Source organism: Candidatus Avelusimicrobium alvi, assembly GCF_958451995.1.
GTDB lineage: Bacteria > Elusimicrobiota > Elusimicrobia > Elusimicrobiales > Elusimicrobiaceae > Avelusimicrobium > Avelusimicrobium alvi.
This window is the reverse complement of record NZ_CAUDSG010000004.1, coordinates 1-57,671: the sequence shown is the minus strand read 5'-3', so window position 1 is coordinate 57,671 and position 57,671 is coordinate 1. Positions and strand designations below refer to the sequence as shown.

General features: G+C 53.9%; 48 protein-coding genes (1 of these 48 running past the window's edge). 45 read left to right on the top strand and 3 right to left on the bottom strand.

The window, feature by feature from the left end; translation table 11 throughout:
- The 36 genes from ACQY36_RS01740 to ACQY36_RS01565 form a co-directional block, all read left to right on the top strand.
- On the top strand, positions 1-760 hold the 3' portion of the coding sequence (locus ACQY36_RS01740) for an alkaline phosphatase (RefSeq protein ID WP_428077456.1). The gene continues 617 nt to the left of window position 1, outside the view; 760 of the gene's 1,377 nt are visible here — the last part of the coding sequence; its start codon lies beyond the left edge, outside the window; the stop codon is at positions 758-760.
- Between the two features lie 11 nt (positions 761-771).
- Entirely contained in the window at positions 772-1,560 is a 789-nt protein-coding gene (locus ACQY36_RS01735; protein WP_428077455.1) for a hypothetical protein, read from the top strand.
- On the top strand, positions 1,545-2,714 hold the full coding sequence (locus tag ACQY36_RS01730) for a murein hydrolase activator EnvC family protein (RefSeq protein ID WP_428077454.1): 1,170 nt from the start codon (positions 1,545-1,547) through the stop codon (positions 2,712-2,714). Before ACQY36_RS01735 ends, ACQY36_RS01730 begins: the two co-directional genes overlap by 16 nt.
- Before the next feature lie 18 nt (positions 2,715-2,732).
- Positions 2,733-4,100 (top strand): S41 family peptidase, encoded by a 1,368-nt coding sequence (locus ACQY36_RS01725; protein ID WP_428070964.1) that lies wholly within the window; start codon positions 2,733-2,735, stop codon positions 4,098-4,100.
- A 3-nt stretch (positions 4,101-4,103) separates the two neighbouring features.
- The gene (gene tsaD, locus ACQY36_RS01720; RefSeq protein ID WP_428070962.1) at positions 4,104-5,123 is read left to right on the top strand and encodes a tRNA (adenosine(37)-N6)-threonylcarbamoyltransferase complex transferase subunit TsaD; all 1,020 of its coding nucleotides are present in this window, start codon (positions 4,104-4,106) and stop codon (positions 5,121-5,123) included.
- Between the two features lie 12 nt (positions 5,124-5,135).
- Entirely contained in the window at positions 5,136-6,341 is a 1,206-nt protein-coding gene (locus tag ACQY36_RS01715; protein ID WP_428077453.1) for an extracellular solute-binding protein, read from the top strand.
- Between the two features lie 3 nt (positions 6,342-6,344).
- Positions 6,345-7,844 carry a GGDEF domain-containing protein gene (locus ACQY36_RS01710; RefSeq protein WP_428077452.1) on the top strand — a complete coding sequence of 500 codons (1,500 nt, stop codon included), beginning with the start codon at positions 6,345-6,347 and terminating at the stop codon, positions 7,842-7,844.
- Between the two features lie 991 nt (positions 7,845-8,835).
- Entirely contained in the window at positions 8,836-12,741 is a 3,906-nt protein-coding gene (locus ACQY36_RS01705; RefSeq protein ID WP_428077451.1) for a hypothetical protein, read from the top strand.
- Between the two features lie 124 nt (positions 12,742-12,865).
- On the top strand, positions 12,866-13,840 hold the full coding sequence (locus tag ACQY36_RS01700) for a hypothetical protein (protein ID WP_428077450.1): 975 nt from the start codon (positions 12,866-12,868) through the stop codon (positions 13,838-13,840).
- 3 nt (positions 13,841-13,843) lie between these two features.
- On the top strand, positions 13,844-14,032 hold the full coding sequence (locus ACQY36_RS01695; protein WP_428055533.1) for a hypothetical protein: 189 nt from the start codon (positions 13,844-13,846) through the stop codon (positions 14,030-14,032).
- A 25-nt stretch (positions 14,033-14,057) separates the two neighbouring features.
- Positions 14,058-14,279, top strand: coding sequence for a hypothetical protein (locus ACQY36_RS01690; protein ID WP_428037702.1), 222 nt, complete (start codon positions 14,058-14,060; stop codon positions 14,277-14,279).
- Between the two features lie 11 nt (positions 14,280-14,290).
- Positions 14,291-14,779, top strand: coding sequence for a TadE family protein (locus ACQY36_RS01685; protein ID WP_428055535.1), 489 nt, complete (start codon positions 14,291-14,293; stop codon positions 14,777-14,779).
- 42 nt (positions 14,780-14,821) lie between these two features.
- Entirely contained in the window at positions 14,822-15,574 is a 753-nt protein-coding gene (gene cpaB / locus ACQY36_RS01680; RefSeq protein WP_428055537.1) for a Flp pilus assembly protein CpaB, read from the top strand.
- Positions 15,575-15,588: 14 nt separating this feature from the next.
- On the top strand, positions 15,589-16,335 hold the full coding sequence (locus tag ACQY36_RS01675) for a hypothetical protein (protein ID WP_428055539.1): 747 nt from the start codon (positions 15,589-15,591) through the stop codon (positions 16,333-16,335).
- 5 nt (positions 16,336-16,340) lie between these two features.
- On the top strand, positions 16,341-18,662 hold the full coding sequence (locus ACQY36_RS01670; protein ID WP_428070956.1) for an ATPase, T2SS/T4P/T4SS family: 2,322 nt from the start codon (positions 16,341-16,343) through the stop codon (positions 18,660-18,662).
- Positions 18,663-18,690: 28 nt separating this feature from the next.
- Entirely contained in the window at positions 18,691-20,316 is a 1,626-nt protein-coding gene (locus tag ACQY36_RS01665; RefSeq protein ID WP_428077449.1) for a type II secretion system F family protein, read from the top strand.
- A gap of 2 nt (positions 20,317-20,318) precedes the next feature.
- On the top strand, positions 20,319-21,209 hold the full coding sequence (locus ACQY36_RS01660) for a type II secretion system F family protein (RefSeq protein ID WP_428055545.1): 891 nt from the start codon (positions 20,319-20,321) through the stop codon (positions 21,207-21,209).
- A gap of 11 nt (positions 21,210-21,220) precedes the next feature.
- Positions 21,221-22,669, top strand: a complete 1,449-nt coding sequence (locus ACQY36_RS01655) for a tetratricopeptide repeat protein (RefSeq protein ID WP_428077448.1) — start codon at positions 21,221-21,223, stop codon at positions 22,667-22,669.
- 13 nt (positions 22,670-22,682) lie between these two features.
- Entirely contained in the window at positions 22,683-23,792 is a 1,110-nt protein-coding gene (locus ACQY36_RS01650; RefSeq protein WP_428070950.1) for a HAMP domain-containing protein, read from the top strand.
- 23 nt (positions 23,793-23,815) lie between these two features.
- Positions 23,816-24,085: a hypothetical protein gene (locus ACQY36_RS01645; RefSeq protein ID WP_428055551.1), complete on the top strand. Its 270-nt coding sequence runs from the start codon at positions 23,816-23,818 to the stop codon at positions 24,083-24,085.
- A gap of 13 nt (positions 24,086-24,098) precedes the next feature.
- Positions 24,099-25,046 carry a hypothetical protein gene (locus ACQY36_RS01640; RefSeq protein WP_428070948.1) on the top strand — a complete coding sequence of 316 codons (948 nt, stop codon included), beginning with the start codon at positions 24,099-24,101 and terminating at the stop codon, positions 25,044-25,046.
- Positions 25,047-25,216: 170 nt separating this feature from the next.
- The gene (locus ACQY36_RS01635; RefSeq protein WP_428077447.1) at positions 25,217-27,112 is read left to right on the top strand and encodes an ATP-binding protein; all 1,896 of its coding nucleotides are present in this window, start codon (positions 25,217-25,219) and stop codon (positions 27,110-27,112) included.
- Positions 27,096-28,217 (top strand): ATP-binding protein, encoded by a 1,122-nt coding sequence (locus ACQY36_RS01630; RefSeq protein WP_428070944.1) that lies wholly within the window; start codon positions 27,096-27,098, stop codon positions 28,215-28,217. The genes ACQY36_RS01635 and ACQY36_RS01630 overlap by 17 nt, the downstream gene beginning before the upstream one ends.
- A gap of 28 nt (positions 28,218-28,245) precedes the next feature.
- On the top strand, positions 28,246-28,938 hold the full coding sequence (locus tag ACQY36_RS01625) for a response regulator (RefSeq protein ID WP_428055559.1): 693 nt from the start codon (positions 28,246-28,248) through the stop codon (positions 28,936-28,938).
- Positions 28,939-28,941: 3 nt separating this feature from the next.
- Positions 28,942-29,118 carry a Flp family type IVb pilin gene (locus ACQY36_RS01620; protein ID WP_428055561.1) on the top strand — a complete coding sequence of 59 codons (177 nt, stop codon included), beginning with the start codon at positions 28,942-28,944 and terminating at the stop codon, positions 29,116-29,118.
- A 4-nt stretch (positions 29,119-29,122) separates the two neighbouring features.
- Positions 29,123-30,235 (top strand): TadE/TadG family type IV pilus assembly protein, encoded by a 1,113-nt coding sequence (locus ACQY36_RS01615; protein ID WP_428077446.1) that lies wholly within the window; start codon positions 29,123-29,125, stop codon positions 30,233-30,235.
- A gap of 2 nt (positions 30,236-30,237) precedes the next feature.
- Positions 30,238-30,780 carry a hypothetical protein gene (locus ACQY36_RS01610; RefSeq protein ID WP_428055565.1) on the top strand — a complete coding sequence of 181 codons (543 nt, stop codon included), beginning with the start codon at positions 30,238-30,240 and terminating at the stop codon, positions 30,778-30,780.
- Positions 30,781-30,922: 142 nt separating this feature from the next.
- Positions 30,923-32,599, top strand: coding sequence for a hypothetical protein (locus ACQY36_RS01605; protein WP_428077445.1), 1,677 nt, complete (start codon positions 30,923-30,925; stop codon positions 32,597-32,599).
- 25 nt (positions 32,600-32,624) lie between these two features.
- Positions 32,625-34,190 carry a hypothetical protein gene (locus ACQY36_RS01600; RefSeq protein ID WP_428077444.1) on the top strand — a complete coding sequence of 522 codons (1,566 nt, stop codon included), beginning with the start codon at positions 32,625-32,627 and terminating at the stop codon, positions 34,188-34,190.
- Between the two features lie 8 nt (positions 34,191-34,198).
- On the top strand, positions 34,199-34,483 hold the full coding sequence (locus tag ACQY36_RS01595) for a hypothetical protein (RefSeq protein WP_428072308.1): 285 nt from the start codon (positions 34,199-34,201) through the stop codon (positions 34,481-34,483).
- 11 nt (positions 34,484-34,494) lie between these two features.
- Positions 34,495-35,991 (top strand): hypothetical protein, encoded by a 1,497-nt coding sequence (locus tag ACQY36_RS01590; RefSeq protein ID WP_428077443.1) that lies wholly within the window; start codon positions 34,495-34,497, stop codon positions 35,989-35,991.
- 48 nt (positions 35,992-36,039) lie between these two features.
- On the top strand, positions 36,040-37,578 hold the full coding sequence (locus tag ACQY36_RS01585; protein WP_428077442.1) for a hypothetical protein: 1,539 nt from the start codon (positions 36,040-36,042) through the stop codon (positions 37,576-37,578).
- Between the two features lie 216 nt (positions 37,579-37,794).
- A complete protein-coding gene (locus ACQY36_RS01580) occupies positions 37,795-41,883 on the top strand; it encodes a hypothetical protein (RefSeq protein WP_428077441.1) in 4,089 nt (1,362 codons plus the stop codon).
- A gap of 512 nt (positions 41,884-42,395) precedes the next feature.
- Positions 42,396-44,093 carry a tetratricopeptide repeat protein gene (locus ACQY36_RS01575; RefSeq protein WP_428077440.1) on the top strand — a complete coding sequence of 566 codons (1,698 nt, stop codon included), beginning with the start codon at positions 42,396-42,398 and terminating at the stop codon, positions 44,091-44,093.
- A gap of 5 nt (positions 44,094-44,098) precedes the next feature.
- Entirely contained in the window at positions 44,099-44,875 is a 777-nt protein-coding gene (rsmA, locus tag ACQY36_RS01570) for a 16S rRNA (adenine(1518)-N(6)/adenine(1519)-N(6))-dimethyltransferase RsmA (RefSeq protein ID WP_428077439.1), read from the top strand.
- A gap of 100 nt (positions 44,876-44,975) precedes the next feature.
- On the top strand, positions 44,976-45,989 hold the full coding sequence (locus ACQY36_RS01565; protein WP_428077438.1) for a hypothetical protein: 1,014 nt from the start codon (positions 44,976-44,978) through the stop codon (positions 45,987-45,989).
- Here the strand turns inward: ACQY36_RS01565 and ftcD are convergent.
- Entirely contained in the window at positions 45,984-46,952 is a 969-nt protein-coding gene (ftcD, locus tag ACQY36_RS01560; RefSeq protein ID WP_428077437.1) for a glutamate formimidoyltransferase, read from the bottom strand. The genes ACQY36_RS01565 and ftcD overlap by 6 nt on opposite strands.
- A 148-nt stretch (positions 46,953-47,100) precedes the next feature.
- On the opposite strand from ftcD, the gene ACQY36_RS01555 reads away from it, so the two are divergent.
- Together ACQY36_RS01555 and ACQY36_RS01550 are read left to right on the top strand one after the other, a co-directional pair.
- Complete coding sequence (locus ACQY36_RS01555) at positions 47,101-47,304, top strand: cold shock domain-containing protein (protein ID WP_087288232.1); 204 nt, start codon at positions 47,101-47,103, stop codon at positions 47,302-47,304.
- Positions 47,305-47,403: 99 nt separating this feature from the next.
- The gene (locus tag ACQY36_RS01550) at positions 47,404-48,774 is read left to right on the top strand and encodes an MATE family efflux transporter (RefSeq protein ID WP_428077436.1); all 1,371 of its coding nucleotides are present in this window, start codon (positions 47,404-47,406) and stop codon (positions 48,772-48,774) included.
- Positions 48,775-48,837: 63 nt separating this feature from the next.
- On the opposite strand, the gene dacB is transcribed toward ACQY36_RS01550, so the two are convergent.
- A complete protein-coding gene (gene dacB / locus ACQY36_RS01545) occupies positions 48,838-50,304 on the bottom strand; it encodes a D-alanyl-D-alanine carboxypeptidase/D-alanyl-D-alanine endopeptidase (RefSeq protein ID WP_428077435.1) in 1,467 nt (488 codons plus the stop codon).
- A 93-nt stretch (positions 50,305-50,397) separates the two neighbouring features.
- Positions 50,398-52,008 carry a hypothetical protein gene (locus ACQY36_RS01540; protein WP_428077434.1) on the bottom strand — a complete coding sequence of 537 codons (1,611 nt, stop codon included), beginning with the start codon at positions 52,006-52,008 and terminating at the stop codon, positions 50,398-50,400.
- 133 nt (positions 52,009-52,141) lie between these two features.
- On the opposite strand from ACQY36_RS01540, the gene ACQY36_RS01535 reads away from it, so the two are divergent.
- The 7 genes from ACQY36_RS01535 (at position 52,142) to ACQY36_RS01505 (ending at position 57,653) form a co-directional block, all read left to right on the top strand.
- The gene (locus tag ACQY36_RS01535; RefSeq protein WP_428055594.1) at positions 52,142-53,200 is read left to right on the top strand and encodes a M24 family metallopeptidase; all 1,059 of its coding nucleotides are present in this window, start codon (positions 52,142-52,144) and stop codon (positions 53,198-53,200) included.
- A gap of 4 nt (positions 53,201-53,204) precedes the next feature.
- Positions 53,205-54,269, top strand: a complete 1,065-nt coding sequence (locus ACQY36_RS01530) for a M24 family metallopeptidase (RefSeq protein ID WP_428077433.1) — start codon at positions 53,205-53,207, stop codon at positions 54,267-54,269.
- Positions 54,270-54,302: 33 nt separating this feature from the next.
- Entirely contained in the window at positions 54,303-54,869 is a 567-nt protein-coding gene (gene efp / locus ACQY36_RS01525; RefSeq protein WP_428055598.1) for an elongation factor P, read from the top strand.
- 39 nt (positions 54,870-54,908) lie between these two features.
- Entirely contained in the window at positions 54,909-55,358 is a 450-nt protein-coding gene (locus ACQY36_RS01520) for a hypothetical protein (RefSeq protein WP_428077432.1), read from the top strand.
- On the top strand, positions 55,355-55,693 hold the full coding sequence (locus ACQY36_RS01515) for a DUF192 domain-containing protein (RefSeq protein ID WP_428077431.1): 339 nt from the start codon (positions 55,355-55,357) through the stop codon (positions 55,691-55,693). The genes ACQY36_RS01520 and ACQY36_RS01515 overlap by 4 nt, the downstream gene beginning before the upstream one ends.
- A 41-nt stretch (positions 55,694-55,734) precedes the next feature.
- On the top strand, positions 55,735-56,502 hold the full coding sequence (locus ACQY36_RS01510; RefSeq protein ID WP_428077430.1) for a hypothetical protein: 768 nt from the start codon (positions 55,735-55,737) through the stop codon (positions 56,500-56,502).
- A 68-nt stretch (positions 56,503-56,570) separates the two neighbouring features.
- Complete coding sequence (locus tag ACQY36_RS01505; RefSeq protein ID WP_428072137.1) at positions 56,571-57,653, top strand: acyltransferase; 1,083 nt, start codon at positions 56,571-56,573, stop codon at positions 57,651-57,653.
- Positions 57,654-57,671: the final 18 nt, after the last annotated feature.

Below are 57,671 nucleotides of genomic sequence, written 5' to 3'. Positions count from 1 at the left end.
CAAATCCGGCAAAGTGCTGGGCTTGTTTGCCGACCAGGCTATTCCGATGTCTTTGGAGCTGGATATGTACCCGCAGATACCTACATTAACGGAGCAGACCCAAAAAGCCGTGGAACTGTTAAGCAAAAACGAAAACGGTTTTGTGCTGGTGGTGGAAGCCGGCAAGATTGACTGGGCCGGCCACGCCAACGACGCGGGCGCGTGGTTCCACGAAATGAAAACGCTGGATAATTTATTGGGTTATTTAAAGTCTTACGCGGACGCCAACGGCGACACGTTAATCTACCTCAACGCCGACCACGACACCGGCCTCGGCGCGTTTACCTACCGCCATTTGGGCAAGCAAAAAGCCATGGAAAAAACCGCGCAGGGCGAAGTGCTCTACGGCGGAGACGTGGACTATGCTTCGTTTGAAACGTTCCGGCAGTTTGCCAAACAGAAACGCAGCTTGTACAATTTAGAAAAAGAACTGCAGAAAATGCCGGCGGAAAAACTGACGCCCGAATACCTGCAGGAACGCCTGACGGAAGCGATGGGCTTTGCGGTGGACATCAGCCGTTTTGAAAATCCGTCCGACGTAAGCGGCTTGTTTAAACAGTTAAACGAGTCCCGCGGGCTGGTGTGGGCTACGCCGTCGCACTCGTCGCTGCCTGTTTTAAGCGTGGCATACGGCGAAGAAGCCGATGAATTTTCCGGCGTTTACCACAATACCGACATTTTGCCGCGCATGAAAAGCGCGCTGGGCTGGAACGCCGACTAACGGAGAGGTTTATGGACGATTTCTTGGAAGAGAAAAAGCAGCCGGCCCAGGCGCCCAGGCACGTTTTCCGCCTGCACAGAAGGCTGTTTCTGTTGGTGTTTGCAGTGGCGGTGCTGCTGCAGAGCCTGGTGTTTGTGGATATGCGCCTGAAGGATTATTATAAGGAGCTGGACGGCAGTTTTAAACTGATTTTAACCGTCAGCGGCCGGGCGGACAACGCCGCGCTGGAGCAAATGGGCGAATCCTTAAACCAAAAGGCGGATATTACGGCCGTGCGTTTATTCTCTCCGCAGGACGCGCTGGAAGCCGTCAAACGCCAAAACCCGCAGCTGACCGAAGCGCTTTTGCTGATGGGCAAAAACAAAATGCCCGCGTATTTTGATTTAAAATTAAACTATAAAGCCATCAATAACATCCGCCCGTTTGTGGACAATCTGGCTACGGAATATCCGGCCCTTACGCCGCATTACAACGCCCAGCACGCCGCCCTGCTGTTCTACACCGGGCTGTGTTCCAAACTGCTTAATCTGGCGGTGATTTTTGCGCTTTTGTTATTCCTGGCGTTTATGTTTTTGGTGGAAGCGTATCCGGGCGGCCGGGGGCGCGCGCATTATGCGGGGGGCGCGGTGTCGGGCGTATTGGCGGGGCTGGCGTCGTGCGTATTTTTTGCGGTGCTGGTGTATCCCACGGGCTTTTTGGCCGAGGCCGCGGCGCAGTTTACCACGCCGGGGCGGCAGCTGTTGATGCTGGCGTTTTGCGGACTTTTCGGGTGGACCTTATCCAAATGGCAAAAATTTTAACCGTTTTTCTGGCTTTGATGGTTTGCGCTTCGCCGCTTTTTTGCGACGAAGCCGCCGACCGCAAACGTGAAATTGAAAAGCTGAAAAACGAAGCCGCGCAAAAAGAAAAAGAACTGAAAAAGTACCGCGAGCAGGAAAAGAAAATTTCCAAAGAAATTTCCGCGCTGGAGGACCAGAAGGTCCGCGCGCAGCGGCTGAAAAACAAGGTGGAGTCCGACATTACCTACGTGGAGCAGAACCTGCTGTCCATTGAGGAAAAACGCGCCGCGCTGGAGCGCAGTATGCCTATGTGGCAGGGCGTGGTGGAAGAAGAACTGGAGCGTTATTACTTTACGCCTTCCTGCGCGTATTGCCCGGGCGGATACAGCCTGGAGCAGGATATTTTCGTCAACCGGATGGTTACGCACAAGGCCGCGTTTGCCGCCGAACTTAAAAAAGAAAACCAAGAGGCCAAAGAGCGCATTCATTCCTTTGAAGAACGCAACCGCCGGCTGTTGGAGCAAAGCTCTAAAATCAAGGAAGAACAGGCGATTATTTCGCAGTCTTTTAACAAAAAACAAAAAGATTTGGACGTTACCAAACGCAAAGCCGACGCCGTGCGCAGGGAAATTAACGAACTGAACAAATCGGCGGCGGAGCTGAACAATTTGCTGGCTTCGTTTGAGCGCAAGCGCAAAGCGGCGGACGCGAAAAAAGCGGCCGCTTCCAAAACGCCGGCGAAAAAGACGGGCACCGGCCCCAAGATTGACGCGGCGCGCAAATCGCTGCCGTGGCCGGTGGAGGGGAAAGTCATCAGCAAATTCGGCAAAGAGTACCGCGCGGATCTCAATACCTGGATTTTCCGCGACGGCATTAAAATCGCCGCCAAATCCGGCGAGCCGGTGCGCAGCGCCGAAGCCGGCAGCGTGATTTACGCCGGGCCGTTCCGCTCGTACGGCAACGTGGTGATTGTGGACCACAACAAAGGCTTCTTTACGATTTACGGATTTATAAAAGAAATTAGCGTCAGCGTGGGCGATAAACTGCCCCAGCAGGGCGTGCTGGGCACGGCGGGGCGGGATACGCAGTCCTCCTCCGGCACGGGCCAGAGTGCGGTGTATTTTGAAATCCGCCAGGGCACCACGGCGGTGGACCCGCTGGAGTGGCTGAAATAACGATTTAAGAGGGATACTATGAAATCAAAAAAATTGAGCCGTTACGCCGTTTTAGCGGCGGTGTTGTTTTTTGTGGGGACGCTGTTTCCGTACGCTTACGCGGCGGCGGACAACAGCCTTAAACAGCTGCGCACGTTTGTGGACGTGCTGGAGTTTGTAAAAGAAAACTATGTGGAAACGACCGACACCGACAAACTGATTTCCGGCGCCATCAAAGGCGTGGTAAACGAACTGGACGATTTTTCCCAATACCTGGATCCGAAAGATTATAAAGATTTAAAAAACGACACCCGGGGCGACTTCGGCGGCCTGGGGATGCGCTTGCAGATGGTGGACGGCTTTGTAACCGTCATGACGCCCATGCCGGGCACGCCGGCGTTTAAGGCGGGCGTGATGCCGGGCGACCGCATTCTGTTTGTGGACGATAAAGACCTGGCCGGTATGCGCCTGGATGACGCGGTGGAGCTTATGCGCGGGCCGGTGGGCAGCAAAGTCAAAATCACCATCAGCCGCAAAGGCGAAAAGGACGCTTATAAAAACCTGCCGGACTTCCATTTTAAACGCGAACGGATTGTGCCCGAAGTGGTGTACCACCGGATGCTGCCGAATAAGGTGGGCTACCTTTATATGGTGGATTTTTCCGGCCACAGCACCGAAGAAGTCAAAAAGGCGCTGGCGGACCTGCGCAAACAGGGGATGCAGTCCCTGGTGCTGGATTTGCGTTTTAACCCCGGCGGCCTGTTAACCGGGGCGGTGGACATTTCCAAACTGTTTTTGGGGCCGGATGAAATGATTGTCTACACCCAGGGCAGAAAGCCGGAGTATTATCAGGAATTTAAAACTTCCGCCAAGCCCGAATACCCGGACGTGCCGATGGCCGTGCTGGTGAACCAGGGTTCGGCGAGCGCGAGCGAAATCGTCTCCGGCGCGTTGCAGGACAACAAGCGCGCGTTTGTGGTCGGCCAGCGCACTTTCGGCAAAGCCAGCGTGCAGCAGGTGCTGCCGCTTTCCGGCGGCGCGGGCCTGCGCCTGACGATTGCCAAATACTACACGCCTTCGGGCCGCCTGATTCAGCGCGACTACCGCGACAAATCCAAAGCCGACGAGGGCGGCATCCTGCCGGATGTGGAAATAATCGTTCCCGCCGACGAGGAAGCCAAAGTATTTATGCAGTACAACAACATCGTGCATACGCCGGGCCAAAAAGCCCCCGTCGTGGAATTTAAAGAGAAAGACCCGGTGCTGGATAAAGCCGTGGAAATCCTGACCGGCAAAATTACGCTGGAAGACGCCAAGGCCCAATCCCAAAAAGAAGCCGCGGCGCGCAAAGCCGCCAAAGACGGCAAAAACAACAAAGCCGCCGCCCAAACAGAGGCGGAAAACTAATTTATGAAGAAAGATTTTACCATTTTGGGCATTGAATCTACGTGCGACGAAACCTCCGCCGCCCTGTTAAAAGGCGGCCGGGAAATCGTTACGAACGTGATTTATTCCCAAATTGACGAACATAAAAAATACCACGGCGTCGTGCCCGAACTGGCCAGCCGCGCGCACGCGGCCAAAATCGCCACCGTGGTAAACGAAGCGCTGGGAAATCACCCCGTGGACTGTATTGCTTTTGCCAGCGGCCCCGGCCTGCCCGGCGGGCTGATGGTGGGGCGCGTGGCGGCGGAGACCCTTGCAAATTTTAAAAAAGTGCCTATACTAGGAGTAAACCACCTGGAGGGGCACATCTTTGCCTGCGATTTTGAAGGCTCCGCGGTAAAGAACCGGCTGGAGTTCCCCCTGGTGGCTTTGGTCGTTTCGGGGGGGCATACCGAGCTGTGGTACGTCAAAGGCTACGGGGAGTATAAAGTCCTCGGCAAGACGCGCGACGACGCCGCCGGCGAAGCGTTTGACAAGGTGGCCAAACTGCTGGGGCTGGCTTACCCGGGCGGGCCGCAGGTTTCCAGGCAGGCGCTTTCGGGCCGGCGGGACGCAATTCATTTTCCGCGTCCGCTGATGCCCGGCACGTGGGAATTTTCGTTCAGCGGCATTAAGACCGCGGTCAGCTATTATTTGCGCGACCATAAAGATTTCAGCATTCCCGACGTGTGCGCCAGTTTTGAAGAAGCCATGGTGGAAACCCTGGTGACCAAAACGCTCCTGGCCGCCAAAAAGTATAAGGTGCGCCATATTGCCGTGGGGGGCGGCGTGGCTGCCAATACGCTGCTGCGCGAACGGATGCAGAGCAAAGCCGCCGGGGCCGGCATAGAGGTGCATTTTGTGGAGCGTAAACTGTCCTCGGACAATGCCGCCATGATTGCGCTGGCCGCTTATAAAAAATTGGAGCACGCCGAAAAAACCGGCAAGCCGATTAAGAAAAATATAGACATTAATCCCAATATGAAAGTGCGCAGCTGGGATTAACAAGGAGTTTCAATGATTTTGTGGGCTATGCCCGATTCGGGCGATAAAACCAAAGAGGATTATTCCTCATTCGTCTCGCTCTTTAAGAAGGAAAACCCGTCTGTGGACGTTACCGTGCGCGTGTTTACGCGCAACGTGCTTTGGCGGCGGATGTTTACCATTAAACATCCGACTCACGAAGAAGAAATTCCGGATTTGATTCAGGTTCCGCATTACTGGACCGCGCTCTTGGTGCGCGAAGGCGTGGCGGAAAACCTTTCGGAGCTGGATCCGGGCCTTTCGCTTTCCAGCTGTCTCGTGCCGCTAAAAGCCCACTGCTACCAGCCCGGCACCAAAGACATTTACTCCTACCCCTGGTGGTTTGATTTAAGCGCGCTCCACTACCGGGCCGACCATTTAAAACTGGTTACTTCCAAGCCGGAACACGATTTGGCCACCTGGGACGGGCTGTTAACCGTCTGCGAGGCGCTGCGCGAAAAATTCAAAGACACACCCGGCTATTACCCCATGCAAAACAGCGACTGGCGCGGCTCGCTTTCCGTGCGCAACGCCCTTCCGTGCATTTGGGGCAGAGGGGGGGATTTGCTGTCGGCCGATTTGGGCACCACGCTCGTGGGTACGCAGGCGTTTAAAGAAGGCATACGCGACTACGTCAACCTCGCGCTCAAAAACTATATGCCCATCCTGCGCGAGCGCGGCTCGCTGGGGACGGTGGTCTCCGGCAAAGCCAGTATGATGATTTCCCGCAAGCAGGGCGTAAGCACCTTTAACGCGCGCCGGGGCATCCGCGTGCGCACCCTGCCGGTGCCGACCACGGGGAACACGTACTATTCCTACCTGTCGGGGATGAACCTGTTTATTAATAAACTTTCCAAAGATAAAAAGAACGCGTTAAAATTCATCAAGTTCTGCGCCCGGCCGGACAACCAGCTGCGCTACGCGGCGATGATAGACGCCTTTCCGGCGTTTGAAGACGCGTTTGAACAATTTATTTTCTCCTCCACCCAGCGTTTGCAGACGTACAGCAACATCCTGGCTTCCGCGCGCACCCTGCCCAATATTACCGTTACGGGTACGATTATGGAAATTTTAAAACGCATCCTGGCGGTCTGCGCCACGCAAATCGTGGAAGAACGGTTTACGCAGGCCTCTTTGGACCGGGAGCTGGACCTCGCCGCCAAAGAAATTGAATACCTGCTGTCCATTTACGAGGGCTAGCTTATGTTTGACAAAAAATCCTATACGCTTTATAAATTCCACAAACAGCTGAACCAATCGTTCCAAAATAAGCGCGAACTGCTGGAATGCGCCCTGCCGGCTTTGCGGGATTTGTTTAAGCTGGACCGCGTGTATTTTTTTGACTGGCAGCAGGAGCGCGCGCTGCTGTCTTTGCGGATGATGTGCAAAAAAGAATACTGTATGGATATGCAGGAAGACATTTCCGTCTTAAACGAACCGGTGTTTTTAAAGCAGCTGCTGCAAACCGGCATTACGGAAACGACCGATTTAAGCTATCCCGCCATTTATATGCTGGTGCGCTGGGAACGCCCGAGCGTGGAACTAAAAGCGGGGGAAGTGCACAATTATATGCAGGAGAAAGTGGGCGTGCTGCGCCTGGAACGCTTCCGCAAAAACCGCGTGTTTACGAGCGAGGAAAAGGAACTGATTAAAGCGCTGGGGCTGGAAATTTCCCACAACCTGCGCAATACGGAAATTGACCAGGCCAAAAACCAGCGTCTTAACGTATCCACGGCGCTGAACGATTTATCCACCATTTTCGCTTCGTCTTTACGGTTGAACGACGGCCTGGAACTCATTTTAAAAGGCGTGCAGAAATACTTCCGCTTTGACCGCGTGCGCCTGTATCTGACCGATTCGGAAGGGAGCAAAATCAAATCCGTGCTGGGGGCGGACATCTCCGGCAAGGTAACCCAGCAGGACGGAAAGACGCTTGCGGAAGGGGAGGAAAACCTGCTGCGCGAAGTGTTTGATTCTTCCGCCACCTACCGCTCCACCCGCAGCGTAATTTATATTCCGCTTAAAGTACAGCGCACCAAAGTGGGTTTTTTGGCGTTTGACAATATCCTCTCCCGCCGCCGCATCGGGTATATGGATTTTATTTCGCTTCAGCAGTTTGCCTCGCAGATGGCCCTGGCCATTGACAACGCGCGCCTGTTTGAACGCGTGCAGGAGCTTTCCAACTACGACGAGCTGACCAAACTGCCCGTCCGCCGTTACTTTAACGAAAAATTTGCCGAAGAAATCTACCGCTCCAAACGTTTTGATTTGACGATGTCCCTTATTATTATGGATATAGATTGGTTCAAACAAATCAACGACGGCTACGGCCACCAAATCGGCGACTGGGCGTTAAAAGAAGTAAGCCGCGTGATTCGCACCAGCCTGCGCCAGACCGACGTGCCCTGCCGCTTCGGCGGGGACGAAATGGTGATTATGCTCCCGCGCACCAACGGCGAAGAAGCGAAAATCATCGCCAAGCGGTTAAAAGACCGTATCGGCGCCATTACCCTGCCGGACCGCTACACCGAAGGCAAAGCCGTACACCTGAGCGTAAGCCAGGGCATTTCCTCCTTTCCTTTTGACGGGCAGACGCCCGAAGCCCTGGTGGAAAAGGCCGACAAAGCCCTCTACGTAGTCAAGCAAAACGGGCGCGGCAGCTTTGCCGTATACCGCGAAGTGGCCGAACAAGCCGCCGCGTAACCGGACGCGATTTTGCGTTTGCATTTTTGCATGCCGCGGGATTACCGCGCGGTAAGACGGAAAAATTTCCAAAAAACAGTTGACAACTAGCGCAAAAGTTGCAAAAATTTAAGAGTATTATGTCGGCGTCTGTTTATATTTATAACCAGTCGCCTTCTTGCGTGCATTTATTCGGAGCGCAAAAGATTTGTAAAAACTTAAATTTTGAGAAGGGAAATTGGTCCCCCAAATGGATACTTACACAATGAATAAAATCAAAAGTTTACTTCGGGTTTTCCTGGGTAGAACGGTGCTTTGCGCCGTTTTAACCGCGTTGTTCGTCGCGGCGTCCGCGCCGCTGTTCGCCCAGCGGGCAGACGTTCGTTACGCCGGGGTATTTTATAATAATGGCGGTACTACTTTGAAAAACCAGTATTGCGATTGGAGCAATGCCTCTGGAGGTGGTTACAGCATTACGGTCTCAAAAACTGGAGACGCCAACCGTAGTTTTGTGGATGGGCTTACACCGCCATCAGGTAATATGGATAATGTAAACGATCCGTGGGTAACTTCCGCTTTAATTGAATACGATCAACCCTATCCCGCAACGACTCAGGCTAACAACTATCCAAACCATTGTTTGGCTTTGTGTATGAATGTGGTTTGCACCAACAAACCTATGTCGCAAAGTACTTATTCTATTGCATTCCCGTTACAGAACATCAATTTTGACATTGTTAAATACTATAACGGTAAAAATATTTATAATGCGGAAGAAACCCCTGCTATTCGTACCATTGCTTTATATCCGGATACGGAAAGTGGCAATGCCAAATGCGGGTCTTATCATTGTCCTGGTGCGGCCGATTCCGGCTATGTTTGCCCGGCTCCAGAATATGAACTGGTTAATGGTACATGCTATAAATTTGGAACGAGCACCACAACGGCATCTTCCAATTGTGGTGTAGGGGTAGATCTTGAGGATGCATGCCCGAACAAAACTTGTCCTTGGGTGATTTTTAATAATGATGGTACGCGGTCTAATCAGGAAATTCCTTTCTGTGCCGCGTGGGACGGCTCGTACGAAATTGCGGGCGAGTTCGGCAAGTCTAACGGCAATTTTGCTTTCCGCGCCACCGTGGCAACGGACTTTCCGGGCGACAACATCATTACCGACAAAATTGAATTTAACTCCACTATTGCTTACCCGGGTGAAAACCAAATTCCGATACAGGTGGACGTAACCAACGTACATACCGTACGCAGTACGCCTACCGTGGTGGGTAACATTACGGCCGTGTCCGCCCAACCGTATACCTTTGCGTATCGTCTGAGCAAAGATTCGGATGTTCGCATTGCTATTTTAGACGCTTCCAACGGAGACAATATAGAATATGGTGCCTCTAATGACGGCGATCCGATTACGGGGGCGACGCAGATTGTGCGCACGCTGGTGGATTGGCAGCCCCGCGTCGGCGAAGGTATGAAAGGGACGGACAAAGATACCCAAATTGTGGAATTTGACTCGTGGGACGGCCGCAACGACAACGGCCTCCTGCTTCCTGCGGGCAACTATATTGCGGCCATTCAGGCCAAGGCGCAAGACGAATGGCCGGGGGTGGATTTCTCCCGCGCCGTTACGCGCCAGGTGTCTTTGGATCCCTTAAAACTGACGGATATTGTAGCCACCGGCCTGAACAAAAAGTCCACGGCTTACGCTTCTATTAACTATGTACCGACCGAAGCGTCCAAAGTGTATTGGGAAATTTACACGCCCGGAACCAGCTTTAACAAAGCTGATTCTTCCGGCGCGATGCTGACTGATTCTTCTAAACCGACGGGTACTGGCCCGACTCCGGTTGGCGGCACGCTGGTGTACCGCTCCGAAGAAGATCGCACGGCCCGTATGAACTTTACCTCCAAATGGGATGGTTTGTGCGGTGTGGCGGCCGGCTGCACGCGCACCTACGCCCAGAACGAGACTAAATCCGACGGCACCAAGTGTGATACGGCGACCTGTACCGAAACTTTTGCCTATGGTGCGCCAATGCCGGACGGCAATTATGTGTATGTGCTGTGGGCGGAAATCCCGTATAACGGCAAATATGTAAATGCGGTGGGCGGTAACGGCACGCCTGCGTTTACGTCTAACGGTACTTGCTCCGGCTCGGGACTTGAAATCAACAACCAGTGCTTTACGGGCGTCAAGACGCTGAACTATTCCACCGGCCAGATTGCTGTTGAACGCGGCATGGTGGACATCACCATCCAGCCCGTCAGCTACGCCACCGTGGGTTCCAGCCCGACGGCGTACGGTTTGGATCCGTTCATCTTTAAATACTCCATCGTGCGCGACGCGACCGTCATCGCGCGGGTGGAAAACTCCGCCGGCGTACCGGTGAAACATTTAACGCCCGAAGAAGGCATCACGCAGGTTGCCCAGCAGCTTAACACGCTGTCGTGGGACGGCCGCGATGACCAGGGCCGTATGGTAACGCCCGGCACCTATATGTTTACGGTGCAAACCAAAGACGCTATGTTCCCCGCGGTAACGAACAAGGCTTCCGCCGTGTTCCCCGTGGATATGTACCGCGTGGTGGACGTTTCCACCACCGACGTATACGGAGACAGCGAGGCCAAGGCCACCATTTCCTATTACCTGTCCAAAGCGATGAACGTACAGGTGAACATATATAATAAGGATGTGGTCATCCCCGCGTATAATTCTACTGCCGGCGATTATAATGACTATACGGTTCTGTCTTCCCAATACGCTACGGGCTATACCAACAACCTGGCCTCGGTGCCCGTGTATGAAGCGGGCAGCGCCACGCCGCTGGCTACGCTTACCAATGTGTCGCTGGGCAGCGTTACCACGCTGACGGGTACGGCCAACCCCTATACCCGCGATACCGTAACGGTTACCGAAAACCAAAATTATGTAGCCGGTTCTGCCGTGCCCGGAGAGGAACAATATTACGTTACGCTCACACGCGAAAGCGTCAACGTGCAGACCAACACGACTACCACCTGGCCGCCCCGTATCTGCGATAAAACGACTGACGCAGATATCTTTATCGGCAACTATGTGGACCCGGCCAAAGTAACCTCGGACCATGCGTGTATCTATGTGAACGATACGACTTTCACGAACTATCCCACTACGGCGGCCCAAGCCGCTTCCGGCGTGGTGGATGTACGCTTGCAGCCGGTAAAAACCTTTGACCGCTCCTCCACCAAAGTGGGCGACGGTATGCAGATTACCGAAGAATGGGACGCGCTGTACTTCTACAACCCGACCCCGTCTTCCGAACGCCACACGGCGGCTGAAATTGCCAAATGCACCGGCGCGACCAATTTGAACCAGTGCCCGTACGAAATGGTGCCGGACGGACAGTATCCGTTCTTCATATCCGCCCGCTCCGATGAAGCGTTCAACCGCTACTATGCCAACGGCGGCGAAACGATTGCGGGCGGCGGCACGGGTACCTATTTGGCCGGCGCTCCGTTTAAAACGGCGGACGAAGTGCTCCAGCAGGATTACCTGTACGCGACGGAAAAACCCGTCAGCAAGATTAACGTAACCCGCGGCCCGGTGTACTTCCTGGACGGTTCCACCGTGGTGTTCCCGAACGCTCCGCAGCTGTTTAATGCGTCGACCGGCCCGGTGTTTATCCCGCCGTACGAAATCAACTTTGCGGTGTCTCGCGCTTCCACCGTGGAAGTAGCCATTGTAGCCCTGAAGCCCAATATGTGCTACGATACCACCGGCAACCTGACCGGCCGCAACGCTTTGGCGGGCGCGGTATGCAAATACCTGTCCACCATGACGATTGCCAACACCAGCAATTTTGACCCGAACGTTACGCGCAAAATCTATTGGGACGGTACGGACAATAACGGTATTTACGTCAAACCCGGCGGGTATGAGGTGCGTTTGACTGCCAAAAACTACCCCGATCCGGGCCTGTACCAGGAAACGGTCAAGAGCATTCCCTTAAACGCTGACCTGTTAAAAGTGTTTGACCTCTTGGAAGCGGACGGCTATGCGCTCAGCCAGCGCGGCACGGATATGAAAATTGGTTATCAGATTTCCGTTCCGATGAAAGTGGCCATCCAAATCTTCAAGCCGGGTACGACGATTTACGATTACCAGAAAGGCACCCTGCGCAACCCGACCACGGGTACGGAAGTGAAAGACATCCACGAAGTGCTTGTAAAAGCCATTGTGGGCATCCGCCCCGCCACCACGCTGATTGAAGAACTGTGGGACGGCCGCGACTATGCGCAGCAGGAAGTGCCGGACGGAACCTATCCGTTCCGCTTCGTAACGGCGCTCAATTCGTCCGATATTGACAGCGTAACCGGCGAAATCCTGGGCGGCGATGACGCCAGCTCCACGCCGACCGACTGGAGCATTGACAAAGTGGCCGACACCTACGAATACCAGAACCTGCATAAGGCGACGGTGGCCATCGGCGACGGACGCTTCGTCTGCGAGGACTGGGAGAAAACGGTGTTCTTCTATCCGAACCCGCTCAGAAACGCCTCCAAAGGTACGCTGGAAATTACCAAGATGCCGGTGCCGGGCACCGTGTCCATCAAATACTTCAACCTGGCGGGCGACCTGGTGCGCGACAGCAACTATACCTGCGTGGACGCCAACAACTACCAGGTTACGATGGGCGGCAGCCTGAGCTTTAACCCGGATAATACGCCGGAAGGCTCCACCAAGCTGGATGAGGAAGGCCTCGCCGCTTTCCCCAATATCCGCAACGCGGCCCTGCGCTGCAAGTGGGACCGCACGAACCAGCACGGCAAGAAAGTGGCCCGCGGCGTGTACTTCGGCCTGGTGGACTTTAAAGCCCAGAACGGCCGCGAACACTGCCAGAAAGTAGTCAAGATTTTGGTGCCGTAAAACCCTGCGGGGGGCCTAAAAAGCCCCCCGGGGGGTTGCAAGTAAAAGCCGTAATTTGTACGGGCCCCGCAGGGCCTGAACCCAAGGAAAAATGTCCGGCGTGCCCGGCAAATAAAATTGATTTATGAATATAAGATTAAAAGTTTTAATTGCTTGTTTAACGGTTGGTCTTGTCAGCGCGAATGCGTCTGCGGCGTCTATTGATTCAAACGCCGGTACCAGCGCGAGCGCGTTCTTAAAGATTAACGCCGGCTCCCCCAGAGCCCAGGCCTTAGGCAATGCCTATGTGTCCATCGCCGACGGCCCGGAAGCGCTTTTCTGGAACCCCGCCGGGGCGGCTTCGGCCACCACGCGCGAGCTTCAGTTCTCGTATTTGGATTATTTGCAGGGTTACAAAGCCCGCACGCTGGCGTATTTGCAGCCTATCGGCAAAACGATTATCGGCGTAACGGTAAACTATATGGATATGGACGGGTTTGATTTCCGCGGCGAATACGGCGAACAGCAGCCGGAAGTGGGCGTACCCGTGCAGAACTTTGTGGGCAGTCTGTCCGTGGCGCGCGGTTTCTTTGACCAGAAACTGCAAATCGGCGGTACGGCCAAGTATATCAGCGAAAAGCTGGATACGGATCATTACGACAACGTCGGTTTTGACGTAGGCGCAAAACTGCGCCTGGTCAACTGGCTGGGGCTGGGCGGCGCGCTGGTCAATATCGGCGACAAAGAAGAAATGCCGCGCGGCCTGCGCCTGGGTGCGGACTTGAACACCCGCTACTTTACGCTTTCCGGCGAATATATGAAATACCGCGACGACAAAGCCCGCTACGGCGTGGGGTTGGAAATCCATATCCCCGAAGACCTGTTGCAGGTGGCCCGCTTTGATTTGCGCGTAGGTTACTATACCCGCGAAAACACCGGCACGAACGAGAAAGATTCGTGGGTGGGCGATTTGGGCCTGGCGGAAACGTCTAAAGTTTCCTTCGGCTTCGGCATTTACAGCTCGGAACTGTTCGGTTACGGCGCGTCTATTGACTACGCGGTAACGCCGTTCGGCGCGCTGGGCACGTCGCAGCAGATTGCGCTGGCGATTCAATTTTAATGTATGATAAACGGAGACGGAAAGAAAAAATTACTTAATAAAAAAGGCCAGACCGCGGTGGAATATATCGTAACGGCGGCGGGGCTCTTTACGGCGATTATTTCTTTTTACGTACTCTATTCCCATTTGGTGCCGCAGCAGTTTGACCAGGGAGCGAAAGTAATTTTGTCGGAATACGACGCAGGAAGATAGTTTTAAAAAAATCAGGAGGACTTATATGAAGTTTATCGTTGCTTTGCAGAACAAAATGGACGCCTTGAAAGCGCAGGCTTTGGGGTGTCTGAAGAAAAAAGAAGGCCAGAACACGATTGAATACGTGCTGATGCTCGTAGTGGTCGTGGGCGTGGCCGGTTTGGCCGGCGTGCTGATTAAGAAATTTATGCCTGATTTGTTTGAACAGGTTAAAGGCAAAATCACCGGCAGCATGAACGAAATGTAATTTGAGGCCGTATGAACAAATTTCGTAGGAAGTGTGGCGGGCAGGTTACCGCGGAGCTGATGCTGATTTTGCCGGTGTTCATGTTGATGATTTTTTTCGTCCTTGAATACGGCAACATCGCCTACCACACGATTATCGCCAACCACGCTTCCTATGAGTTTGCCCGCATCGGTTCGCTGGTGGCCGTTAAAAAGCCCAGCGGCCGGCCGGACAGAACGATTATCACGCAGAAGATTAACCAGGCCAAGCAGAAGGTGTTTGGCTCCAAAGCGGGCGGCATCGGCGTAAGCGTAAAAGTGGAAACCACCGGCACCGACCCGATGTATAAAAGACACCGTCACGAGGACGTTGTCGTAACGGTAAACTATCCCGTGCGGCTCATTTTTCCGGGCACCAGCTTTGTGCTGGCCAGCGAGCCCCGCCGGGAGGGTATCCGCCGGATTAAGGCCGTTACCCGGATGCCGGTTGAAAAAGCCTATCTGAGTTCGGATAGCAAATAGATTTGACTTGTTAAATTTAAAAGCTGTTTTTAAGGAGACTAAATGAAAAAAGGAATCTTTCTTCCGTTGGTGGTGGCCATTTTGGCGGCCATCGTATACGCGATGATTGTCAGCAGCGCGGAGAAAAAGCTCAACGCGTCCAAGAACATCAAACAGGTGTTCGTGCCCGTGCGCGATATTAAAGAGCGCGAAGTAATCAAGCGCGACTTTATCAAACCCGTGCCGGTGCCGGCCGCGTATTTGCAGAAGGATGCTTTCACCTACACGACGGACGCCGATTTTAAGGCGATTGAAAACGCCGTGGCGCGCATCCAGATTCCCAAAGGCAACCAGATTTCCAAGTATGCCATCACCTCGCTGTCTCCCGAGGCCGGCCTGTCCAGCAAAATCCCGGTGCAAATGAGAGGTTTTATCATCAACGTGCCGATTGCCACCGCCAGCATGATTAAGCCCGATGACAACATTGACGTGCTTCTTACCTTTGAAGCCGTCATGAAAAGCGGCACCCGCCAGAAAGTAACCGTAACGCTCCTGCAGAACGTAAAAGTGCTGGGCGTCGGGTCGGACCTGGGGCAGGGACTGGACGCCAAGGCCGCCAACGCGATGAAGAGCAAAGAAGAAGACGCCGCGGCGTATTCGGACAGTTCGGCCCTGTCTTTGGCGCTTTCCCCGCGTGACGCGCAGTATTTGGCGCTTGCGCAGTCGGAAGGCGACGTTTCCGTCATTCTGCGCTCGCACGGCGACGTAACCAACTACTTGATGGAAATCGCGACCTTTGAGAAATTATTTCAATAACGAACAGGACAAATATGACGAATAAAAAGTTTATAGCTAACGTATCACTCGCGGTATTACTTTTAAGCGTGCTGCTGCCGTCCTGCGCCTTTGCCAAAAAGACGCGGCTGGTGGCCGTCAGCGCCGACGTGGTGGAAATCAGCGGTACCATGCAGAGCGTAAAGGGCTTCTCGTGGAACCAGCTCTTTGATTTTGAAGAAGCGACCATTCCCGGCATTTTGTCCCTGGGCGAATTTGAACGCAAAACGGCCGTTACCACGCGTCTTCGCTTGATGGAGACGGAAGGCCGCGCGCAGGTGCTTTCCAACCCCAAAATCGTAACTTCTTCGGGCAACAGCGCGAAGATTACGGTCGGCGGTAAAATCCCGATACCGATTGTAAACAACCAGGGCGTGGGCTCGCAGCTGGAAGAGTACGGCATTCTGCTTAACGTGCTGCCCACGATTATTCCCGAACGCAACAACATCATTGATTTGCAGGTGCAGCTGTCCGTCTCTACGGTGGACTATTCCAGAACCGTCGTTATCGGTACGGCCACCGCGCCCTCTTTCACCAACCGCGACGTGGAAACCCACGTGGAAATCAACAGCGGCGAAACGCTGGTCATCGGCGGGCTGAAAAGCAGCGCGCGCAACGTGTCCGAAGACCGCGTGCCCTTCCTGGGCCGCATTCCGCTTATCGGGCTTTTGTTTAAAAACAAAGACGTAACGGAAGAACAGCGCTCTTTGTTCCTGTTCATTACGGTTGAAATTGTGGAATAATTTTTATGGCAGAAGAAAACGAACCCCAAAGATCCGAAGCTAAAATCATCGCGTTTTCCGGCCCGAAAGAAGGCGCCGGAAAGACGACCTTGGTGCTGAACCTGGCCTTGGGCTGGGCGGGCATCCAAAAGCGTCCGGTGCTGATTGTGCCGCTGGACCCTTTGGCGCGCCAGGAGCACAGCTTTTATCTGGATATTAAAAAGCCGGTCAGCGTATCGGATATTTTAAGAACGCTGGGCAATACCTCTATTGCCGTGGTGGGGGGGCTTCTGCGCGGTAAAATTTCCATGTCCCAGTGGGGCGTGGGCGTGCTGCCGCTGGGCAATACCCGCGCGCAGGTGGCTTCCATCAGCCCGAAAATTTTGATTCCCATTTTGTCCCGCCTTTCCCAGACGTTTGACATCTTTCTGGACGTGGATTCCAGCTTCCCGATGCAGGCGTTTTCGTTTGACATCGCCGACAAGGTGTTCTGGGTTTCCCAGGCCACCCGCACGCATTTAAATTCCACCGTACAGCTTTTTAACGATTATAAAGAACAGCGCTACCCGATGGACCGCGTCAGCGTTATCTGCAACGCCTATGATACGCCCGGCTCCATTCCCTACGAAGAAGTGGAACGCTTTTATTCTTCCCTGGGCCGCGAAATTGACGTGTTCCTGCCCTGGGACGAAGACGTGATGGCCACCTCCAACCGCAAAGAAGTGGAAATCATCACGAACCCGCAGTCCGAATGGGTCAAAGGGCTGCGCCTGGTGCTGGCGAAAATACGCGATTTAAAATCGGCCCCCAAAGACTGGGTCGCCTCCGTGTCGGATGAAGAATTTACCCAGGCCGCCAAAGAAATTTGGAGCCCGGTGCTGTTTGACGACGGTAAAACCGGCACGACGGCGGACCACGTGGCCGCCCCCGGACAGGAAGACGAAAGCGCCAAAACGAAAATGTCTTTCTGGGACGATTTAAAACAGAAAATCCACAAAGAAGTGGTGCACACGCTGGAAATTGAACACATTGTGGTGAGCGACGAAAGCTCCGCCAGCGAACAGACGCGCAAACGCGTGGCCGCCATTGTGGACGATATTTTGCAGAAACAGCCGAACCTGCAGTTCTCGCGCGACCAGCGCACGCGCTTCTCGTCCGAACTGCTGGACGAAATTTTGGGTTTGGGTCCGCTGGAAGTCTTAATGCGCGACCCGGCCGTTACCGAAATCATGGTCAACGCCTTTGACAAGATTTTTATTGAACAAAAAGGTAAATTGACTTTAACCAAATACAAATTCCGCAACAACGAACAAGTGGTGCAGGTAATTAAACGCATCGTGGCGCCGCTGGGCCGCCGTATTGACGAATCCGTCCCGCTCGTGGACGCCCGTTTGAAAGACGGTTCCCGCGTAAACGCCATCATCGCGCCGCTGGCGGTGTCCGGGCCTACGCTCACCATCCGCCGCTTCTCGGCCAAGCCGTTCGGGCCGGAAGATTACTACCGTTTCGGCACCATCAGCCCGGAGTGTATGGCGTTTATTGAAAAATGCGTGCGCATCCGCAAAAACATTATTGTCTGCGGCGGTACCGGTACTGGTAAAACCACGTTTTTAAACGCCATTTCCGGCTATATTTCCAATAACGAGCGTATCATTACGGTGGAAGATACCGCGGAACTTCGTTTGCAGCAGCCGCACTGGGTGTCTTTGGAAAGCCGTCCGCCAAACGTGGAAGGCAAAGGCGCCGTAACGATTCAGGACCTCGTAAAAAACTGCTTGCGTATGCGTCCCGACCGCATTGTGGTCGGTGAGTGCCGCGGCGGCGAAGCGCTGGATATGTTGCAGGCCATGAACACCGGTCACGAAGGTTCGCTGACCACCATTCACGCCAACACGCCGCGTGACGGGCTGTCCCGCTTGGAAGCCATGTGCATGCAGACGGGGGCCGATTTGCCGATTTTCGCCATCCGCGAAATGATTTCTTCGGCCGTTAACATGATTGTGCAGCTGTCCCGTTTTTCGGACGGTTCCAGAAAGGTAACTTATATTACCGAAATGCACGGCCAGAAAGATGGTGAAATCCAATCCACCGACCTGTTCCGCTATGTGCAGACGGGCGTGGACGAAAACGGCAAAGTGCAGGGGATGTTCGCCCCTACGGGCCATCTTCCCACGTTCTTTGACGATTTTGCGGCCAAAGGCCAGCCGGTGGATAAAGACGTTTTCCTGAAGGGAGCCGTTCCTCTTGACGCCAACGGCGAGCCCGATTTAAAAGCCGTACAGCGTATGCAGCAGGCGGCGGGGAATACCATTCCTCCCGCTCCGCCCGCCGCGCCTTCAAAGGCTTGATTTTACAATGTTTGGGACAAGGTTTGATATGACGAAAAAAGTTCACGTTTTTCTGTTGGGCGTTTTGTGTCTGGCGGTGTTTGCCGCGCCGCAGGGCTTGGAAGCCCGCGCGCTGGGCAAGCAGGACCGCGCGCGCATTCAGTGCGCCCAGGAAAAAATGCGTATTCTGGCGGAATTTTTTGACGTGAATCTTCCGGCGGATAAGAAAGTCTACACGCTGCCGCAGGTGTGCGGCGCGTCGGCCGGGCGGAAAGTTACCATGCCCAAGTGGTTTGCCGACGAACTCGCGCGTATGGACAAAAATAAAGTCGTCTATGTCCCGAACGAAGGCACATACAGCGAGGTGGACTTGTGGCGCCAGGCGTTTTCCAACGTGTATTTGTATTTGGACCGCGCCGACAAATCGCTTGATCCCAGCCAGCCCGTAGTGCTTGAACAGCTTTCGCGCGGCTTTGTGGGCAACCGCATCAATTTGATGGCCACGCTGGACCGCCTGAATAAAGACTTGCTGCGCGGCCAGCAGCTGCTGATTATGAAAGACAGTATGGAAGGGCGTGCGCGTTCCATGCTTTCCACCTTTGAATTAATTAATAACGAATTTTTCAGCACGATTGAGTCCTTTTCCAGCGGCATTTCCCAGCGCGAAAACAAATACCGCCAGTCCGTCATGGCGGTGGTGGTGCTGTCCAACCACCTGTTCTCGCAGTTTATGGGCACGCCGATTCCCGTTTATCCGCCCAAACCGGATATTTACAAAACCACCACGGCGGACCGTCTGGTCAGCCTGATTTTGATTGTGCTGGGTTCCGCTTTGGCCGGGCTGGCGGTGTATCTGCTGCTTGAAAACAAGCGCGAAAATATCCTGCATATGGTGGCGGAATATAAAGAAAAAAGCCTGGTGTGGGCGGAAGATTTCAACCGCCAGTTCGTTACCATTGATATTAAATACATCGTTTTCGGCACCGTGGGGCTGTTTGCCGTCGCCGGCCTGCTGATGGGGCTGATGGCGGGGGGCTTTTTGGGCGTGTTCCTGTTCCTGCTCGTGGTGTTTATGGGCGGCGTAATCAGCATTCGTATGCCCGCCGCCGTGCTGGACGCGCTTAAAAAGAGCCGCGGCAAGCGCATCAACAACCAGCTGATGGACTCGCTGATTCTGCTTTCCAACTCGCTGCGTTCGGGCATGGATATCGTGCAGGGGTTTGAATTGGTTTCCAAAGATATGCTGCCCCCGATTGCCGACGAATTCGGCCTGGTGGTGAAAAACTACCAGCTGGGCACCCCGTTTGAAAAAGCGCTTGACGGTCTGTCGGACCGCGTGGAAAGCCGTATGCTTTCGTATATTATTAAAGCCATCATCATTCAGCGCCAGGTCGGCGGTAACTTAACCGTCATCTTTGCGCGTCTGGTGGAAAACATCCGCGAGGAAAGCAAACTGGAAGAAAAACTGCAGGCCATGACCGCGCAGCAAAAAATCCAGTCCATCGTGGTCAGCATTATGCCGTTTGTGATGATGCTGGTGATGTTCATCTTCAACCCGACGCAGATGATTTCGTTCTACACCAGCCCGGTGGGCCTGTTTGTGTTTGTGTTCTGTATCATCTGGATCGGCATCGGCATGAAAGTGCTTAAAAAGATGGGAGAAGTGCGGGTATAATTATGAACAGTTTAGCGTTTACGTTAGGGCTTAATTTACTGCTGGCGGTGGGGATGTTCTCCATTTTCCTGGCCATCTTCGGCTTGCTTGCGCCGAAAGGCAAAAAAGAGGAAATCGTGGACGTGGCCGTGCGCCGTTTTAAATCCACCTCCAGCTTTGCGCGCTTAAAACCCGAAGAAAAGATGATGGACCGGCTGGCCGTTTTCTGCCTGCATAACTTCCACCTGGAAAAAAGCCTGGAAGAAATGCATATGCAGCTGGGCAGCCCGGACAATCCGCAGCCCGTGGATATTTTATATACTAAAATCATTGCGGCCCTGGCCATCCCGGCGGCGATTATGCTGCTGTTCCAGGCCGTCTGGCCGGTGATTTTGGTGCCCGTGTGCTTTATGGTGCCCGACGTGTTGATTAAAAGCAAAATCCAAAAACGCCAGGCGGAAATTTTGGGCAACTTCTCCACGACGGTGGACCTGGCCGCGCTGATTATTGAGTCCGGTCTGGACTATTTAACCGCTTTTGAAAGAATCATTAAAATCGCCAAGGAAAAGACGATTTTGGAAGAAGAGCTGGACAAGACGATTAACGAAATTAAGCTGGGTTACTCGCGCAGAGAAGCGCTGGAACGCTTTTCGGCGCGCACCGGGGTGCAGGAAGTGCGCTCTTTGGTCGGGCTGATTATTCAGTCCGACGAACTCGGTACCAGCCTGGTGGACCTGCTGCGCAACTTCTCGTCCGACTTGCGCTCGCGCCGTTTAAGCCGCGCCGAAAAGCTGGCGGCCCAGGCGTCCACCAAAATGCTGTTCCCGCTCTTTATGTTCATTTTCCCGACGATTTTTATTTTAATTTTAGCCCCGATGATTATGGGCCTTGTCAGCGGCGGCATGGGATTCTAGAGGATAAACGTATGAAAAAACATTTCACATTAGCGTTGGTTTTGGCTCTTGCGGCGGCCTCCGCCCAGGCGGCTACTTTCCGTAAAGAAGTTCCCGTCCGCCAGCACGGCAAAGAAGAAGGCATGCTGCTGGATTTGAGCAAAATTTCCATGGGAACGTTAAACGACGTGGAAGAAAAAAAACAGTATCTTTCCACCGTGCAGCTGGAAAAACAGCGCATCCAGAATTATACGTTGCGCATGGTGTACGAAAACGCGTACCTCCTCTATAAACGCGGGGATTACCAGCGCGCGCAGGAAATGGCCCAAACCATCCTGAGCATTGACCCGAACTTTAAACAGGCCCAGACGCTTGCCAAACAAGCCAGCCACATGGGCACGTACGGCACGACCTCGGAGGCCGAAGTGATTGAGGCCAAATTCCAGGAAACCATCCGCCTCTACGACAGCGGCCGCCTGGTGGAAGCCAACGATAAATTAAATGAAATTTTAACCATCCAGCCCGGCAACTCCAAAGCCCAGGCCTGGAAACGCAAAATTGATTACGACATCGCCAAAGAATATACCCGCCGCGGCGACGAAGCCTACGCCCAGAACGATTATCAAAAAGCTTTGGACGCCTGGTATAACGCGCTGCTGATGCGCAAGGACGATCCGAAGCTGGTGGCGAAAATTGCGGATACGGAAAACAAACTGCGCAAACAGCAGGTGGCCGATTCCATGAAGCAGGCGCTGGACTTTTATAACAAAGGCCAGTTTGTGGAATCGTACGCGGTGTTTGAACGTATTACGAAAATCCAGCCCGGCGATCCGCGCGTGCAGAAGTATATGTCCCAGCTGAAAAACGAAATTGCGGGCGGTTATTACAATGCGGGCAACAAATCGTATAACTCCAACCGTTTTGACCAGGCCATCGCGTATTGGACCAACGCCAAAAAATGGGGCGCGGATTCTACGACGATGGACGGCCTGATTAAACGCGCGCGCAACGCCAAAGAAAACCATTTGCGCGTCAAACAGCAGCAGGCCATCCAGGCCGAACAGGCCGCGCAGCGGGCGGAAGAAGCCGCCCAGAAGGCCGAAGAACAGGCCAACCAGCAGGCCGAACAATTAGACAAAGAGCCGATTGAAACCGTTACCGTGGACGGCAACGTGCCCGGACTTCCCGGCGGTACGCTGATCCCCGGTTCCACCGGCACCCCCGGCACGTCCGGCGGCATCGGTTCGTCCGTGGGCGGAGTGGGCGCCAACGAAACGCTGCCTACTTTGGGCGGAACGGTCAACCGCGTGTCGGCCGAAGCCAGCGCCGCTTCCCGCGCCAAATATATTGAAGGCCTGGACGCTTTCAACCAAGACGATTACGAACGCGCCCGCCAGGCCTGGATTGTGGCCAAACAGCTTGACCCGGGCAACAGCGACGCCGATTTGGGCCTTCGCAAAGTGGAAGAGTTGATGAGATAGGGGACCGGAAAATATGAAACTTACATCCAAATGGGTCTTATGGTTCGTGCTGGTAACGGTATACGCGTCCATTATCGGCGGCCTCTTCTATTACAATTTGTTTAAATTCGTTTTTGACAAAAAACTCCAAAACGAAATGGTGGAAATGGTGCGTTTCCGCGCGCCGACGTTGGTGCAGTGGCTGGCGTCCCGCCCGAAAGGCGAAGCCACGTTCCGCGAGGCCGAAATTATGAAAGGCCTTCAGCGCAACGACGACCGCATCAAAAGCCTCGTCTATCTCAATTACGACGGGTCTATCCGCTGGCACGAGAACACCAAGTTTCTGCGCATGTCGTACTCGGACTATAACAACTCCGTCGGTTTTGACACGAACTCCGTCGTGCAGGCCATCCGCGACGGCCTGCCCCGCGCCATTCTGTTCGGCAGCGGCGACTATTACGATATGGCCATTCCGCTGTTAGCCAAAGGTAATACCGTAGCCGGCGTGGTGAACGTTACCGTATCGCGCGAGAGCGCCAAAAAGCTGATTCATTCATCTATGGTACGCTACGCGTTCGGCGCGTTTATTATGATTTTGCTCATCGGCGGGGTGCTGTATTTGTTCCTGTTGCTTAAAATTCTGCGCCCGTTAAATGCACTGAAAGACAGTGTGGAAGCCGTTTCGCTCAATAACCTGGAGCTTTCCTTCTCCGCGCGCCGGGACGAAATCGGCGACGTGGCGGCGGCGATTGTTTCGCTGCTGGCCAAAATCCGCGCGGACATCAAGAGCCTGGAAAACGTGGAAATTATGTCCCTGGAAAAGGAACAGCGCTGGTGGAAAACCATTTTGGCGGTTACGGTGCCCAAAGGCTCCCGCGCCCTGGTTATTGACGAGAACAACAACATTCTCTATACCAATTTTGAATTAAAAGTGCCGGGCAAAGAGCGCGTGCACCTGCTGGATATTTTTGACGGCCGTCAGCAGGAAATTATTCAGGTGGTGGGGGAAGCGCTTGAGAACCCGACGAAAGTTTTGCGCGGCACGGTCATCAATAAAAATGTAAAATGTTTGGTGAAAGCCGTGCAGTTGCCCGATGATGCCGGAAAGAATCGCATCGTGCTGGTGCTGGAACCCGAAAAATAAGGGAATCTGATTTAGGAGAAACTATGAAAGTAGAAATCAAAAAAATTGGCATTTCAACGGTATTGTTTTCCGTGTTTCCGCTGGCCGTGTTCGTGGTGATGCTTCTGAGCGCTTTTATGGAAGTGTTCAACCCGGACGCCGTCGTCAACGCAGCCTACGTGATGGGGCTCGTGATGCGCGCCATCCAGAGCACGCTGCTCTTTTTGGTATCGTCGGTGTTTTTCTTGCTGGCGTATAATTTGCTGTGCGCCGTAGGCATTCGCGGCGTGCGCGTAGAATTGGAAGATAAATAGGAGAGAAGGGTTGATGAAAAAATTATTAACGTTACTCGTTGTATGTGCCGTAGCGGGCGTTGCTTTCGCCGCTCCGGCTAAAAAGGCGGCCAAAGCCGCCAAGGCCCCGGCCAAAGCCAAAGCGGAATTCATTATTGTGGAATCCGACGAATACGCCGCCGGCAAAGAAGACGCCCAGCTGACCGCCGGCATCGCCCAGTTTTTGGACGCCGAACCGTCTGTGACCAATGTGTCTTATAAAGACGCGGCGGCCGACCCGAAGCTGGCGAATCTGGACTACAGCTTTCTGCCGCTTTACCTGATTAAGAAAACGGACGCTATTCGCACCAAGCTGGAAAAACATCTCCAGTACGGTTACGCGCAGGAAAACGCCGATTTCATCATCCTGCCGCACCAGACCCGCCAGGGCGTGTACAACGGCAAAACCGCCAAACCGGGCGTGATGGAAATTTTTGTTATGTCCCAGTGCCCTTACGGCGCGATGGCGGAAAATATGGTCATCCAGGCCCAGAAAGACGGCAAACTGCCGGCTGACAAAGAAATCAAAATCCGCTATATCGTAAGCTACAGCGACAAAGACGGTTTCTCCAGCCTGCACGGTTCCGGCGAATGGGAAGAAAACGTCCGCCAGCTGCTGATTGCGAAGTATTACCCGGAAAAATTCTGGAAATACCTGGAAATCCGCAACAAAGATTACCGCTCCAGCCGCTGGGATAAAGCGATGGAAGAAGCCGGCATCAACAGCAAAAAAATTATGAAGAAATTTGACAAAGAAGGCATTGAACTCTTGAAAGAAGAAGCCAAGTATTCCCAGGAATACGGCATCAACGCCTCGCCGTCTTTCCTGTGGGAAGGCAAAGTGCAGCTGGACTTTGGTTCCGCTTCGCAGATTCCCGGGTTTGAATTCTTAAACCCCAACAGCGCCCAGCCCGGAGCCGCGGCTCCCGCCGGCAGCTGCTAAGCAACTGAATTTAAAGCCGAAACGGGGGCTGGGACGTATCCCGGCCCCCGTTTTCCAGAAGTGTCCGGGTGATAGGCCGGTTTTACGGCGGATGACCCGGCCGTTTCGGAAGGCCCGGGCGGGAGCGCCGGAAGAAAAACGCTCCGCCCCGACGACAATCCGTTCCCAATATGAAAGTAAAAAGACTAAGCGGTTTATTCTCTAAAGCGGTGTTTGTGCTTATCCTGATTTCCATTGTGCCGGTGGTCATTATCGGCTACCACGTGATGGGGGTGGACAGCCGCATTTTAAAGAACGAAATTTTGCAAAAACAACAAACGGTGGCCAGCCGGCTGGCTTCCGTCGCGCGCGCGCATATTAACCGCAAAGCGCAGCTGTTTTCCGTCTTTGTGGATTTGCATACCGATTTGGGCGGCCACGATTTTATCAACGAGCCGGATTTAAACTACCTGCGCATGCGCAACCCGTCCATCTTTTACCTGGCGGTGCTGAGCCCGGCGGGCAAACAGCTTTTTTCTTCGGGCAGGGCGGCCCCTTTAGTGAATTACAACGATATTCTGCCGGAGATTTTGGAGACCTGCGTCCGGCGCGGGGAAGACTATATCAGCGACGTATACCATATGAAAAACGGTATGTTTGCGCTGATGGCGTTTCCGGTCCGCCAGCATTTGGGGGATGCGCAGGTTTCGGGCGTGCTGGTGGCGGAGATGGATTTGAAAGAGATGGGGGAATCTCTGTCGCAGGCGTATCCGCTGGATATGAACGCGATTATTGCCACGGACAGCGGGGAAATCGTTTCGTATAACGGCGCGCCGGATGGTCTCTCTCAGGAGGTCCAGCCGGAAATGGCGGAAAAAGTGCGCGTGATTAACGAGCAGCTGGGAGACCGCCGCAGCGGCGAGGTAACGCTGCCCGGCGGCGAAAAGATTTTGGTGGCGGCGGCCAACCTGTCCCTGCCCGGCTGGAAAGTGTATGTGGACCAGCCCGCCAATGTGGCGGCGCAGCTGTTTGTGGAGAGCACTTTTAATTCTCTCTGGGACGTGCTGGTGCTTCTTTTGGCGATGCTGGTGTTTGTGGTGGTGGTGAGCTACTGGGTCATTAAGCCCATTACGCGCCCGCTGGAGCGTTTGCGCACGGCGGCGGTAAAACAGCGCGAAAATGACGATTTTGTCGTACAAAAAGAAGACGTGGAAATCCCCAATAACGAAATCGGCGAGCTGGCGGCGGCGTTTGTGGATATGTCCGCTGCCTTGCACGCGCGCCGGCAGGAGCTGATCCGCACGCAGCAGGAACTGGCCCGCATGAACCAGGCGCTTGAAAAGCGCGTGGAAGAACGCACGCACGAGTTAAAGGCCGCCACGAGCGAGCTGGTCAAATCCGAGCGGTTGGCCGCCATCGGGCAGATGGCTTCCATCATCAGCCACGAAATCCGCAACCCGCTGGCTGTAATCAGCAACGCCACGCGTCTGATTAAAATGCTGGTTACGTCGCCGGACCCGAAGCTGGTCAAACAGTTTGGCATTATTGAGGCGGAAATCAAACAGGCCAACAGCATTATCAGCGAGGTGCTGGGGTACGCCCGCACGCGCGAACTGATTTTAACCACCATTGATTTAAACAGCTACCTGCGCGAAATTTTGCTTTCGTATCCGTTCATTCCCGGCATTAAGCTGGAAGACCGGCTGGACCCGGAAACCGTACGCATTAAAGTGGATGCGGAGGAAATCAAGCAGGCTATCCGCAACGTGGTTTCCAACGCGGTGGAAGCCATGCCCGGCGGCGGCAAGCTGACGGTGGGTACGAAAGTGGGGCGCCGCATGGTGTGCATTTTTGTGGCGGACGAAGGCCCCGGCCTTAGCGAAGAGGTGCGCCGGAAGATGTTTTCGCCGTTTTTTACCACCAAGGCCCGCGGCACGGGCCTGGGGCTTGCGGTGGTGGGCAAAGCCGTCAGCCGGCATAAAGGCAAGCTGTTTATCAACAGCGCGCCCGGCAAAGGCACCTGTTTTCAGATTTACCTAAAAATATACAGAAAACCCGGAGATACCAATTATGGAGAAGCAAGTTAAAATTTTAGTCGTAGACGATGACAACAACCTGCGCGAAACGCTGGTGGATTTGCTTGAAATTGAAGGTTATAAAGTCTATCAGGCGGGGAATGCCGCCGAATGTCTGGAAATTTGCGCGAGCGAATTTTTCAACGTCATTTTGATGGATTATAACTTGCCGGGCGAAACCGGGCTGGACTTAATCCGCAAGATCCGCTCGTTTAACCAGGATACGCAGATTATTATGATTACGGCGTACGCTTCGTTAAACGCCATTATGGAAGCCATGCAGGAATCCGTGTACGACTTCTTGATTAAGCCCGTGGATTTTGACTATTTAAAACGCACCATCAACCGCGCGCTGGACAAGTATTTCCTGGAACAGAGCAACAAGGAACTGCTCGCGCAGTTAAAGACGCGCAACGAGGATTTGGACCGGCTGAACAATATGAAATCCAAATTCTTTTCCATCGTATCGCACGACTTGTCCAACTCTCTGATGACGCTTAAAATGAGCTTTGATATGCTCAAAAAGAAAATGACTCCCGACGAGGACCAGAAGAAAAAAATGATGTTTATGGACGAGTCGGTCAGCCAAATTGAGCATTTGATTAAGGACCTGGTGGACTGGGCCGCCATTGAAAAGGGCAAGCTCCGCATTGAAAAAGCCCGCTTTGAGCTGACGGAAAGCTTAAAGAAAACGGCCGAAATTTTCCGGGCCAAAGGCGCCAAGCGCAATATCCGCGTGACGTTTGAAAGCTGCGGCGCGGTGCCGGTGTTTGCCGATGAAAAACGCATCCGGCAGGTTATTTCCAACATTTTGGAAAACGCCGTGCGCCATACGCCCGACAACGGCACGATTGAAATTGTCGTTAGCAAAATAGATGAAAAAAATGCTAAAGTGTCCGTAACGGACTCGGGGGACGGTATTGACCCCGAACAGGCGCCCAACCTGTTCACCAGTTTTACCCAAGTGGGCGACAAGAGCCGCGTGGGACGGCTGGGGCTGGGGCTTTCCATCGCCAAGGATATTATTGCCAACCACGGCGGCCGGATTTGGGCGCACAGCGAAGGATTGGGTAAAGGGGCGTCGTTTAACTTCACGCTGCCCGTCGCAAATTCTTAGAATTTAACAACGTTAGGGGAGTATGCCAATGAACAAGAAGAAAAAAGTTACAGTGCTTATCGCCGATGACCAGACTCTGTTCCGGGAAGGTATCAAAGACGTACTTACCGGGGAAAAATGGATTGAAGTCGTAGGGGAAGCCGCCGACGGGCTGGAAGCGGTGGCCAAAGCCAAGAAGTTAAAACCCGATGTGGTGCTGATGGATATTAAACTGCCCAAGATGGACGGTATTAACGCCACGCGCCAAATCCGCCAGTCGTGCCCCGAAGTCAATGTGCTGATGCTTTCCAGCTTTGAAGACGAAGCCCACGTGCTGGACGCCATTCAGGCGGGCGCCAACGGCTATTTGTCCAAAATGCTGCCCGCGGCCGAACTGGTCAACTCCATCAAAACGTTTACCAGCGAAGGGCTGATGATTCCCCAGCAGCTGATGGGCAAACTGCTCCACGGACTGCGCAAAATGGGCGACGGCGGTATGCCTTCGCAGGCCACGCTGACCAAAACCGAAATCAAGGTGATGGACTTTTTGGGCAAAGGGCTCAGCAATAAAGAGCTCGCCAAAGAGCTTAACTGCAGCGTAAAAACCATTAAAAACCATTTAAACAGCGCTTTTCACAAATTAGGCGTCAGCAGCCGCACCGAAGCGGTGGTAAAAGCCATTGAGAAAGGGCTGATTTCGTCGGAAGGAACCGTGGTTCCGGACGATAACGACGGAGAGTAATCTATGCGTTTTCAAAGGCCGGCCGCGCGCCGTTTGCGCCGCCAACAGGGGCAGGCGACGATTGAGTACGTGCTTATGCTCGCGACGATTGTCGTCGTGCTGTCGGCCTTTTTAACCGCGTTTCACACGCACATCGTGCGTTTTTTCTTTACGTTTATCGGGCAACTGCTCACGAGCTGATTCTATGCACTTGATACGCCGGGCCGTTTGGAAGTTGCAGGACCGAAAGGCGCAGATTTTGCTGCCTTCGGTGCTGCTTGCGCCTATTTTCATCCTGGTGATTTATCTGCTGTTTGAAACGGCCAAAGTGTCTATGACCAAGGTCCGCCAGCAGTTTGCGCTGGATAACGCCGCCTATTCCCAGCTGTCCGCCGCCAGCACGTATTTAAACGCGGTGGCGCTGGCCAACGGGCCGCTCCCGTACCGCGTGATGCTGTATTACAAAGACCAAAAAGTAAATCCGACGGAAACCGCAGCCCAGCGCGGCCGCCAGCCGATTTCTATTTTTGAGCTGTTCTATCACGGCGGCGGCGTGCCCGCTATCGGCCCCGATTACTATACAGGTATTAACGGGCCGCCTAAAGCCGAATCCGTGGACTGGGGCGTACATTACGACTCGTCCAACGAAGAATATCCCCGCGGCGATTGGGAAAAAGACCAGCCCCGCGCCCCGGGTTCGGACGAATGGGTGCCCGTGATGAGCAAGTCGCTCGTCAACGATTACTATTTCCCGGCCTTGAAGTTCGGTACGCTGGTGATTCAGAACTATTTGGAAACGTATGTGCGCGTGGGGTCCATTTATGAATCCCAGTCGTATGTGTACAAAGAGGTAAGCAAAAACGCCATTATGTTCCGCGAGGCGTATTACCTGAATACCAACGATTGCAAAAAGTCGGACTGCGCCCGCCAAAGCGCGGCCCAGCTGCGGCCGTATATTGATTTGCGCACCAAACCGTTTGAGCTGGACAAGATTCGCTTCTACGGGTCTGATTCCGGATTCAGCGGCGAGCACGGCGGCGCGCTGAACCTGGATTTGCCGATGACGGAAGTTATTAAGACCAAGCTGTTCCAGTTTGCGTATCTGGAGCCGAGCTCCCGCAGCAAGCTGCGCACGCTGGCCCGCGGCGTGGTGCTTAAACAGCCGTTTAAATTGCCGAAAAACCATTTTAATATCAATTTGGAACAAAAATATAAACCGTACGTGCGTAATACGGCGGTGCTGGAATGCCCCCGCGCGGGAAACAACTGCGTGTGGCCCAACCCGCTGCCGAAATACACCGTAACGCTTAACCCGTAATGATGAACAAACTTTTTTCTCTGCGCTCCAGGAAAGGACAGGCGACCACCGAAGTCGTGCTGTTGTTTCCGCTGTTTGTCATTTTTATTTTGTTTATTATCAAAATTTTCGGTCTGCTCATTTTAAGCCAAAAAATGGAAATCGCCGGCTATTATGCGGCGCGCCGCTTTCAGCTGCAGTCCCACGAAACGGATTATTACGCCAATACGTGGGACAGACGCTTTTTGAAAAAGGACATTCAGCGCAAAGTGGAAAGCTACCTGGGTTTTGACAACGAGGGTATGCGTAAATTTTTGAGCTTAAACGAACTGAAAATGGATATTGAAACTTCCGGCACGTGGACAAAAGTTGTTTTGACCGCGCGCACCAAACCGCCGCGCATCCGCTTTTTGTGCAATTACAATAAGGACCAGGTGTGCGACCGGGACGCCAAATGCCTTAAAGGCTATATGTTTCTATGCGAAACGGGCGGCGAGGTGGAAGTGATTAAGTATGTGGGCCATAACGAACGCCCGGCCCCGTACCAGCGCCCGGAAGGGCGGTAGCCGTATGGGAAAATACTCTTGACAAAGGGGTATTTTCTGCCTATACTACTAGTAGCAAGCAAGTGATAACTCTGTGTTTGAGCGTACCTGCGGGTACGGGTCAACAAGAGTAGTTTTTATTATTATATATAAGGGGTTTTATATGTTTAAATTAAAACCGGGAAACGTATTCCAGAAGATTAACAAGATGGACAAAAAACAGGCTTACACCTGGGGCGCCATCGTGATAGTGTGTTTTATTGCGCTTATCACGCTGGCTTCTTTTATGGGGGATGCTGACGATACGTCCTTTGACGGGCTCAACACCCGCGGCTACGATTTGGCCCAAATGCCCTTCATCAACGACGAAGCGGAAGAATACCTGCTTGCTTCCAAGTATCCGGATATGCAGGGCAATAATTCCACGATGCTCTACACTTCGGCGGAAAAAGAAGCCCGCCAGGAAGAAGACGCCGCGAAAGCCGCCGAGGAAGGCGGCGACGGCGCGGAGACGGACGCTTCGGCTGACGGCGGTTACGCCGGCTATTCGGGCGGCGGTTATTCCGGCGGCTACGCCGGCGGAGGAGCCGGAAGCGCGGGTCCGACGCAAGTGGGGCAGCTGGGTTCGGCCAGCATGAGCCGCTCCGGCGGCAGCGGGGTGAACTCTTCTTGGGGCGCCCCGAGAGGGGACTTTTCTCCTTATAAAAGCCAGGAAAAAGGCTCCGAACTGCCCGTACAATTTAAGAATAATGACGCGCGCCGCGCGCTTTCCCAGTTTGCGCAAACCAGCCGCGCCGCGGCCGGGTTTAGAGACTCCAAGGGCGCCAACGCCAAAAGAGCCTTGATGGGCGGTAACGTCCAGGGCAGCGAAGCCTTTACCGACGGCGGTGTGGATTTAAGCAAAAGCGGCGGCCTGGCGCTGGATACCAATGCGCCCGTGTCCACGGCGGATTTAAGCAACCTGGGTAAAGACATTTCCGACGCCGCCAACAAAGCCAAAAACGATAAAGATGCAGACGAAGACGATTTTAGAGAGACATTAGGGGACAAACTGCTTCAACAGTTGTTAAGCGGATTAGTTAATATTGGAATAGATCTCATCGGTAATGGTATTAACCAGGGTATGGACGCCCTGTGGGGCTCTATCAGCGGCAACAGTGCGGCTAATCGCTTTGATAAGGAAACGACGAGTCGCATTATGGGCAGCTCCTGGGACCAGCTGAGTGATACTGATAAGGAATTATACGCTAAGACCAGAGGCGTAAGCGTGGACTCTTTGAATCAAACTTTTAAAGACAATCCCACTTTGACTATGCGTGATGATTGGGCTGCCTACCGCAGAGGGCAGGCCGGATCCGATCCGGCAGCTTCAGCTAAATTCTCCCGTCCGACAGCTGAATATCAATCTTCTTCTACCCAACTGGTAACGGATTCGGAGTTATTGGCATTGGGTGTTACGGAAGAAGCTGTGGTTACAGTGGACCAGGATAAGTATGCCCGCTATCAAAAAGCGAACAGAGCGTGGGAAGACGATATGGATAATTCTTTTCGTCAGACATTAAAATCTGAACGTGACGGCAGATTGATAAATACGGAATACGCGCAGGGCCGGCAGGAGCGGTATAACACGGCATATAATGCTAAACAGCGCGACCATTCCAATAAGAGATACTCTGCCGGCAATACTGCGGGGGCTTCGTCAAATAACGGAAGCGGTAACACTGGTTCGTTTAAGAGCCCAAATGATTTTACAACTCAGACCCAGTATGAGGATTATGTGAATGGGTTAACGGTGGATAATGATGTAAAAGAAACTTTATTAAAACGGAAACGGAATTAATATTTAAGATGTTACGGAGGAATTTATGAATATCTTTAAATGGATTACGGGCAGGGCCGGCAAGATGGCTCTCTCCGCCGCGCAAGCGGTGGGGCTTTCGGCCGTAGTCGGCGTTGCGGGTATTGCCGCCTGGCAGTATCTGGACGCGCCTGCGGACAATACCGCGTTTAACCCCGCGGCACAATATAACCCCGGCGAAATTGTATACGTGGCCGGTGCTTCCGGCGGCGCATACGGCGCAAACGGGGAAGTGCAGTCCGCTTTCCGGGCGAAACCTTCCAAAGCCATTGAGATGACGGAAAAAATGACGCTTGCCCAACAGCGGGCTGAAGAGTTGGACGATTCCGTTACCATTCCGTCTTCCGCCGCTCCCTCGGACCCGCGGGCTTACCAGATGGGCGGAACCGAAGGCTTGGGGATGGGCGGCAATCGGGCCAACGAACAGGATTTGAAAAATAACCCGATGGCGCTTGTACAGCAGTCTATGGCCGGCGTGTCGGAGGCGGTCAGCCGGGCCCAAGCGCAAGCCCAGGGGCAGGCCGCCGCGGCGGCAGGCCAGGCTCCTGCGGGGCAGGCTCCCGCGGGCACTTTAGCCAGCGCCACCCGCGACTGGGGCTCTTCCGCCGCCACCAAAGGCATTTCGGGGGGCGGGGGAAACTCGTTTAATTCCTCTTTTTCCATTCAGGACAGCGGCAAAAACAGCAAAGAAGCGGCCGCTATCTTGAAAGATCCGGATGCCGTTGTGCGTAATTTTCAGGCGCAGGCCGCCGCGGCGCGCGAAGGTGCGCAGCTGCGCGCCCGCTCCTCTTTTGGCAGGGACGAAATGCTCGCCGGTGATAGAGAAACCGCGGTGGGCAACGCCCGCAGCTCTAAAGAAGGCAAAGATTTGGACTTTATCCGTAAACGCTCCGCGGATGCGGCCAAGAATAAAAACCGCGCGGCGAACGAAGGTTCGCGCGCGTTTCTGGCCAGCACCCGTATTTCGGGCGGTATGACCGTAGTGGGCGACAATGTTACCACCGGCCAGGGGCAGGGTTCTAAAGATTTTGAGGCCGCCACCGAAGCCAACCTGCGCGGTTTGAAAACTTGGAATATGGATATAGAAGACCAGGCCAACAAACGCGACAAATCGCAGAAAAATATTCGTATGTGGCTGTGGATTGCCCTGCCCGTGGCGTTAGCCGCCATGCCGTGGATTGCCGCTATGTCTACGCTGGCCGCGGCGCTTTGCAGCAACCCGTTCACGCTGGCTGCCGGTGTGGCGCTGTGGGTTAAGGCGGCGATCTTGCTGGCGGTGGCGCTTGCTCCCGTGATGACGCTTTTAGGCGTAAGCATTCACCATATGAACAATTACGGAGGAGAGGCATTGTCCACCTGGGGCGCAACGATCGCCGGGATTTTGACGGCCGGCCTGGGAACTTGTATGATTCCGGGTGTGGGTGCGGCTTTGGGCGTACTTTCTTGGAACGCCATTTTGGCCACGGTGGGCGGCGTTGCTTTGGGCGCCGGTGCGGCGGCTTTGCTTAACGGCACCGTAAAGACTGATCCGGGGATTGATCCAGAGTCGCTTAACAATCCCAACAACCAATAGGGGGCCGTATGAAATTTAAAGATTTCGTAATGCCTGAACAGCGGACCATATCCAGAAGGGGCGTTATTATCGCCCGCATCGTATTTTGCGTATTATTCGTGATATGGGTGGCGGGTGCGGTTTACCTGTATTCCAAAGTGCAGGAAGCCGAACAAAAAATTCAAGAGACGCGGCGGGAAGCCGAACGCAGAGAAGAACTGCTCCGCCGCGAAGCGGCCTACCGCCGGGCCGCGCTGGAACAGCAGGCGGTTCAGTCGGGCGTGCAGAACGCGGTGGATACGTTTAAGCAGTAGGGAGAACACTTATGAACTTGTTTAAATTCTTAAAAAGTGTATCTGGAAAAATCCAGTTAACCATGGTCAACACCTCGGCAATGGCGCTTGTTGTGGGCGGCCTTGCCGCGGGGACGATATATAACGCCGCGGGCAATCAGACCAAGCAGGAAATGGCGGTCCGCTCGCTGTCGTCTCTTTCCAGGGATTCTTCGTATGAGGGCCTCCAGCGCAGAAACGGCCTGCTGACCTCCATTAACGTCAAGGACGGCCTCAACCAGGTGGCTACCGCCGAAGAACGCGCCGCGATGGAAGCGGGCGGAAGCTCTAATAATTTTGGTTTGGATAATGTGGAGCGGGTACAGAATGTATCCTTTGGCTCTGCCGCCCAAACGTCCGAAACGGACGGCCTGGGCATGGGCGGAAACAAAGCCGTTTTCAGCGGCCCGATTGGTTCCGGCGCTGCCGGCGGCTCGGCTCCCGGCGTGCATCCCGGCGCCGTAGCGGGTGCGGTCGGCGGAGCGTCATCCGGCGCGGCGGGCGGGGAACGCCCCACGCTGGGCACGGCTTCTATGGCCCGCGCTTCGGGTAATGCGTTTAACGCGGCGGCCGGTTCTGTGGGCGGCGGTTCCGCCGCTTCGGGCGCAAGAGGCGCCTCTTCGCGCGCTTCCGGCGGTTCTTCCGGCTCCGGGGACGGTTACCAGCTTTCCGGCGCGATGCCCAGCGGTACCAATGCGATTTCTTCGCTGGGGCTGTCGCGCGGCGGCGCGGCGGACGGTTCCACCTTTATGGCGGGCGGACGCTACTCCACCACCGGACGCGGAGCCCGTTCTTTCCGGGAGAAAAATGATTTAAAAGATATTTCCAAACGTTCCGCCGATGCGGCGGGCAATCGCAACCGTGCGGCGAACGAAGGTTCGCGCGCGTTTCTGGCCAGCACCCGGAACTCGGGCGGTATGACTGTGGAAGGCGGGGTGGAGTTGGGCGAAACCGGCTCTGCCGATTTTAAAGCTCCCGAAGCTTCGCGCTTAAAAGCGGTAGGCGATTGGTCGGATGATACGGACAAAGAGGCCGAAAGACGCGCTAAAGCGCGCAAAACGCTTACCTGGCTGCTGATTGGCACCGTTGTGGCGACCGCCCTGGCCATTCCGTTTGGGTATCAGTTAATTTCTAAAGGTAAAAATGCCCAGCCTTTCGGATGGGGCCTGGTGATTGCCGGGTGCGCTATTATTGCGGCCGCTTTGGCTACGGCCATTGCCATGGTGGTTAAAGCGGGCCAATATGCGGCGGAATTTTCGGGCGGCTTCCTGTCCACCTTTGCCGCTGTCATCGGCGGTGTCGCCATTGCCTGCCTGGGCTTGACCGTTGCGGCCGCCTTTACCAATAAAGGAAGCCCGCTGAACAAATTCTTTGAGAAGATTATGCCTAAGATGAAAAAGCTGGTCATTTCCCAAGGCAAGAATTTGGCCGTGGGCACGGCCACCAATGTGGCGGTGTCTAAAATACAGGAAGGTATTAATAAATCTTAATAGATTGTAAAGCGGGAAGAGCGCCCAACAGGCGTTCTTCCCGCTTGTATGGATAATCCGATGAAAGAACAAAACGAACAACAGGAAGAAAAAAAGCCGCTTGTCATTTTATGGGCGGAAATCAAAAGGCTTTCGCGTTCCAAAAAGGCCTGGGCGTTGTTCGTTTTGTTCTTTTTTCTGCTGCTTATCACGGGTGTGGTGCCGGTGGGAAAAATCCCGTTCCTGCGCAATTTGGCGTGGGCGATGGGCTATACGCCGGAAGAAACGCAGGATATTTCTCTCTTAAAAGCTTTGTTGTCCTGGAATGAACACGCCAAAATAATGCGGGGGGAACTGCCCGATCCCGACGCGGCAAACGTCTTTGGCAACGACGGCGGTTTTTCCTCGGCGCGTCAGCGGCTGGAATCGGAAAGAAACTCCAATTTGATTAATTTGCGCGCGGTCAATGCGTCTTTGGCCCAGCAGGGGCAGGCCGCGGACCGCCTGGCGGGCAGTTTTTATTCCGTTGACATTGGGGAAGGCGCGCGCGGGCCGGACGTGCGCATCCGCAAAGGAAATGCCTCCGCCAATACGCAGGCGAATGAAGCCAAACCCGGCGAAGTATATTTTGGCGCGGACGCTTCCGCCGTTGCGCGGGACCCGAAAGACGGATTTAATACCACAAGTTCCCTTAAAAAAATTGCAAACCCGAATATCGCCGGCGGCGGCAGTACGGACTGGCTGGGGGGGCTGGTGGACAAAGCCACCCGGGCCGACGCGGGCCTGGAGGGCATTGCCAAAAGTTTGGAGACGGGCGGTACGCTCGCGCAGCTTGCGCCGGCGGCGGATATCGGCCGCCACAAAGCCCAGCGCGATATGTATTACGCCTGGCTGACGGGTATGAGCGCGCGGCGCACGCCGCAGCTGGTGCTTAAAAAAACGCTGGCCTCGGCCGGGTTTGACGGCTCGGAAATGCCCAAAAAAGTGTTTGATTCTTCCGGTTATTCCGGCATCGGCATCAGCCCGGACGACGTCGTGGCGGATTTGGATAACATTAAACTGCGCCTGCAGAATGAAAAAGAATGCGAGCGCGCGTTAAATTCTTCCGGCGATACGCTGACCAACCAGCTCCAGGCCGCCAAAAACGGCATTAATACGCTGGCGGGGTCTTTCCCGAAAACCTGCGACGAGGTGGACGGCAGCTTTCCCAACCGTTTATCGGCTCTTCGCAACCAGTGCGAACAGGTTAAAAACGCTTATTCCGATTTGGGCACTTTCTGCGGAATGGCGGTAAAAGCGGGCCGGGAAGGCACCTGCACCACCAACAATTTACAGGGCCGTTACGACGCATATGCGGGGTACTGCCAGGCGGAAAAAGAAAAATGCCAGGCTTTAACGACGCCCGAAGAGCAGGCCGCCTGCCTGGGCGAGATTAAATCCGCCGCCGATTACGACGGGGACGACTGCCGCAACGGCGGCTGTTCCGAGGAAGGAGTAAGCAAGCTGGTGGAAGGCACGTTTAACGTAAGCGTAAACGGAAAGCCGGTGGACCCGAACGCGGGGGATTTTTTCCCGGAAGCGGATTGGGGCGGCACGAAATTTTATTAAAATCCCCCTTGAAAAAAGAGGATTTAATTGTATAATAGAAGTAAGGAAGTGCGTGTAAAGAAAGTTGTTACGGAGTGGGCGACCATCTCTGAACAACGAATTTCTTTATTATAGCAAAGCAGTAAACGGGACTGATTTCTCCGACGGTGGGAGTCTCTTTCCCCGGGCCCCGAAAAAGGGCAAATCCAGGCAGTTTTATTTTGATAGGAGGCATTTATGCCAGAGGAAAAAAAGAAGGATAGTTTTACCTTTAGCGATAAGATAAAGAACAGCAAGCCCGCTGCTTCCAAATCTTTCGCTAATCGTATTTCCTCCAAAATCGGGAGCGACGGCAAACCCAAAAAGACTCTCTTTGAGAGAACCAAACGGGATGCGCCGTTCTTCATCGCCGCCATTGTGGCGCTGCTGTTACTGCCGTTCTTGTACAAATACAGCGGTACGGTGAGTGAAGAACCCTTGGTCACCCCCGGAAGTGAGGAATCCATGTTCGATCCCGAACGGTACGGTTTTGATACGGTTGCCGGGGATCCAGAAGGACAGATTGCGCAGCTCGCCGGACGCGATCCCTTGAGCTTGATTAAAGGTTTCGGCTCGGGCGAAGAAGCCTCCGACGATTCGCACCTGTACGATATTGACCGCAGCGGTTTGGACGACAGCCAGTCTTACGTCGGCACTTCTGTGGAAGAAAATAATACCAACATTTATAAACGCAACGCGGCGCCCGCCACGCGCGCGGCTTTCCGCCGGGCGGCTACCAAAATCAACTCGTTGCCCTCCGCGGGTCTCAACAGCCGCGGCGGCGGCAAGCTGGGCGTCGGTATGTGGGGCGGCGGTTTGAAAACCGCGGCCAAGAAAGTGGGAGCGGAAGCTCCGCGCACGAGCCCGAAACCGGTTTCCCTGCAGCCTTTACAGGCCGCCGGAAAACCGAGCCGCAGCTATTTCGGCCAGGGCGCGGCGGCGGAAGCCAGACGCTCCAGAGACGCCATGTCCAAAGGCAACGCCATGCAGGCGTTGATGGACGCCCAGATGAAACCCATTGAACCCGGTAAAATCGGCGGTCTGACCGGCGGAGCCTTCGGCCCCGGCGGCGGCAACGGCGATTTGAAACGTTCGTTTGCTTTCAACGGCAAAGAACCCTGGTGGTGGGACATGATGAAGAAACGCTCCCAGATGGAATGGGAAGCGGAGTTCAACCGTAAATGGGACTGGATTAAGTGGAAAGACAAACTGTTGCAGGGCTTCCTCAACGGGGTTCTCTCCTGCTTGTTTACCGGTACGGACGACTGGTCTATGGGCAATATGTTCGGCGCAATAGAAGGCGGTGGGGATGCGGCCAAATGCGGCGAATACACCAAAGAGCAGTGGGAGAAGTGCACGGAATGTATGAAGTTTGGCGCTTTTGGCAAACAAAGCTGCAAAATGTTCATTTCCCAATTTGGTGAAAATTCTGTTGCGGCCAAAAAAGGCTGGCAGGGCGGTAACGTTGCCGGTGCCACGATGGGCCCGATTATGCAGCGTATTGACTGCTTAAGCAACGGCTTGGGCGCCGCGCTGACCAAGAGATGGTTCGGCAATGATAAAAAAGGCGCGCTGTCGGAAGCCAACGATTGCAGCACTTTCGCGATGGACGGCATTTACAGAGCTGTTCAGTCGGGTAAAGGCGATTGGAGCGTATTCCACTATGTAGTGGGGATTCCGACCGCTAAGTTGGATACGTATTATAAGGTGGCTCCGGATGTGCAGAGACAGATGCTTGTCGTCGGTTACCTGCATCCCGGCACGACTTTTAACGCTAAAATCCCCGAAGTGGCGGACCGGGCCGGTTTTATTCCGCTGTTTGTGGAGAGCGTAGCCATCAAGAGCAAAAAATTGAAAGACGGCAGCGTTGATCCTAAGTATAAAAAAGATTACAACGATGCTCTTTCCAACGCGGAAGAGGCCAGAGACGCCGCTGTTTCCAGCAAGCGTAACGAGGCGGCTGCAGACTTGGAGAAAGCGTTGCAGGCGTGTGTCCAGTCTTATCCGGACAGCAGCTCCAAAGGCTATAAAGAGTGTGTACAAAAAGCCCGCGGTACGGCAGACGGAACAGTTGCGGGCGCTTCGCAAAAGGCTAAAAAGCAGTATAAAAAAGATAAAGCTTCCGCTCAGCGGGATCGTAACAATGCCAAAGCCGTATATAACATCCGCGGCGGGGATTTACCGGAAGATGTGGAAGTAGCGCTGACCGAGCTTACCCAGCAAACTTCCGACGGCGGTTTGCTCAGTTACACGGAATTCTTGGGCATTTTAAGACAGGGCGGCGCCATCCGTGACGCGTATAAGACTTCTACGAACGCCACAGCGCAGCTTTCCTTGTCTACGAAAGGTGCGAAGGAAGGTAAGGGCTTTGTAACCGGTGCGCGCTGTGCGTATCCGCTGGCCCGCATCAGCTGTGACTTCTACGCTACCGCCAATACCGCAGGTACAAAAGAAGGCCAGTCTGCCTTGCTCGGCAGCACTAATGTACCGTTTGCTCATTTGAGCTTTGCCAACGGTATGCAGGGTAATGCCAAGGCATATGAAGCTATGCAGGATAAGTTTGTAATCGTCTACAAAGTGCAGAGCAACGGCAATGAGTATGCCAAAGCGCTCAGCACGGACAATAGTAATGATACGCCTCAAGCCTATGTGGTGCCGCATGCCGACGTCAGACCGTTTGAAGGTACATGGCGCAACGAAGACACCGGCCGGACCAATTCGCTGGGTACGGCTAAAAACACTGGTCTTAACTATCAGGTTTTGGCCAAGACGCTGCCGGAAGGTGTGAAGGGCAAACGCCTGATTCTGAACTGGGAAATCCGCCAGTGCCCGTCTATTGATGTAGACGGCAGTGTGGTTACCAAAGGCGGCTGCCATAATGGTACTGTGTATAACAATACCGTGGATAAAGAAGGCAACGTAACGTCCAGAACCGCGGTGGGCCAGTCTTTGCCCGGTGAAGTAGTCAGCAGCGCAAGTTGTGTGTATTTTGACGACACCGAAGTTTCTTCTTCGGAAATTGAGCGGCAGCCCATCGGCGAATGTGATGCTGCGGATGCGTGGCAGAAGTCTGAAAAGTGCTGCTTGGAAAAGATGCCCGGCTACACCTGGAAGAACGGTCAGTGCGTGCCGCCGGCTCCTCCGGTTGACGAAGGCGGTCAGACTCCCGACCCGGCACAGGTTGTATCGTTCTTGGCGCCTAAACCCTCTTGGGTTCCCGCGTCTATTACGGGAAGAAAAGCGGGCACAGGTCCGTCCAAAGAGATTTTTGACGGCGGTTTCCTGGCTGGAAATGCGGGTAACAACTGTGACGTGATGGATGGGTTTATCCTCAACTCCAACACTGCTAAGAATTATGTGGACGCTGTTGTAACAGCTTACAACAGCCAACATGCCAACCTGCCTCTTAAAACGCAGAATGGCAGCTATGCTTTTAGCGGTCGGGGCGGATTCCCAACTGTGGGCGAATTTATTGACGCTATGAATATTGCCTCTTCTATGGGCAGAGCCGATGTGCCGAAACAGGCCGTATGTGCCCTTGGACGTGCCGTCATGGCGGCTTCGGAGGACAGAAATGTCCCGCAGCGCAATTGGATTCGCTATAACGGACAGACATACGCTCCCCGCAACCCGTTCGGTTCGTTCTTAGATTATATCGGTGAAGAGGCCGCTTTCTGGCCTGCTCCGTACTATATCGCTCCGGACGGTGAGGAGAAGTGCGATATGCGCTTCCTGTATCAGGCCTGGAAAGAAGAAGGAAAGCCTTATTGCACCGCCAGCGGTGTTGCGAAGAAATACCACTGGGGCGCCTATTCTTCTAATGCAAAGCCTAACAGTGCGTACAGAAACTCGTCCGCCGGCAGAAAAGCGGGTTATCCGTTAGCGGCTATGAGCAAACTCGGCCAGTATACGCCGGAGGGCACTTCATCCAATGCCCGCCAGCATGATATGCGCAAGGCATACCATTTGGGCACCGGGTATAAATCCGGCCTCTCAAATAACGGCGCCAATGCGCTGGTGCGCGACGATAGAGAAGCGTCGCATCAAGAATTGCGTGGTGATTCTTGTTCGTATCTCTACGGAGAAGACGAAACCATGAAGGTGGCCAATGTCTTGACTTACGTGCAGGCGGTTTGTACCAATGGACTGAACTATAAACCTTCGGGCGATGCGTCCGACAGATGGTGGAATACTGGCAATAGTGGCAGATACACCGCTCCGGATGGTTCCAGAAGCACTACTGTAAGTGGTGTAAGCGCGAGCGATCTGAGAAGACGCACCGAATAGCAATAAATCTGACAACCCCCGGGAGAGCCCTCCCGGGGGTTGTTGTATCTGTTGAAAACCCCCAGCTAGGCTGGGGGTTCAGTAAAGGTTACACCGTTGAGTAAGGTAGTTTTAGTACGAGAATATAAGAGCAAGAAGAAAGAGAATTTTGTCAGACAGGTATAAATGAAAAAAAGAGTCATTCCCGAAGGTAGTAGTCGGGAATCTGCTCCATTTTAATAACGACAGATCCCCGACAAAAACACTCGGGGATGACAAAATAAGAGAGAGAATAAACGCAAATGACAGGTTGTTGAAACTACTTCAAGTAGTAGCTAGTAGAGAGAGGGCTGCGCCCGTATTGAGAAAAACCCCCGGCTACGCCGGGGGATGTTTATTCTTGGTTTCCGCACAGTGTACCTGCGGAGGAAATACCCTTATCGGATGCGGCGCATTTTTGTTCCGCCAATTCCCCTATATCTAACCTTTAAACCCGTTTGCCCCGCACACCCCTTTTTATTTATCATATACATATGACTAAAAAACGGATTTTTCCGGCGGCGTTGTTTGTCTTCCTCTTGCTGGGTGCGGGGGGACCTCGCGCGTATGCGTTTTTTCCGTTTTCTTTCCGTAAACAGGAACTTAAAACCGATTATTCCCAAACCGTATGGGACCGCATTATGCTGGAGCAGTCCGTTACCGATATGCGCCGCGGAATGGGGGAGATGAGCCAAGCCCGCTACAAAGAAGCTTCCAACAGTTTCGCCAAAGCCGTCATCAAAAATTCCAAAGACCCACTGCCGCACCTGCTTTTTGGCGCATCTTTATATTGGACGGGAAAGGTGGACGACGCCGTCAGCGAATACAAAGAGGCTCTGCGGCTGGACCCTGACAGCGCCATGGCCTACCAGCTTTTGGGCATCGCTTCCGGCTGGAAGGGGGATGTGAGCCAGGCGCAGGAATACTTTTTAAAAGCTAATCTCTTAGACCCAAACAAAGCCGATACCCATATGAACCTGGGCTCCACTTATGCCGTCCAGCGCAAGCCGGACAAAGCGCTGGAGCATTTCCGCCGCTCGGCCGAGCTCGCCCCGCGCGAACCGCTCTATCATTACCAGCTGGGTACGCTCTACGAAGCCCTGGGGCGCGACGAACAGGCCGAAGCTTCTTTTAAAAAAGCCCTGCGCCTGTTTTCCGCCTACGAAGACGCACAGCTTAGCCTGGGCGCGCTTTATGAAAAATTAAACCGCCCGGAAGACGCGTTAAAATACTATAAAAAAGCCGTCAAAACCAAACCGGGAGACCACGTGGCCCGCCTGCGGTACGCTTTCTTATTGGTGCGGCAGGGGCAGGTGCAAAAAGCGCGGGAAGTGATGGAGGAGGCGTTCTCCATAACGCGTTTTAAGTCGGACGGCCTGGCGTTAAACGCCGTCTACCGCGCCAGCGGCCGCACGGCGGATGCGTTTCGGCGGCAGATTGAAAATTTCAAAAACAGTTTGGAAAAAGTCTCTCCTTCCAAGGCCGTCAATATAGAAGTGGCGCTTGAATATGAACCCGTTTCCAAACCCTCCGAAGTAAACGCCCGCCGCGGCAGTACGTTTGAAGAAGCGTACCAGCGCCTGCGTGCGGACGGAATGCCGGGCGGCGCGGATACGGCTTCCCGAGCGTTTAAACGGGTGTTTATGCTGACGGAGGGGGATGCCGCACAGCGTAAAGAACAAATTGATGAATTTATTTCCGGGCTGGAGCAGGCCGTGGCGCAGGCGGACGGAAAATATAATTTGAATCTTTCGCTTCAGGGCCGCACGATGGATTATGCCGCGCCGTCCGCGCTGACGCAGCACAATACCGCCGTGCCCAAAGCCGTGTATGACCCGCGCATTGTGGGCAACGATATGGGGCTGTGGGTGATGGGACGCACCTGGCTGGCTTTTGTGGACGACGCAAGCGAAGACTTGCAGGAGTACAAAGCGCAGTGCCCAGCGGATGATACCTGCGCCCTGCTGGCGGGCCTGGCCGCACTGGCGCGCGGAGACGGGGCCGGCGCGCAGGCCGCGTTTAACGAAGCGGTTTCCGTTTCGCCTGCCGACCCGTTGCCTTTGCTGGGGCTGGGTACGGCGGCCGTCGTGGCCGGCGATGACGAAGCGGCGCGCTCGTATTATATGCGCGCGCTGGAGGCTGACCCCAAAAACAAAGTGGCCGCGCGGAATTTACAAGTGTTGGCGGACTGATTTTTATGCAAAAATACGGACAGCATTTTTTAATTAACGACGGCGTAATTACACAAATTGTGGACGCCGCCCTTTTACTGCGCGCGGAAAACCTGGTGGAAATCGGCCCCGGCAAAGGCGCGCTGACCGTCCGGCTCATCGCGCGCGGGTGCAGGAATTTTACCGTCGTGGAAATTGATCCGGAAATGACGGCGTGGTTAAAAACACACCTGCCCCAAGAGGCGGGCGTAAACGTCATCCGGCAAAATTTTTTATCGTTTGAGTTGGCTTCTCTGCCGGCGGTGCCGACGGCGTTTGTCAGCAATTTGCCGTATATTGACGCGGCGGACATCTTGGATAAAGTGCTTGCCTGGCCGCACTTTTTTTCGGCGGTGTTTATGTTCCAAAAGGAGCAGGCGCAGCGTATCCGCGCCCACGCGGGGGAAGATTTTTACGGGCCTTTATCCGTTTTCAGCCAGCTGCGCGCGCATATCAGCCCGATTTGCAAAGTGGGCCGAGGATGCTTTAATCCGCCGCCAAAAGTAGAAAGCGCGGTGCTGGCGTTTGAGCGGCTGAAAGAGCCTGTTTTTTCGTCGGAAAAAGATTGGAACAAATTTAAGAAAGCTGTTTTGGCGGCGTTTGCGCATAAGCGTAAAACGGCGTTTAATTCGCTGCTGCTTTCGGGGTATGCCAAAGAAAGTGTTTCCGCCGCGCTGGAGCGGCTGAACCTGCCGCTGACCGTCCGGGCGGAGCAAATCCCGCCGGAGGCGTATGTAAAATTGGTTTATTTTTTAGGAATCTAAACCCGGTGCCAAAAACGGGTCAAGGCCGTTTTTTAAGGCCTTGACTCGTTTTTTTTTTTTGATACAGTAAGGGTACATTCAATGCAGTATAGGAGGTTGTATGACACTTAGAATGGTTAAAATAAGTCTGCTGTCTCTTTTAATCTCTTTACCGGGCGCGGTGTTTGCCCAGGACAATTTGGATCGTTTTCCCGTCCAATCCAAAAAAGAATACGATGATTTTGTGGAAAAATCCAAAGCGGATTTCAATAACTTTTCTTCCAAAGCCCGGCAGGATTATAAGGACTTTGCTTCGCGTATTTCACAGCAAATACAGAAAACGAAGGAACAGAAATCCGCTAATCTGCCGCAGGAACAGCGTGCGGAAACGACTCGTTTTAAAATTCCTGTTTTTTCTCAAACAACAGGAGAAACATACTTTTTGTCACCTATGGCGGTTAATGTTTATACGGAAACTGATTCTTTGGACTCCTTTGTCAAAGTAACTGTTTACGACGGAGAAGTGTATGTCTTGCCGGAGGAAAAGGAATCTTATCCCATTTGGTACGAGACGGAGAAAAAGAAGCTGGAAGGCTCCGCCGCCCAGGCTGTTACGGGGGAGAGCCCTGCACCCTTTAATCAGGACAATTTATGCCCCTCTAATACGCCGGAGTGTGAAGATTTGCTGGTTTTGTGGACCTATATGAGAATGCCCAAAGAGAATTTTCCCGCATTGGTAAACGGGGCCCGCGAACAGGGTTTTGCCGCGGCGCTGCGCAAGGACAAACGTCTGTGCATTGGCGGGGCCTATTCGGGCGCCCTTACTAAACTGGAAAAACATCAGCGGGAACGTTTGCTGGGGGAAAATTTTAATCTTGCCGCGCTGGAAGATTTTATGTGGCGGGGGGAATTTACCAAAAGCGGGTGGGAAGAAACATTCCATTCTTTCTGTCTTAACGGCCGCAGCGGTAAATTGGATAAGGCGCAGTTAAAACAAATTAAAAAATTTGCTAAACAAACGGAACGGGCGCTGGAAGCAAAAAAAATTCCGCTGATTCGTCTAAACAACCGGGATCCTTTCGCTTCATCGTGGTCAAAGTTTTATGGGGCGTTAACCTGTATCGGCGAGTTATAACCGTTTGATGAATAGCAAATATTCCAAAATCCGCTTCCGGAAGTCAAAGGGGCGGATTTTGTTTAACCCCAATTCGCGTTCGGCGGTTTTTAACAGAGCGGTTTTATCCGTCAGGCCGGGCGCGTAAAAACGGCCCGCGTTTAGCAGGGCTTCTTCGGGCGCGAGGCCGATGAGCTCGCTTCCCGTAACGGCAAGGCCGCGTTTTTCGGCTTGTTGTTTTGCGGCTTCCCGCACGGCGGCCAGACCTGTTTTTTGGTAATCCGTCAGGTTAAAAGACACTTGGGCGCAGTCGTAGCCCGGCATCAACCAGCCGATGGCTTTTACGGCGGGCAGGCCGCCGTTTTTCTCGCGCAGGACCGCCGCTATTTCTTTGGCCGCCGCCACCTCCCGAGTATTTAAAGATACGTTAAAAGCGATTAAAAAATTCCGCGCGCCGATGACCGTTGCGCCCGTTTTGGCTACGTCGGGAGAAAATGCGCGCGGCCCCAAATCGGGGGGGAGTTCGGCCAGTTTTTGCGGCAGGCTTTCATATTCGCCGCGGCGGATGAACGCCAGGTTTTTCCGCTCCGGCGTGTGGGCGTTGGCTTCGTATAAATAAACGGGCAGGCCGAGTTTTTGCGCGGCTTCCTGTGCCAGCCGTTCGGCTTCTTCGGCCGCTTCTGTAAGCGTCATTCCTGCTACCGGCACAAACGGGCAGACGTCCGTGGCGCCCAGGCGCGGATGTGCGCCGCGCTGCGTGCGCATATCTATATATTCAGCCGCCGCCTGCAGAAGCGCAAACGCCGCGCGGCGGACGGCCTGCGGCTTTCCCGCAACAGTAAAAACGGTGCGGTTGGCGTCCGCGTTGGAATCTATGTGCAAAAGCGACGCGCCCGGTACGGCGCGCACCCGCCGGGCGATTTCTGCAATCACGTCCGGGCGGCGGCCTTCGGAAACGTTGGGCACGGCTTCCATTAATTTCATACAATTATTATATCCCTTTTGGACAGAACCGTCCGGATAAAAAAATATAAAAAGATTTATGCCATTTTCGCTGATTTATAGTATAATAATTGTAGGTACTTATTAAGTTTAAGTACCCGATAATTAATAAAAGGAAGTAACTAGTAAAATGCCTAAAGGAAAAGTTAAGTGGTTTAATGACCAGAAAGGTTACGGTTTTGTAACCCCCGAAGACGGTTCTAAAGATCTCTTTGTTCACTATCAGGAAATTCAGGGCGACGGTTTCAAAACCTTGGCCGAAGGTCAGGAAGTGGAATTTGAAGTCGTAGAATCTGAAAAAGGCCCGAAGGCCGTTAAAGTCGTCAAACTGTAATTTTTGAAAGACTTTTAAAAAGCCCCGAGCCTTTGGGTTCGGGGCTTTTTTTGTCCCCCGGGGCGGGATGTTTCCGTCTCAGAGAATAGGTGTTGTGAAATGGTTAAGAAGTCTTATCCGCAAGCTTCGCTCCGCGAGCTGTGGCATCTGTCGTATCCCCTTATTATCACGATGGCCGCACAGGTGGTTATGCAATTTGCAGACCGCATGTTTTTAGCCTGGTATTCGCACGAGGCGCTGGCCGCATGCGTGCCCGCCGGCGCGCTGGCGATGACGTTTGCCGCCATGTTTATGGGGCTGGCCAGTTATACAAGCGTGTTTATTTCGCAGTATTACGCCAAGAAAAAATACGCCTCCGTGGCCATTTCGCTGTGGCAGGGTATTTTTTTAGCGGTGATATCCGCCCTGCTTCTGGCCGCGCTGACGCCCTTGGGTACGGCCGTTATTAATGCGTTTGGGCATGAGGCCGCCGTGCGCTCGCTGGAACTGAAATACTTTATTATTTTAAACTTGTTCGGCGGACTGGCCGTTATCAACAATGCGCTGGCGAGCTTTTTCAGCGGCCGGGGGCAGACCAAAGTGCCTATGTGGGCGGCCGTAGTGGGCAACCTGGTAAACATCGGGCTGGACTACGTGATGATTTTCGGCAAGCTGGGTTTTCCGGCGATGGGCATTGAAGGCGCCGCGTGGGCCACTATCATCGGGTGCGGTTCCATAACGCTTATTTTCTGCACGCTTATTTTTGCGGGCAAAGTGCGCAAAGAGTTTAAAATCAACCGCCTGGCGGGTTTTTATAAACCGGTATTTTCGCGTTTACTGCGTTTTGGCCTGCCCAACGGATTCGGGTTTTTGATGGATATTCTGTCGTTTACCCTGTTCACGTTTATGATCGGCAACATTGATACCATTTCCCTGCAAGCCAGCAACATCGTTATGTCCATGCAGCCGGTGGTGTTTACGGTCATTTTGGGGCTGGGTATCGGGATTCAGATTTTGGTCAGCAAATACCAGGGGTTAAAAAGGCCGGATTTGAGCATTAAAGTGGTTAAGAACGCGTGTAAAATCGGCTATACATATGCCGGAGCCGTCGGGCTGGCGTTCTTTTTTGGCGCGCCGCTGTTTATGGGATTGTTCATTCATCCTTCTTCGCCGGATGCGGCCGCGATTACGGCCAAAACGTATCCGCTGATGAAACTGGTCAGCTTCTTTGTGCTGTTTGACGCCACTTACTTAATTTTCGGCGAATCCATCCGCGGGGCGGGTGATACGAAGTTTTATATGTACGTTATGCTGTTCTGCGCGTGGGGGCTGCTGATTCCGGGTACGTGGCTGATTGTGTATAAGCTGCAGCTGTCCGTATTCTGGGTATGGAGCTGGCTGACGTTCTACGCCGCGATTACGGCCGTGCTGATGCTGTGGCGTTTTTTGCGCGGCAAATGGAAGACGTTTAACGTAACGGGAAGCGTCTGATTCCGTCCGACAAACTATTTAAACGCGGTCTTTTCAGGCCGCGTTTTTTACGGTTTGATGAATTTATTTTTCCGGCAGTTCCAGTAATTTTTTGATGATGTCTTCGTGAATGCGCAGGATGGTTTCGTCTTTAGAGGCCAGGTTGTTGGCTATCAGCGCAAACGCCACCGGCCTGCCGTCCGTATCGTGTACGTATCCGGCCACGGCTTTCACGCCGTCAATCGTGCCGCCTTTTACGCGTACGTCCTGCACCCGGTGTTTGGGTTTTAAAAAGTAGCGCAGCAGGAGTAAATCGCCGCGGTCGTCCGGCGTGGCGAGCGATTCATAATAGTATTTAAAATTGGGGCTTTGGGCCATAAACGCCAGCGTGTTTACCAGCGTGCGGGGGGTGAGCATATTGTCGCGCGAGAGGCCGCTCCCGTCGTATAAAACGGCTCCGCCGCGGTCCGCCAGTTTGTTTTTGGTCAGGAATTTTTCCAGCTCGGCCAGCCCGTTTTGTACGCTTCCTTTCCGTCCGGCGTGAAGGGCGAGCTGTCTTAACAGCATTTCGGCGTATAAGTTAAAACTGCGTTTGTTGACGATGAGCACAATGTCTTTCAGTTCGGGCGACGAATAGGTGTGCAGCAAATTCATCGGTGCGTAATCGGGCTCCGTTTGCAGGGTTTGCGCACGGCCGCCGACGGCAATACCCTCTTCGCGCAGGGCGTTATGCAGCGCGCCGGCCGCAAACAGCGCGGGGTCCGGCAGGGCGGCCTGGATGGTAAACCCGGTAAAATTCGTGGGGATGGTGCCGTAAATTTCCATTTGGTACTGGTGGGGCGCGCCGTAGGCGTAGGCATTGTCCCGCTTATTTTTTCCGTCGGCGGTGACAAAACTTTTGAGTTCCAGTTCCGGCACCTGCGGGTCCGTGGACGCTACTTCGGCGGGCTTGCCGGAAAACGGCTGCGGCTTAAAATGGATTTTAAAAGAATTGTCGTTGAAGCACAAAGGGCTGGCGGGCGCGGCGTAATAGTTGCCGATATTTTCCCAATTTACTTTGGGGGGAATGGACGGCCCTTCAAAGGCCGATACGTCCGCATAAATGTTCCCTTCCACGCGCGTAATGCCGGCCTGCTTCACGGCTTTGGCCCATTTCTGCGCAACGGCCTGCCAGGTTTCGCCGCCGGTTACGCGTTTGGAGCCCAGCGTCGGGTCTCCGCCGCCGCGCAGATACAAACTGCCCTTCAGCACGCCTTGGGCGTCCGGCTGTCGGTCCGCATATAAACGGGTTTGAAAACGGTGGTGCGGGCCGAACGTTTCCAGCGCGGCCGCGCTTGTGAGGAGTTTTAACGTGGAGGCCGGGGCCAGACGCATATCCGGGCTGACGGAAAAAATTTCCTGCCGGGTGCCGTCTGCGTAGGCGGCCAGGCCGCCCCACCACGCACCGTTAAGCACGGGGTTATTTAAACGCGCGCGGACATAGTCCTGCACGGAAGCCGCCTGCGCGCAAAAGGGAAATAAAAGAAAAGCGAGGGATAAAAAGCGTTTCATAATAATAGGATATCAAAAATGTTTCGGGCCCGCGCATGGTATTCAACTAAAAACCCCGCCTGCAGGCGGGGTGCTGGGTAATGCGGTTTTAAATTAGTTAAACCAGGGGTACCATTTGTCTTTGTCGCGGATGTTGATTAAGAGGGCCGCCGCCAGCAGGTCGCGCGCGTTTAAGGCCTGCGGCTTGTCTATATTGCAGACAAAGCGGTCAAACGCCGTGTGGGCGTTGTCAATCACGCCTTTGCTGTCCATCTGTCCGTCAATATCGTAGTCCGCGCGCAGGAGTCCCCACAGGTGCCCGCACGCTTTGCGCGCCACGGCGCGCCAGGCGCTTCTTTCCGTAAGAGAGGCCAGGGCGTTGCCTTCGCGCGTGAACAGCTGCCAGCTGCGGCGCAGCGAAAAACGTTTGCGCGTGGCGACCAGTACGTCTTTGGAACGGGCAAAGTAAATTTCATACCGCTCATGCGTCAGCCCGAAGCCTTTTTGCAGAATGATGGCGGCTTTTTTGCCTTTGCGGTCAAACAGCGTAATTTCGCGCAGAACAAGCTGGGACCAGACAATCCCGCAGAAAAAAATCACCGCGCCCAGCGGAATCACGAGCGAGCAGGCGGAGTAAATGGTGTTGTAGGCAAATGCCGAAAGCGGCAGGAGGCCGGAATTTTCCCCAAGCCCGGCGGCGGCCATTACGATAAACGCCAGCGCAATTAATAAAAGCCCGGAGAATAAAAACAGACTGTCCCAGCGCGAAGAAAGCGACACCAGCACATTGCCCTGGTTGTCTTTGGCGCGGAAAATAAGCGACGGCGTACCGTACAGGCGCACAAATTTAATGGGATAAAGCGAGTTGGGGTTGGCGGGAAGATTTTCCGGGCGGCGGCGCAGAAACGGGCGTACGCATCCGGCGGCCCCCAGCAGGACGGCAAACAGAAACATCAGCCCGACGAGTACGTCAAACCCTCTGCCCAGCTGGCGCACGTACGGCGGCATATTTTTGGATAACAGCGTGCGGACTTTAAGCTTGGCAAGCTTCTTTTTTAAAGCGGACGGGGCGGAGATTTGGGCGGGTTTTTCCGGTTCGGCGGCCGCGGCGGGCGGCTCCTGGACGGCCGGAGCTTCTATTGTTACGTCCAGCGTCTCTTCGTGCACGGCGGGCAGGGCCGCGATGTCGTAGGCGCGCGGGTCGTTTAAATTCATTTCAAGCGCGACGGGGGCGGATTTTTCCACCGGGGAGATGAACGAAAAAATCAAATCCGTTTCCGCGTAGGTCAGGTCTTTGGCCAGGATGGAGTAGGCTTTGCCGTCAATTAAGAAGTAGCCCGCGCCGAAATCGTTTTTAGGGGTAAAAAAACTGATGTAGAAAAAAGGGTCTCCGGTGGAAAATTCAATGCGCTTTACTTCTTCGCCCGTGTAGGAATTGCCCACCACCTGCATTTTTTTGCTTTTGACGTCGGCCAAGTCGGCGGTGATTTTTTTCTCAATACAGGTTTCGGTGGCGCAGGCCACGCTTTTAACGTCTATGCGCGAGGAGCCTTTTTGGAGGGAGAGCACGCTGTCCTTAGGGGCGTTTTTTACCTGCGTCCAGCCTGCCGGCATATCCAGCGTAAACGCGCCGTCCTGCGACGTAAACACTCCCGCCCACCCCAGCGGGGCGGCCGCAAACGCAAACAGTAACAGCGCGGTTTTTAGTAACGGACTGTGTGCCATACCTAAATTATTATATTATATTCCGGCCCGGTTTGGCCGCAAATCTCCTCTACGCGCGCGGAAACTAATGATTGTACGCGGGGGACTAAAATTGTATCATATCTGTATAGACGTTTACCAAGGCGGTGAAAAAATGGCTCAAAAAAATTATACAAACGAAAGATTCGCGGCGCTTAGAAAGCTGCTGCGCAAGAACAAGCTGGACGGGTTTATCGTTACCAATAACCTGGACCAATTTTATTTGACCAATTTCTTCTTTTATCCGAATGAGGCCGTTTTTCTGGTGCACAAAAAAGGCGTTACCTGCTTTACGCGCGAACTGTACGTGGAGCCGTTTGGCAAATTTGCGCCGCAAATGGAAGTAATCGGCGACGAAAACCGCATCGTTTCCGCCATTGCCAAAGCCCGCAAGCTGGGCCTGGCGCGCCCCGGGTTTGACGCGGCCAAAGAAACCTATGTCTCCGGCGGCCTGCTGCGCGCAAGCGGATTTGTGGAAGCCGGCAGCTTTATCACCACGCTGCGCGAAACCAAAGACGCGGCGGAATTAAAAATCCTGCGCGAATCCAACCGCATCGCGTACCTGACGTACGAATATATCAAGCCCCGCGTCAAAACCGGAATGACCGAATTTGAAGTGGCCGCGGAAATGGAAAAATTTATGCGCGCCCACGGCGCCACCACCACGTCGTTCTATACGATTGTGGCGTTCGGCGAAAACGCCGCCAACCCGCACCACGAAACCAGCGCGCGCAAATTAAAAGCCGAAGACGCCGTGCTGATGGATTTCGGCTGTATTTACAAAGGCTACTGCTCGGATATTACCCGCAGCTGGTGGCACGGCAAAAAAGAACCCGCCGAATATACGAAGATTTGGAACATCGTTGATAAAGCCCGCAAACAAGGTATCAAAGCCGTGGGCGTCGGCGTACCCTGCAAAAAGGTGGACGCCACCTCGCGCGGCATTATCAGCGCGGCGGGCTACGGCGAATACTATACGCACGGCACGGGCCACGGCGTGGGGATTGAAATCCACGAAGAGCCCTACAACAGCCAGCAGTCCTCCTCCGTATTGGCGGAAGGCAATATTGTAACGGTGGAGCCCGGCATTTACCTGCCCGGCAAGTTCGGCGTGCGGCTGGAAGACACGATGGCCGTTTCCAAAACCGGCGCGAAAATTTTAACGAAGAAATAAACCTATGGCAATAAAAAGTTTAGCTTCCCAAAGAATGTCCGATTTCCGCCGGGTGCTTAAAAAAGCCGGCCTGGACGGCTATTTAACCGCCGCGCATTTGGAACAGCGCTATCTGTCCGGCATTGATTTGTACGACGGCGAGGCCGTATTCCTGATTACACCTAAAAAAGGCTATTGTATTACCAAACGGCTTATCGCCAGCAAGATGGTTCCGTCCAAAGATTTTTTAAAAACCGAAATCGTTCCCTACGGCGGTATGCTGGACGGCGCGCTGGAAAAAATAAAAAAACTCGGTTTAAAACAGGCGGCGTTTGACCCGGCGTTTATGGATTTGCAAAACGGCCAGCGGCTGCTTAAAGCCGGCCTGAAGCAGGCCAGCGGGCTTATAAGCGAAATGCGTATGGCCAAATACGCCGACGAAGCGGCCAAACTCAGAAAAGCCTGCCAAATCGCCTGGCAGTCCTTTGAAGAAGTCAAACCGCAGATTAAAACCGGTATGACCGAAGAGGACGTGCGTATTTTAATGGCGCTTGCCATGCACAAACGCGGCGCGGACTCTATCCCCTTTAACATCGTTTGCTTCGGCGAGAACACCGCCGACGCGCATCATACCCCGTCCAAAACCCGCAAATTAAAAGCGGAAGACGCGGTGCTGATGGACTTCGGCTGCTACTACGAAGGCTACACGTCCGATATGACGCGCAGCTGGTGGCACGGCAAAAAAGAGCCCGCCGAATATACGAAAATTTGGAACATTGTAGACAAAGCCCGCACGGCCGGCGTAAAAGCCCTGCGCGCTGGCGTAAGCGCCGGCGCGGTGGACGCCGCGGCGCGCGGCGTGATTGAAGCCGCCGGGTACGGAAAAGAATTTTTCCACACTACCGGGCACGGCATTGGTCTGCAGGAACACGACCGCCCGATTTTGCGTTCCGGTTCGCCGGATATATTGGAAGAAAATTATGTGGTTACCGTGGAGCCCGGCATCTATTTTGACGGACGCTGGGGCATCCGCTTGGAAGACAGTTTTTTAGTCACCAAGACCGGTTCCAAAAAATTGACGCAGAAATAATTCCGGGCTGCGGCCCGAAAATGAGGTATAACCATGCTTAGCACGACACAATTTCGCGAAGGTCTTATTTTTGAAGACGAAAACGGACAGTTGGTGGAAATTATTGAATTCCAGCATCACCGCAAAAGCCAGGCCCGCGCCGTGGTGCGCGTAAAACTGCGCAACATCAACACCGGCGGCCTGATTGAAACCGCCTACCGCCCCGAAGATAAATTTAAAGAAGTGGAAGTGGAAAAACGCCCGTTCCAGTATCTCTACACCACCGGCGATAGGGCCACGTTTATGAACACCGAAACCTACGACCAGGTGGAAGTGGAAGTAAAGAAACTGGGCGATTTGACCAAATACTTAAAGGATAATATGGACGCGGTGGGCATTTACATCAACGACAAGCTGTTCAACGTTGAACTGCCGATTAAAGTACCCCTGAAAATCGCTTCCACCGTGCCCGGTGTAAAAGGCGACACCGTGGCCAACACCACCAAAGAAGCCACGCTGGAAACCGGCGCCGTTATCAAAGTGCCGCTGTTTATCAACGAAGGCGACACCGTGCTGGTGGACACCCGCAACGGCAGCTACGTGGAACGCGTGGCGGCCTAAATGTTTTGGCTAAAGCGCACGGCTCTGGCGGCGTGCTGTATGGCTGCGGCCGGCGGGCTGTGCGCTTTTGATTTGCAGTATGGTTCTTTTTTTAAAATAGATTCCGTGTCCGTGCAGGATTCGCGCCCGGTGCTTCCGCTCTCGCGCGGCAAATACGCCAACCTGCGCGTGCTGGACCGGGAAACGTTTGAGCTGTTAAAAAGCTGTCCGGTCCGCTGCCGCCAGGAAGCGGCTTCGGCCAAGCCCGAAGTGAGCGAAATCCGCGCCGCCAAAACCCGCAAAGGAATGTGGATAGCGGACGTGTCTTTCGGCGGGCGGTGGCTGGTAACGTTTTTGATTTTTCAGAATAAAGACGGCTACGGCGTAAAAGAGCCGGAGCATTTTGTATTTTTAGACCAACGGTTAAAACGGGATGTGCAGGATTTGTTATCCCGCGCGGCCGCCCAGTCCGCCGCACAAGAGGCATCCGCCCGGACGGAGGAAAAATGAAGTGCATTTTAAAGCGCACGGGGGAAACGCTGGCCCGGGAAGTAGAAGTGGCAGACACGTATTTTACGCGTTTAAAAGGGCTGATGTTCCGCCGCGGAATGCAGGAAGGCGCAGGCCTGCTGCTGGACCCCTGCCCGCAGATTCACACGTGTTTTATGCGCTTTGCAATTGACGCCGTATTTTTTGATAAAAACGGGGTCGTGTTATACGTGGCGGAGCGGATGAAACCCTGGCGTTTCGGCCGTTTTGTGCGCGGTGCGCGCTACACGCTGGAGCTCCCGGGCGGCAGTTTGGCCGGACGGGTGAAAAAGGGCGACGAAGTCGTTTTATCGTAAGCCCGCACGATTTGGACGATTATTAGATGACGAGGTTACCGATGAACGTAAAAACAACCATTTTAACGCTGGCGGCCCTGCTGGTTTTGTCCACGGGTGCGTCCGCGCGCAACATTTGGGACGATTTCGGCGATAATGTTACGCGCGAAAACGTCCGCGCCTTCACCAAAGACTTGGGCGGCTTAATCGGCTCCGGCACGTACACCACGGGCCGCGTGCTGGGCTGGGGCGGATTCCAAATCGGTCCGCGCGCCAGCATGGTGTTTAAGATGAGCCAGGGCAACGGCGAAGACCGCGCCACCAAACAGCATACCGCTTTGGGCGACCGGGACGAAGTGGGTTCCGTCGTCTATCCGTGGTTGCAGGCCGATATCGGGATGCCGTTCCGCATTGACGGATTCATCCGCGCCAGCAGTTACCAGGGCTTAACCATTGCCGGCGGCGGATTGCGCTGGGGCATTACGCGCCCGAACGAAATGCTGGGCTCTTTCCAGCCGATGCTGGTGGTGTCCGCGCACAGCGCAAGCGCGCGCGATTTTTCGGCCACGCATTATAACGCCAGTTTGGTGCTGTCTATGAAATTTAAATACTTTGTGCCGTATATCGGCGGCGGGGTGGATTACACGACGCTCAATATCAACCAGGCGTCTCTGGTCCCTACTTTGGAAGGGGAACGCGAGCACGCCGCCACCGCGCGCGCCACGGCGGGGTTCAACTTTAAACTGCCGTCTTATATGGACCTTAGCCTCGCGGCCAACTACGCGTATTACGGGTTGGGGGCGGAAGCGTCGCTGTCTCTGCGGTTTTAATTTAAACGAGTTTGATACGGACGGGACGGAAAAATTTTTTCGTCCCGTTCATTTTTTAGGAGTTTTTTATGAGCGAAACAGCAATTGCTTCCCGGCGGGTCGTTTGGCTGGACATACTGCGGGTGTTTTCGGCGTTTACCATCGTATTTTTACATATTTCGGCCGCGTATTTGGAAAATGTGGTGCCGTTTGGCAGTGTCAATTGGTTCATTACCGATTTATACCTGGCGTTTACCCGTTTTGCGGTGCCCGTATTTGTAATGATTAGCGGCGTGTTTTTTCTCAGCCCGCAGAAAGACCTTACCATCGGGCAGATGTATAAACACTATATCTTCCGTATCCTGACGGTACTGCTGGGGTGGGCGGTCTTCCGCACGTTCCTGATGAACGTGTGGCTGGAACATGCGCCCGTTTCGGCCTGGGCGGCGGGCGTGTTTAGTTCCGTCAAATGGTATTGGTTTTTGCCTATGATTATCGGGCTGTATATGATGACGCCCGTCCTGCGCGCGCTCAGCGCGTTAAACAACCGCAGCGTGCTGGCGTATTTTATCGTGCTGTCTTTTATTATGGCGTTATGCCTGCCGATGCTGGAAAACGTGGAGCGTTTTTACTGGCCGATGGCCATCCGGCCTTCGGCGTTTACGGATATTTTAAAAATTCCCTGCCTGGTCTTCGGCGCGCATTTTGTGTTTGGCTATTATGCGTATACCTACGATATCGGCCCGCGGATGAAGAAGGTGCTGTATGCGTCGGCCGTGGTTTCGTGGCTGCTGATGGCCGGGGGCGGATACGTGTTTTGGAATGAAAAGGTCAATCCGCTGTATTTTTATTTTATGTTCGGCGCAAGCCTGGCTCCGTTTTCGTTTTTGACGGGTGCGGCGGTTTTCCTGCTGGCGAAAGACTGGCTGGGGAAAATTTCTTTCAGCCCGGCGGCGGCTGGCTTCATCCGGCGGCTGGCGTATTACAGCTTGGGCGTATATATGCTGCATATTATTCTGGTGGAACTGGGGATACATTTCGGCGTATTTAAGGCGCTTTCTTTCTGCCCGGCCATTTTGGTGCCCGTGCTGGCGGCGGTGTTGTTTACACTTTGTAACGGGATAATTGCGGTTTTATACAAAATCCCGTGGTTTAGAAAATACTTCTTATAATAAACGCCCCGGGCAGAC

Excerpts from the sequence above, each read along its gene's own strand:
- ACQY36_RS01550 (WP_428077436.1), top strand. The coding sequence starts at position 47,404 with ATGGTTAAGAAGTCTTATCCGCAAGCTTCGCTCCGCGAGCTGTGGCAT.
- ACQY36_RS01610 (WP_428055565.1), top strand. The coding sequence starts at position 30,238 with ATGAACAAACTTTTTTCTCTGCGCTCCAGGAAAGGACAGGCGACCACC.
- ACQY36_RS01595 (WP_428072308.1), top strand. The coding sequence starts at position 34,199 with ATGAAATTTAAAGATTTCGTAATGCCTGAACAGCGGACCATATCCAGA.
- ACQY36_RS01555 (WP_087288232.1), top strand. The coding sequence starts at position 47,101 with ATGCCTAAAGGAAAAGTTAAGTGGTTTAATGACCAGAAAGGTTACGGT.
- ACQY36_RS01645 (WP_428055551.1), top strand. The coding sequence starts at position 23,816 with ATGAAAGTAGAAATCAAAAAAATTGGCATTTCAACGGTATTGTTTTCC.
- cpaB (WP_428055537.1), top strand. The coding sequence starts at position 14,822 with ATGAAAAAAGGAATCTTTCTTCCGTTGGTGGTGGCCATTTTGGCGGCC.
- ACQY36_RS01515 (WP_428077431.1), top strand. The coding sequence starts at position 55,355 with ATGAAGTGCATTTTAAAGCGCACGGGGGAAACGCTGGCCCGGGAAGTA.
- ACQY36_RS01675 (WP_428055539.1), top strand. The coding sequence starts at position 15,589 with ATGACGAATAAAAAGTTTATAGCTAACGTATCACTCGCGGTATTACTT.
- ACQY36_RS01725 (WP_428070964.1), top strand. The coding sequence starts at position 2,733 with ATGAAATCAAAAAAATTGAGCCGTTACGCCGTTTTAGCGGCGGTGTTG.
- ACQY36_RS01730 (WP_428077454.1), top strand. The coding sequence starts at position 1,545 with ATGGCAAAAATTTTAACCGTTTTTCTGGCTTTGATGGTTTGCGCTTCG.
- ACQY36_RS01700 (WP_428077450.1), top strand. The coding sequence starts at position 12,866 with ATGAATATAAGATTAAAAGTTTTAATTGCTTGTTTAACGGTTGGTCTT.
- tsaD (WP_428070962.1), top strand. The coding sequence starts at position 4,104 with ATGAAGAAAGATTTTACCATTTTGGGCATTGAATCTACGTGCGACGAA.
- ACQY36_RS01650 (WP_428070950.1), top strand. The coding sequence starts at position 22,683 with ATGAAACTTACATCCAAATGGGTCTTATGGTTCGTGCTGGTAACGGTA.
- dacB (WP_428077435.1), bottom strand. The coding sequence starts at position 50,304 with ATGAAACGCTTTTTATCCCTCGCTTTTCTTTTATTTCCCTTTTGCGCG.
- ACQY36_RS01620 (WP_428055561.1), top strand. The coding sequence starts at position 28,942 with ATGCGTTTTCAAAGGCCGGCCGCGCGCCGTTTGCGCCGCCAACAGGGG.
- rsmA (WP_428077439.1), top strand. The coding sequence starts at position 44,099 with ATGCAAAAATACGGACAGCATTTTTTAATTAACGACGGCGTAATTACA.
- ACQY36_RS01625 (WP_428055559.1), top strand. The coding sequence starts at position 28,246 with ATGAACAAGAAGAAAAAAGTTACAGTGCTTATCGCCGATGACCAGACT.
- ACQY36_RS01670 (WP_428070956.1), top strand. The coding sequence starts at position 16,341 with ATGGCAGAAGAAAACGAACCCCAAAGATCCGAAGCTAAAATCATCGCG.
- ACQY36_RS01520 (WP_428077432.1), top strand. The coding sequence starts at position 54,909 with ATGGCTGCGGCCGGCGGGCTGTGCGCTTTTGATTTGCAGTATGGTTCT.
- ACQY36_RS01615 (WP_428077446.1), top strand. The coding sequence starts at position 29,123 with ATGCACTTGATACGCCGGGCCGTTTGGAAGTTGCAGGACCGAAAGGCG.
- ACQY36_RS01535 (WP_428055594.1), top strand. The coding sequence starts at position 52,142 with ATGGCTCAAAAAAATTATACAAACGAAAGATTCGCGGCGCTTAGAAAG.
- ACQY36_RS01630 (WP_428070944.1), top strand. The coding sequence starts at position 27,096 with ATGGAGAAGCAAGTTAAAATTTTAGTCGTAGACGATGACAACAACCTG.
- ACQY36_RS01640 (WP_428070948.1), top strand. The coding sequence starts at position 24,099 with ATGAAAAAATTATTAACGTTACTCGTTGTATGTGCCGTAGCGGGCGTT.
- ACQY36_RS01665 (WP_428077449.1), top strand. The coding sequence starts at position 18,691 with ATGACGAAAAAAGTTCACGTTTTTCTGTTGGGCGTTTTGTGTCTGGCG.
- ACQY36_RS01715 (WP_428077453.1), top strand. The coding sequence starts at position 5,136 with ATGATTTTGTGGGCTATGCCCGATTCGGGCGATAAAACCAAAGAGGAT.
- ACQY36_RS01530 (WP_428077433.1), top strand. The coding sequence starts at position 53,205 with ATGGCAATAAAAAGTTTAGCTTCCCAAAGAATGTCCGATTTCCGCCGG.
- ACQY36_RS01510 (WP_428077430.1), top strand. The coding sequence starts at position 55,735 with ATGAACGTAAAAACAACCATTTTAACGCTGGCGGCCCTGCTGGTTTTG.
- ACQY36_RS01690 (WP_428037702.1), top strand. The coding sequence starts at position 14,058 with ATGAAGTTTATCGTTGCTTTGCAGAACAAAATGGACGCCTTGAAAGCG.
- ACQY36_RS01655 (WP_428077448.1), top strand. The coding sequence starts at position 21,221 with ATGAAAAAACATTTCACATTAGCGTTGGTTTTGGCTCTTGCGGCGGCC.
- ACQY36_RS01710 (WP_428077452.1), top strand. The coding sequence starts at position 6,345 with ATGTTTGACAAAAAATCCTATACGCTTTATAAATTCCACAAACAGCTG.
- ACQY36_RS01695 (WP_428055533.1), top strand. The coding sequence starts at position 13,844 with ATGATAAACGGAGACGGAAAGAAAAAATTACTTAATAAAAAAGGCCAG.
- ACQY36_RS01540 (WP_428077434.1), bottom strand. The coding sequence starts at position 52,008 with ATGGCACACAGTCCGTTACTAAAAACCGCGCTGTTACTGTTTGCGTTT.
- efp (WP_428055598.1), top strand. The coding sequence starts at position 54,303 with ATGCTTAGCACGACACAATTTCGCGAAGGTCTTATTTTTGAAGACGAA.
- ACQY36_RS01590 (WP_428077443.1), top strand. The coding sequence starts at position 34,495 with ATGAACTTGTTTAAATTCTTAAAAAGTGTATCTGGAAAAATCCAGTTA.
- ACQY36_RS01605 (WP_428077445.1), top strand. The coding sequence starts at position 30,923 with ATGTTTAAATTAAAACCGGGAAACGTATTCCAGAAGATTAACAAGATG.
- ACQY36_RS01685 (WP_428055535.1), top strand. The coding sequence starts at position 14,291 with ATGAACAAATTTCGTAGGAAGTGTGGCGGGCAGGTTACCGCGGAGCTG.
- ftcD (WP_428077437.1), bottom strand. The coding sequence starts at position 46,952 with ATGAAATTAATGGAAGCCGTGCCCAACGTTTCCGAAGGCCGCCGCCCG.
- ACQY36_RS01600 (WP_428077444.1), top strand. The coding sequence starts at position 32,625 with ATGAATATCTTTAAATGGATTACGGGCAGGGCCGGCAAGATGGCTCTC.
- ACQY36_RS01660 (WP_428055545.1), top strand. The coding sequence starts at position 20,319 with ATGAACAGTTTAGCGTTTACGTTAGGGCTTAATTTACTGCTGGCGGTG.
- ACQY36_RS01585 (WP_428077442.1), top strand. The coding sequence starts at position 36,040 with ATGGATAATCCGATGAAAGAACAAAACGAACAACAGGAAGAAAAAAAG.
- ACQY36_RS01505 (WP_428072137.1), top strand. The coding sequence starts at position 56,571 with ATGAGCGAAACAGCAATTGCTTCCCGGCGGGTCGTTTGGCTGGACATA.
- ACQY36_RS01580 (WP_428077441.1), top strand. The coding sequence starts at position 37,795 with ATGCCAGAGGAAAAAAAGAAGGATAGTTTTACCTTTAGCGATAAGATA.
- ACQY36_RS01635 (WP_428077447.1), top strand. The coding sequence starts at position 25,217 with ATGAAAGTAAAAAGACTAAGCGGTTTATTCTCTAAAGCGGTGTTTGTG.
- ACQY36_RS01735 (WP_428077455.1), top strand. The coding sequence starts at position 772 with ATGGACGATTTCTTGGAAGAGAAAAAGCAGCCGGCCCAGGCGCCCAGG.
- ACQY36_RS01575 (WP_428077440.1), top strand. The coding sequence starts at position 42,396 with ATGACTAAAAAACGGATTTTTCCGGCGGCGTTGTTTGTCTTCCTCTTG.
- ACQY36_RS01565 (WP_428077438.1), top strand. The coding sequence starts at position 44,976 with ATGACACTTAGAATGGTTAAAATAAGTCTGCTGTCTCTTTTAATCTCT.